This is a genomic window from Bradyrhizobium sp. Ec3.3, assembly GCF_000472925.1.
GTDB lineage: Bacteria > Pseudomonadota > Alphaproteobacteria > Rhizobiales > Xanthobacteraceae > Bradyrhizobium.
Map to the genome: position 1 here is coordinate 1 of NZ_AXAS01000052.1, position 57671 is coordinate 57671.

A 57671-nucleotide genomic window follows, 5' to 3' on the forward strand; every position below is an offset into this window, starting at 1 on the left:
AGGGACTGGATCAATCCCCGTTAGGCGTGAGCACCCTGGTCGGCCAAGTCGCCCACAGGCGCGTCTTCGAATGATCCGGGATCAGCTTGACGTCCGAGAGCCGCTGTAGGAGGACGCTGCGCGCATCGCTGCGATTCACGTCTCAAACTGGCGTGACGCGTATGCCGACCTTGCGCCGAAATTTCTGAGCGGCGGCATCGAAGCCGACCGGCTCGCGGTCTGGTCGAAACGGCTGCGCGATCGTTCCGCAACGCAGTTGATCAACGTTGCCTGTGACCTGGCCGGGCGCGTGCAGGCCTTTGTCGGTAGCTATTGTGATGTCGATCCTGTTTGGGGAAGTCTGATAGGCAATCTTCACGTTCGCCCGCAGGCTCGCGGTCAAGGAATAGGTGAGCAGCTCTTTCGTGCCGCCGCCGCTCAACTCTCGTCAATGGCGACTGGCGCCGGATTGCACTTGTGGGTCTTCGAGGCGAACATAGGCGGCGTTCGTTTCTATGAACGGCTTGGTGGCCGCGTCGTAGAGAAGCACAGTTCCAGAATTCCCGCTGCGGGTGGAAAGACTGTCCTGCGCGTCCATTGGCCCGAAGCCGCAGCGCGTTTGAGGGCAGGCTGAGGAAGCGCCGGTGGTGGTGGCTTAGGACGCGTACTCAGTCTGTTTCAGAGAAGTCCGGCCGCCCGCCTCGACACATTGCCGTTGCAGCAGGAAAGGTATACTGTTTGTCGTTGCTCAGCCGGTCCGATATGCCGGCCTTTCGTTCGATCCTGCACTGCGTCGCGAAAAGAGGAGCACGGCCATGCCGATTACGACCCTGAAGGTTTTGGCGAGCCTCATACAGCTGCATGGGCCAGGCGCAACAATTCAGAGCGATCATCAGGGCATCGGCGCATTGCTGAACGATCTGCGCGGGCAGGGTGCGGAGCAAGGCGTTGTCTCCGGCGAACCCGTAGTGACCCAGGCTGCTTTCAGACGAGGAGGTTTTGCCAAAGGGCCAAATGCTGGCGCCTTTCGCAGAGGGGGATACGCTCCCGGCGTGGGCGCGTTCCGCCGAGGGGGATTTGTTCGAGGGTACTAGGTAGTTCCTCCAAGCCCGTCGCGGTATCGGCATGTCGGCTGACAGTTCAGATTGTGCCGCCTTCGAGGATCAGCCGATCACGCAGTTGCTGGTCAAGGTCGCAACGAGATGCAATATCGACTGCTCCTATTGTTACTGGTTCCGCGACGCGTCCGTTTATAGCAAGCCCAAGCTGATGAGCCCTGACGTGCAGCATCGATTGCTGCAACGCATCAAGGAGCACGTCGTCAGATACTCCCTCGTCGATTTTCCCATCATTCTGCACGGCGGCGAGCCGTTGCTGTGGGGCGTCGAGAACTTCCACCGCTTTGCCGAGGCCTGCGAAGGCATTTCATCACGGACTGGCTGCGACATACCCATCGCGGTCACGACCAACGGCGTGTTGATCGATGACGAATGGCTGGCCTGCTTCGAGGCCCGCAACATTTCGGTTGCGATCAGCCTGGACGGGCCGGCACATATTCACGACCTCCATCGCAGGACGTTTCAGGGTACGGGCACCCATGCCGCCGTGGAACGTGCCGCGCGCATGCTGGTATCGCGCGACATCGGCGTCATTGCCCTGGCAGTCTGCAATCCCGCTTACGCGCCGCAGCAATACGCCGATTTTTTCGCCGCGTGTGGAATCTCCAACTACGATATCATGATCCCCGATGCGACGCTGGATGAGAGGCCACCGTCCATTGCGGCGTTCTACAAGGGCCTGTTCGAACTGTGGCTGGAGGCAAATCGCACGAGGCCGACGACCAATATCCGCATCGTTTCCGACATGATTACGGCCCTGCTCGGCAACAATTCGCCGACCGAGGGCGTGGGCCACAAACCCGTCGAGCTTTGCACCGTCATGACCGATGGCACCGTGGAGGCCCACGATGTGCTGCGGATTGCAGGCGACGGCTTCACCAACACCAAGTTCAACATCTTCGATCATGCGATCGACGAGGTCAGGAATGAGCCTCGCTGGAAAGCCGCGCGCGATGCGTCAATCAATCTTTGCGCGAAGTGTCGCCAATGCAAGTTCATGAACGCCTGCGGAGGAGGCTATCTTCCGCATCGTTTCTCCAGGAAGAACGGCTACGACAATCCGTCGGTCTATTGCGACGATCTCTATGCGATGTTTGAGAACATGCAGTCGGTACTGGAGAGCCATCTCTATGTCAGCAAGCCGGACGGCGGCCGCATCAATGTGCGCGACACGTTGGCAGGCACCTAACGGACCGCGCGAACCGTGAGAGCAGAGTTGGAAAGTGCGTGATTGCCTGGTCATCGCGCTTTGGGACACGGAAGCCCACACTACGCCGCAGCGGGCGGTCCGAACCATGTGGTGAGCGCGTCGGCGAGCCCTGACCGCGTCCGGTCGCCCACCCACGCCACATGGCCGTCAGGCCGAACCAGTGCGGCGTCGGGCGCCGCTACAGCGCCGATCACCGGAAGCTCCCAAGTCGCGGCGCACCTTGCATCGATCGTCTGAACTCGATCGCGCCACGGCGCGATGTCGAGGCCGATGGGCTCACCGAAATTGAGCAGAACCGGTCGTGCATCGTGCAGAAGACCGAAGACCCGTAGCGGACCCCTCGCTGTAACGAGATCGAGATCGGGCATACGGCGTCCGAGCAGCGGATGTCCCTCGCCGAGATCGTAGCGAACGTCGAGACCCGACATCATCGCGGCGACCCGCTTGCGCGGCTCGTCCATACCGAGCAGCCCGGACACGACCTCGCGCAACGCCTCGATGCGGTCGTCGTGGCGGAGCAGCGCGGTCTGCGCCATCGTGTTGTGCAGGACGCGCGCGGCGACCGGGTGGCGTTCGGAATGATAGGTGTCGAGGAGAGTTTCCGGCGAGGTGCCGTTCATCACCTGGGCAAGCTTCCATCCCAGATTCACCGCGTCCTGCACGCCGATCTGGAGGCCCTGTCCACCCATCGGCGGATGGACATGTGCGGCATCGCCGGCCAGCAGGACCCGTCCGCTCCGGTAGGATGACGCCTGCCGCGTCATGTCCGTGAATCTGGAGATCGAGGTGGGATTGTGGATTCCGTAGTCGGTGCCATAGACCGCGATGAGCGCCTCGCTGAGATCGCGCAGCGTGGGCTCAGCCGTTTGTCCGACGTGCCGTTCGGTTACCATAACGCGCACCGTGCCGTTCTCCAGGCGAGAGAGGCCATGGATGCCCCTGTCATCGCGGCGAAGGCCCCATTGCGGCTCTTTGGCTGTCTCGATCTCGGCGAGCAGGCAACTGATCGTCGGGTCCCAGCCGGGGAAATCGATGCCGGCACTCTTCCGGATCGCGCTGCGTCCGCCGTCGCACCCGACGAGATATTCCGCCCGCAGCGAACAACCATCGGCGAGCGCGACGTCGACGCCGGTCTCGTCTTGCGAGATGTCAGTCACCTCGCGTCCGCGATAGATCGGTACCTCCATTTCATCGACCCAGTCGGCGAGGATGCGCTCGATCTGGTTTTGCTGCAGCGCGAGCCCGTAGGGGTGTCGGCTCGGAAAGTCGCTGATGTCCAGTCGGATCCAGGCGAAGCCCGCAATTTGCGCCACCTGGCCCTGTGCAAGGAACCGGTCGGCCAGTCCGCGTTGATCGAGCACCTCAATGGTGCGTGCATGCAATCCGCCCGCGCGCGAGCCGATGAGGTCCTGGCTGACCCGCCGCTCGACGATGGCGACGTCGATACCCGCCAACGCCAACTCGCCGCCCAGCATCAATCCCGTCGGGCCTGCTCCGACGATCATCACCGCATGCCTGGTCGACAGCAATTCAGTCATTCCGTGCTCCCGTAGATTTGGTCTTGGGTCGGCGGTTCTACGGGATGGTCGGGGTCTTGAAGCAAGCCCCTTGCAAGCTACATATCAAGCTGGGAGGAGCGGTGTTGCCGTCCTCCGTCCGTCCGCGACAGAGCGGTTTTTCCCGGATCGTTATCGAGGCGTCTTTCTGCCCCTCGGCCGTCAGGCCTGGGTCCGGGCGCTAATCGGTGCGCTTCAGATTATCGCGCACCTTTAACTGGGCGCTGCAACTAACTGCGATCCCTATGTATATGCGACTGCTTCAAGCCGAGTGTCAGGATCGTCAGGGTGATCCATAGCCGCAGCATGGCGAAGCTGAAGATGAAGACGAAATAGATCAGGTTCTTGATGAACTGGCTCGCTGACGAGGTCTGCCAGAAATTCCAGATCGCGCTGCGAACCAGCTCCTGCCCATAGAAAAGTGCGATGTTGACCACGCCGAGCACGATCACGGCGGCTCCGAGCCACAGCCCACGCCGCGCGAACTCGGCAATCGCGGCAAACAGCGCGATCTCGCCGTCGTTGCGTTCGGCATGGACGATGATGAGGAGCACCAGTGTGGCGATCAATGCGCTCCAGAACCGTCCGACGTGGGTGAACTGGTCGAAAGCCATGCCGTCGAGCCCGGCCATCAGGTGCCGCGACCATGCGCCATAGCCGATTGCCTCGGTGCCGATGGACACGGCGATCATCAGGAGCGTGATCCGCCAGAAGATCGCGAAAGAGAGCTTGAACTGCTCACCCATCGTCAGCTCGCCGAGGGAGGATTTACCGCCGGCGGATTCGATCGAGCGCTGCGCTGTCGCAAAGAAGGCCAGCAGCACCGACAAGTCGGAAACGATCGTCGCCGGCAGCGCCGCAGGGCCGCCGCCGAACGCGATCACCCGCATGGCGGCCGCCAGGATCAGCCAGGGCAGGGCATGCAGAAGCTTGAAGGGGCCGAACGAGGTCTCGGGGCGGGCGGGCCGGAGCTCGAGTTGCTTGCGCAGTGCGATTGTCATCGCATGGTGCTGCCACAGGAGATTGAACCTGTGGTAGCGCCGATCGGTAAAATTGACGCAAATGCGTGCGGCAGACTGGCGCGCTCTATTCCTCGGGCTCGGTAGTGAACAGCAGCGGATAGCCCTTGGCGCGGCCGGCGTCGGTGGCGCGCGTCGCCTTGGTCTCGGCGACGTCCTTGGTGAAGACGGCGACCACGCAGGCGCCCAGCTTGTGCGCAGTGATCATGACCTTGTACGCCTGATCCGCGGTCATGCGGAATTCGGCCTTCAGCACCAGGGTGACGAAATCGCGCGGCGTGAAGTCGTCGTTGAGCAGGATCACCTTGTGTAGCCGCGGCCGCTCGACCTTGGTCTTCGTCTTAGGTTTAGGCTTGGTGACGGTGTCGTTCATTCCGCCTCCGAGGAACGTCTGGGGTTCCAGCCGCGGGCGCTTAGGGCGCGGCCTTCTCACCATATTGGAGGACCTGCACCTTCTCCAAGGTGATCAGCCCGCTCGACATCATGCCATCCAGGATGGGCAGGAATGCGTTGATGTTGTCCTCGCTGTCGACGATCTCGATCACCAGCGGCAGATCCTCCGAGAGGCGCAGGATTTTCGAGGTGTGCAGCCGGCTCGATTTGCCGTATCCCATCGGGCCGCGCAGCACGGTAGCGCCCGCAAGGTGCCGTTCGCGCGCGCTCATCACGATCGCTTCATAGAGCGGCTTGCCGTCGAAATGATCGTTCTCGCCGATGAAGATGCGGAGCAGGACTGCCTGATGGGGAATCTGCATGATCAGCTCCTTTTCAAGCGGTTGTAGCGGCCGGCCATCATATGGCCGAGCCAGACCGACACCAGCCAGCAGATGAGCGAGGTGGCGATGTAGGCCAGCGCGGTATACTTCATGCCGCCATGGAACAGGCGGAACGTCTCGAGGCTGAAGGTCGAGAAGGTGGTGTAGCCGCCGCAGAAGCCGGTCATCACGAACTGCCGGTGCTCAGGGCGCGCCAGCACGCGGCCGTCGGGGCCGGTGAGCGTCGCATAGAAGCCGATGATCAGGGATCCCGTGGCGTTGATGAACAGCGTCGCGAAGGGAAAGCCGGGGCCGGTGTCGAGCAGGAGACCGACGAAATAGCGCGCGAGCCCGCCGATGATGCTGCCGGCGGCGACCCAGGCGTAAAGCACCGCAGTGCGCCAGCGGTCCTTGGAGGTGAGGGTGGTCATCGCCTCTAGCCTCCGAGCCTGTCCGCAAGCAGGAAGCCGCATGTCACGGCGGTGAGGCACAGGCCGACCGAGAACACGATGTTGCCGAGCGCGTGAAGTTGCTCGCCGTTGCGCGCGAGTGTCAGCGTCTGCAGGCTGAAGGACGACACGGTGGTGTAGCAGCCGAGGAAGCCGGTCACCGCGAACAGCCATGGCGTCGGGGTGGCGAAGATCGAGCCTGGATGCGTCGCCAGCGCGCCGAAAATGCCGATCAGGAAGGCACCGGTGACGTTGATGGTCATCGTGCCCCAGGGAAAGGTCTCGCCGAAGCGCCGCGCGATCGCGCCGGAGAGAAAATATCGCGCGCAGCCGCCGAGCACGCAGCCGATTACGATTGCAAGAACGCCGCTCACCACGTCGAATGATCCCCCACTTGTCCCATCACTGCCCCGCCGGCTTCGTGAAGCTCTTGCCGATCGCAAGCAGTCCCGAAAGCGAGATCAGCGCAAAGCCCAGCCCGGCAAGGAAGGTGCCGGCCGGCCCATAGGCGTCCCACAGCGCGCCCGCGAGTATGCTGGCCGCGAGCGTCGCAAGCCCCGTTAACAGATTGAAATAGCCGAATGCGGTGCCGCGCAAGCTTGGCGGCGCGGTATCGGCAACGAGCGCCGCGAACAGCCCCTGCGTCAGTCCCATGTGCAGGCCCCATAGCACGACGCCGAGCGCGAGGCCCGCAAGGCTCGGCAGCAGCGCAAGCGCCAGGTCGGCACCGGCGAGGAAAGCGAGCCCGAGCGCCAGCAGGGCGGTGCGGTTGATGCGGTCGGACAAGGCGCCGGCCGGATAGGCCGAGAGCGCATAGACGATGTTCATCAGCACCAGCACCGCCGGTACCCACATCGCATTGAGCCCGATATTCTGCGCCCGCAGGATCAGAAAAGCCTCGCTGAAGCGCGCCAGCGTGAAGACGATGCCGACCGCCACGACGCGCCAATAGGCCGTGCCAAGCTGCCGCATCGCCGCGGTGTTGAGCGGGTTTCGCGACGGCTCGCGGGCCCCGTCGGGTGCGGGCTCGCTGACCGCGAACGTTATCAGGGCAAACGAGAGAAACGCCGGCAGCACCGCGACCCAGAACACGGCCGTAAAATCATCCGCCGTCCACCACATCAGGCCGATCGCCGCGAGCGGCCCGACGAAGGCGCCGATCGTATCGAGCGACTGGCGCAGGCCAAAGCTCGCACCGCGCAATTGCGCCGGCGCAATGTCGGCGATCAGCGCATCGCGCGGGGCGCCGCGGATACCCTTGCCGACGCGGTCGATAAAGCGCGCCGCAACCAGCCATCCGGCGCTGGGCGCCAGCGGAAACAGCGGCTTGGTGCACGCGGCGAGCCCATAGCCGAGCGCTGCAAGCAGCTTGCGCCGGCCGAGCCAGTCCGACAGCGCGCCCGAGAAGATCTTCGTGATCGAGGCGGTCGCCTCGGCGATGCCCTCGATGATGCCGACCGTGATGGTGGAGGTGCCGAGCACGGTAACCAGATAGACCGGCAGCAGCGCGTGGATCATCTCGGAGGAGACGTCCATCAGCAGCGAAACGAAGCCGAGCACCCAGACTCCCCTGGGGACCGCGGTCACGGATGGATTTGGCGTCGCCGTCGTCACCTCTTGCCCTTCGCATTCAGGCAACAAAAAACCCGCCACCGGCGGGTTATCCATGCTCCCGCCGAAGGTCGAGGCTTTCCGGAATGCCTCACCTCAAGCAGGAGTCATCAGCCCATACAATCTGACATCGTCGGGCGGTTATCGGGGGACTCCATCCCCATCTGTGTAACAAGCCTAGCATGGAAATCGCGCCGCACAATAGGGTGCGGTCTTTGCTTCCACATCCATGCCGTCATTCCCGGGCGGCTCGCAGAGCCGAACCCGGAATCTCGAGATTCCGGATTCTCGCTTCGCGAGCCCCGGAATGACGTTGGTGGAGATCGCCAGCGCGAAGCGACGCGACCATGGCGGAGCTGCGGCAGCTTTGCGTAGCAGTATGCATCCCTAACTCGAATGTGAAGCGAGGTCGATCTTCGCGCTTTGCTTAAATGCATTTGCATGTCACCATCGCGTCATACGACGGGAGGGCGCGATGCGCTTGCTGATCTCGATCGGGGCTGTGCTAGTGGCCGGCGTGCTTGCCGGAGGTGACGTTGCGAGCGTCGCTGCGCCAGGAACCAGGTATCAGCAGCAAGCTGCAGACAAGGACGCGCAAAGCGTCGATGTCGAACTGATCCTCGCGGTCGACGTCTCCTACTCGATGGATATGGACGAGCTCGCGATCCAGCGCGAGGGCTACGCCCAGGCGATACAATCCAAGGAATTCCTCCAGGCGCTGAAGGCGGGGCCCAACGGCCGGATCGCGGTGACCTATTTCGAATGGGCCGCTTCCAGCGACCAGAAGATCATCATTCCCTGGCGATTGATCGACGGGCCCGAGACGGCGGATGCGGTCGCCGCCGAAATTTTGAAGACGCCGATCCGGCGCGCCTCGCGCACCTCGATCTCCGGCGCGATCAATTTCGCGATCCCGCTGTTCGACGAGGATCCCTATCGGGGCCTACGCCGCGTCATCGACATCTCGGGCGATGGTCCCAACAACAATGGCGGGCCGGTCACCGTGTCGCGCGATGCGGCGCTGGAGAAGGGCATCGTCATCAACGGCCTGCCGATCATGGTCAAAGAGCCGTCTTACTCGACTATGGATATCGACAATCTCGACTATTACTACGAGGACTGCGTAATCGGCGGTCCCGGCTCGTTCGTGATCGCGATCAAGGATCGCGAGAAGTTCAAGGAGGCGATCCGCACAAAGCTACTGATGGAGGTCGCCGGCCGCACGCCCGAGCGTAAAGTCATGCACGTCGCCGACAAAGAGCCGCGGGTGAGCTGCCTGATCGGGGAAAAGATCTGGCAGGATCGCTGGGGCAGGTAGGCGAGAACCTGACGACCCTGCTCGTCAATGCGGTTCGAGTGTCGACAGCTCCCGCTCGATTGTGCGCAGGTTCGAAAGCGCCGTCCCGAACGCGTGGTTTCCGATGCGCCGCCAGATCGCCGAGGTCTGCTCCATCAGATCAGGAATTGTCAGCGGAAACTCTGCGGCCTGCTGCAACGCCGCCTTCTCGTTGATGAGATATTCCCCGTTGAGCGCAAACAGCACCTGCGCGACGCAGGTGAGCGCACGGTAGGCGCAGCCTGCGACATGGATCTGGTCCTCGTGCAGCACGGCAAGTTCGGCGTTCTCGATGCTGAACAGGATTTCCCACCGGAACCGCCGGATAAGCGCGTCACGTAGCGGCTTTGGATAGGGCAGTGCGATCGACTTCAGCTCCGCAATCACCGCGCGCTCGTCGCGCAGCGCCTGACAATAGGCGATCTCGCCCATCCAGATCGCCGAGCAGAACCCGTGCGGATGCCCGGGCTGATAGTCCATGCTGATCTGTCCCGCCCGGCAGGCCTGCATCGTGCGGCGGACCGCATCGATGTTACGGTAGAGCAGATCGACCTTCTGCCCTTCGACCGTCAGCCAGGCGCCGCCGACGATCCACGGCCCCCATTCGCCGACCGTGGTGACCGTCGTCGCCTCAGGATCGTCGGCGAGCTGCCGCGCCGCCTGTTGCAGGCGATCGATGTCGAGGCTGCCGCTATCCGAGAAGTACAGCCCGATGTCGTAGTCGGAGTTTTCATGCGACGTCCCTCGCGCCCGCGAGCCGCCGAGCACGATGGCCTCCACGCCTGCCACGTCGCCAAGCGTGGATACCACCCGCTCGATGAGCGGATCGCGCTGGATGTCGGTCTGCGCTGCCATCTGGTGAAACCCGCCGAAGCCCGCGCGGCTTGCGCCCGGTGGCGGATATGGTCCTGATTGTGGCAATGGTCAACTCCCTGCTGCCGCCGTCCGTCAGTCGCGCGGCGCAGGCAAAGACCGCAACTTGTTGGCCGTTCGGTGGACGTTCGCGATGCGGGTTCCTGCCGCGAGCCGTCAAAATGCCTTTCAATCTGTGGTTTAGATCACGCCCGGGCGCCGTGAAGGCGTATCTACTGTCCCTGTCATTCCGGTCGAGAGAACGTCACGCGACATGCACGATCTCGATGTTCACAGGAGGATCGCCGTCATGACCCATCGCAGAAAACCTCCGGGTGCAATTCGTCACTATGGTGTCCTGGTAGGAACCGTCGTCGATGGCCTGCAAAGCTCGGACGGCTCATCGCCGCACTACGAGATTCACGTGGGTGGCGCCGGGGACTACCGGATCGCGGTCAACGTCCAGTCCGTCGATGACAGTGAGGTGCTGGCCTATTTCGACGCCGACTTCGCGAGGTCGGGAACTCTGGATCTGAAGCCGTATCTGCAAGGCAACCGCGGCTTCCGGCGGCTCGAGACTGGTCCGTCAGGCTCGGGCGGGCTTGATTATCTCCGCGACAAGCTCTTCCCGGTCGATGCGATGCAGCCGATCCCGGCGACGGGCCGCGGCGTGTCGCTGAAGAACCTGCTCAACGCCAACATCAAGCGGGCGAAGGCGGACCGTCACGCCATGGTGGTCGCGTTCGGCGAATATTTTGAAGACCACGGTCAGACCGACAAGTATTTCCACTTCCGGCCCGAGCGCGGGATTCACGACATCCACATGATGCAGGGCAATCGCGGGCAGTTCGCGAGCGACAACCGCACCCATGGCGATGGCGCGCTGTTCATTTCGTTCGACAAGGGGCAGGAGATCGTCGCGCTGTTCGTGCGCTTCCAGACGCAATCGCTCCACACCGATGATCGCACCGGCGCGCCGCTCGACTAGCGCGGCGCGAGCTCGTCCTGAAGCCATCGACGCGTCGAGCTTTGCAAGGGTCGGTTCGATGATGCGCAGGTGAGGCCGTCAATCGGCGGAATGGCGAAAGCCAGACTCGCTGAAAGCGCCGATCTCGCCGGGCTGCTCGAACTCTTTCGTGTCTCGGAGGTCTGCGCCGCGGCCGCGCCGCAAGGGCTACGTCGCGCGCAGACCCGAGCCCGGCATGATCGACGTCAGATCCGCGCCTCCAGGATCAGGTTGAAGGGCGTCTCGGCGGCCCGACGGAAGCGGCTCAAGCCGCCCTCGCGCGCAACTTTGCGCAGTCTTGCCTCGCCGGCCTGAGCACCGAGGGCCATGCCGACCTCCTGATCGAGCGATGCCGGTGTGCAGATCATGGTCGATGCCGCGTAATAGACGCGCCCCACCGGGTTGAGGTTGTCTTCGAGGCGGTCATTGGCGAACGGCTCGACCAGCATGCAGGTGCCGTCTTTCGCCATGGATTCGCGCACGTGGCTGATCGCGCCGACGGGGTCGCCCATGTCGTGCAGGCAGTCGAAGAAGCAGACGAGATCATAGCCTTCGGCCGGATAGGTCTTGGCCGAGTGAACGGCGAAGCTGACGCGGTCGCCGAGCTTGGCTTCGGCGGCCGACCGGCGTGCGGTCTCGATCGAGCCTTCGTGATAGTCAAAACCGTAGAAGCGGGAGTTCGGGAAGGCTTCCGCCATCAGCCGTGTCGAGACGCCGTGCCCGCAGCCGACATCGGCGACCTTGGCGCCGCGCTTGAGCTTTTCCACCACGCCCTCGAGCGCGGGCAGCCACTCCTGCACCAGATGATGCTTGTAGCCGGTGCGGAAGAAGCGGGCGGTGCCGCAGAACAGGCACTCGCTGCGCCGGTTCCAGCCGACACCCTTGCCGGTCTTGAAGGCGTCCGTGACCTTCGGCTCGTCGAGGAACGCCGCGGCAATGACATTGCCCACCGCGCCGAGGAACACCGGGCTCTCCTCGTCGGCAAGCGCCATCGCCTGCTCTGGCAGCATCGAGAACTTGCCCGACGCGGAATCGTATTCGACGTAACCCGACGCAGCCTGGCTCGCCAGCCACTCGCGGATGTAGCGCTCCTTCGTTCCGGTGGCGCTCGCGAGCTCGGCGGAGTTCATCGGTCCCTTGGCGAGGGCGCGGTAGAGGCCGAGCTTGTCGCCGAGCAGGACCAGCGATGCATTCATCGCCGCGCCGACCTCCGTGATCATCTTGCCCATAAAGGCATTCAACTTGTCGGAATTGACTTCCATGACGGCCTCCATGCGATGTGGGGCGTTACCAGCAGTTGCGCTTTGCCGGACTGCGCGCAAGCCATCGGCCGCTAGGAGAGGGACGCTCTCGAAAAACCGCGGGTCCTCTATGTGGGTCAATCCGGCGCGCTGCAGGTTCAACGTGTCGGCGCAAACCTCGTCGTGAGCTCGGCGGGAACCGGCTCTCGGAGAAGGTCCAGTCGCGCCGAGGGCGTGGCTGAGTGGAGTCCGGGCGTCTTGAATGGGTTGCCTATTTTGAGCGCGGCCTGCCGTCCGGCACCCGCCCCGCAATTACCAACCAACGATGCACGATCTCCCATTTGTCGCGTCCGCGTGGATTGAAATCCAGGAGGGGCGACTTGGCACTTTGAAGTTCGAGGAAGAATTCGAGAGTTTTTTTGCGCGTGGTTCGATAGCGCGGCAATCGTTGCCTCGCGATCCAACGATCCCATTCTCGGACAATCAGGAATTGTCGTCTTGTCCATTGAGCCATCGCAGCCCGCTTGCGTCCGGACCAAGGTCGCGCTGGAGGTCAGATGACGGAAGCGGCAGGCGGTCGAGCCTTGGTTCAATGGGCTGTGTCTGCTGTCGAGTGCTCAACTGAGAGGGGCCAGCGACTGCATCGTCTCGTAAAGCCTTGAACACTTGGGCGGCCAGTTCGCTTAGCTTGGTCAGGCTTCTTTCGATGTCGCTGGGCATCCGAGCGAGTTCACGAGATCTCTGATATTTGCTGAACTGAATAATCTGAGCCGACATGGCAATGCTCCGGCGGTATGTTTTGCCAGAGTAGTCGCTGGTAGGCGGATTTTCCTATCTGCCAATTCAGGTGGCAGGCGCATTCTTTTGGGTGGCAATCACACGTGCCATCGACGAGCGCTGCCGTTCACCTTGGCGGGACGTTTCGCCTCGAATTTGGGGAAGCTGACGACAAAGCCGACCTCGCCGCCGGGCGATCAATCGGCCGGGGTCATATACGGGCCATAAAGTACGTCTCGCCGTCGCCTGTATGTCTTCGAGATAGCCCGCATCGCGACGATGCAAATTACAGAACAAGCGATTTCAATGATCACTTGAGTCGTTCCGTATTAAAAAGAACAGGTAATAATTGCGGACATTAGCAGATTCTGGACTGGCTGGGCCGGCAGATCGGCCAGTTTCAAAGCCAGGCACTTATCTTTTCCGAGCGTGCGACATTTTTGTCACCAATCGCGGGAGAAGCAGCGACCACGCAGGCCTCGGGCCTCAAGACAAGCCGGCTACCAGCGGGCGTTGCAGGTGTTTTGCCATCAGCTCCGCCGCCTCGGCGTAGCGCCGCGCTTCCAGGAGGTCGAGCAGGCGCAGATGCTCACGCACGTGCCGGCGCATGCCGTCACGGTCGGCGAAACTGCGATAGGCGAACAGGCGCCTGATCGAGTTCACCCGCTTGAGCGCTTCCACGAAGAACGGATTGCCCGCCCCGCGGATGATCTCTTCATGAAACTCGCAGCCGGAGTGATAGATCTCTCCGATCGTCATCTTCTCGAGTTCGCCTTCCAGGACGCGCAGCTGGCGCTCGCGCAAACGTGCGATCACCTCCTGCGACAGCATGAAATCGGGCTGCGCGATCGCCGCCGGCTCGATCACCGCGCGAAACGCCATCGCCTTGGCCTGCGCTTCGGGGCTGGAGACCGTTTCCCCAAAGCGCCAGCCATAGCCCGGCAGGCGCGCGATCCAGCCCTCGGCAGCGATCCGGTCGAGCAGCCGCTGCAGCTCGGCTCGGCTCAGATCATAGCGGCGCATCAGCTCCGCCTCGGTGACATCGGCCGGCAGCCGGCTCGCGAGCACGTCGCCCGCGATTGTCGCGTAGACCTGCTCGCTGCGCCCGACGGCCGCGAGCGCCGGTTGGGCCGCGCCGCTGCTCGGATTCTTCGCCAGCACGAAGCCGCGATGCGGCTCGCCGCGCGCAAGCCCTGCCGCCTCCAGAGCCTTCAGGCCGAGCCGGATCGGCGCGCGTGAAAGGTCCAGCGCATCCGCAAGTCTTTGTTCGATCAAGCGATCGCCGGCCTTCATGCCTTCGCGGCGGGCGAGCGCCATGATCAGGCCGGCGAGATGCTCGGCACGCTCGGAACCGCCGTTTTTGGCGGCGCGCAGTCGGGAACTGTCGGACGCGGTCATTGCAGTGCACGCAAAGTTTAGGGCTTGACAGACTGTCCCATGGATTGTTCTTTTATGCAACAATATACAATCAAGGGAGAGCCCGATGGCGCGCGCGCCGGATGTCCATATTTGCGAGGTCGCTCCCCGCGATGGTCTCCAAAATCTGGATGTGTTCGTTCCCACCGAAGCCAAATGCGCGCTGATCGATACGATCGCTGCCGCCGGCGTGCGCGAGATCGATGCCGGATCCTTCGTCCCGCCAAAGGTCGTGCCGCAATTCGCCGACGTCGATGCGGTGATGGCGCATGCACTCACGCACAAGACGGCAACCATCGGCGCGCTGGTGCCGAACCCGAAGGGCGCCGAGCGCGCCATCGCCGCCGGCGTCAACGCCGTCTATTTCGTCATCTCGGCAAGCGAGACGCACAACCGCGCCAATGTGCGGCGCTCGGTCGAAGAGCAGCTCGAGGGATTTCGCGCGGTCCGCGCCGCGATCGACGCCCGTCCGTTGGACCAGCGGCCGCAACTGATGGGCGCGATCTCCACCTCCTTCGGTTGCTCACTGGAAGGCGAGGTCAGCGAAGCGGCCGTGTGCCGGCTTGCGCGCGCCTTTGCCGAGGGTCGCGCCGACGAGATCGGGCTTGCCGACACTGTCGGCTATGCCACCCCGAAACTGATCGGGCAGATTGTCGAGGCTGTCAGGCGCGAGGTCGGATCGCAGATGACGCTGCGGCTGCATCTGCACGACACGCTCGGCGCGGGCCTCGCAAATGCCGTCGCTGGCCTTGAGGCAGGCATCCGCCGTTTCGATGCGGCGGTCTCCGGACTCGGCGGCTGCCCCTTTGCCCCGGGTGCGCGCGGCAACATCGTCACCGAGGATCTCGTGTTCATGCTGGAGCGGATGGGCCTGTCCACCGGCATTGATCTCGATCGCCTGATGCAAACCCGCGAGATTCTCGCCCGTCACATCCCGGCAAAACATCTGACGGGGCATCTGCACGAGGCGGGCATCCCCAAGGTGCTGCGGAGGGCGGCATGACGGCTTCCATGCGCGAGACCGCATCGGAGCTTCGTCCGCTGGCCGGCCTTCGCGTCATCGAGTTCAGCCAGATGGTGATGGGACCGAGCTGCGGGCTGATCCTCGCCGATCTCGGCGCGGACGTGATCAAGGTCGAGCCGCCCAAAGGCGACCGCACCCGCTATTTCAAGGGCCCTGCCGCCGGCTTCTTCGCCACCTACAGCCGCAACAAGCGCAGCATCGCGCTGGATACGTCGACCGCGGAAGGCCAGAACATCGCACGAAGGTTGATCGAGAGCAGCGACGTCCTCATCGAGAATTTCCGGCCGGGTCTGTTGAAGCGCGTCGGCCTCGACTACGAGACGGTGGTGGCCTTCGCGCCACGCCTGATCTATTGCTCGCTCAAAGGATATCTTCCCGGCCCTTACGAAAATCGCCTCGCGCTCGACGAGGTCGTGCAGATGATGGGCGGCCTCGCCTACATGACCGGACTGCCGGACCGGCCGATGCGCGCCGGCGCCTCGGTCAACGACATCATGGGCGGCATGTTCGGCGTGATCGCAATCCAGGCTGCGCTCGCCGAGCGGCAGCGCACCGGCCGCGGTCGTTATATCCAGAGCGCACTGTACGAGAACAACGTGTTCCTGATGGCGCAGGCCATGATGTGCGAGGTGGTCAGCGGCCAGCCGTCGATCCCCTATTCGATCAAGGACAGCCCCTGGCCGGTCTACGACCTCTTCGACACCAGAGACGGCTCAAAGCTGTTCGTCACCATCGTCGGTGAAGAGCAATGGGAGGCGTTCTGCCGCGCCTTCGATCGCGAAGCCTGGCTTACCGATCCGCGCTTTGCGACGAGCAACGACCGCGTCGACCATCGCGGCTGGCTGATCCCCGAAATCGCTGACATCTTCAAGCAATGGGACAAGGCCGATCTCGCCGCACGCCTTGAGCAGCTCGATCTGCCCTACGCGCCGGTGAACAAACCCGGCGATCTCTTCGATGACCCGCATCTCAACCAGTCGGGTGGGCTGACCGACATTCGCCTGCCTGACGGCGGCGAGGCGAGAACGCCGCTGTTGCCGATCTCCATGGACGGCCGCCGCCTGCCCAACCGCTACGATCCGCCGCAGATCGGCGAGCAGACGAGCGAGATCCTGAGCGAGATCGGCCTTTCCCAGAACGAGATCGAAGCGCTGCGACAAGCCGGAACAATCAGGGTCGCGCCGTCCTGATGCTTGCGCGATCAAGACAGAAGACAGGGAGGAGCACATGAGCATTACCAGGCGTCAGGCGCTGATCGCGGGCTCCGTATTGGCCGGCGCATCGCTGCTGCCGGGACGATTGCGCGCGGAGGGCAAGCAGGTCTCGCTCGCTTTCGGACCGGTGTCGCCGGTCTACGCCATCGGCATGATCGCGGAGCTGAAGGGGTACTTCAGGGACGAAGGGCTCGATTCAAAGCTCGTGACCGGCAATGCCGGCACGTTCGGCCGCCAGACGCTGGCGGCAGGGCAGGCGCTGTTCGCGCATGGCGATGCCAGCCATCCGCTCCAGCTCAGCGCGCGCGGCAAGCCCTGCAAGATCCTGCTTGCGACCGAGATGGTGTGTTCCTACGCCAACATCATGGTCCGGCAGGATCTCTATGAGAGCGGCATCAATTCGGTCGAGAAGCTTGCGGACTACAAGCGCGCGGACGGGGCCAAGCCGATCGTCGCAGCCACTGCGATCGGCTCGGGCACCTGGGTGTTCGGCACCTATGTGTTCGAGGCGCGCGGTCTCGCCGACAAGGTGAACTGGGTCGCAGGCGGAGGGCCCAACACGATGTTCCCCTCGCTCCAGACCAAGCAGTTCGACGCCATCATGGCGCCGCCGAGCTGGATCGTCGAAGTCGAGAAGAAGGGGTTTGGCAGGACGATCTACGACACGTCAAAGCCCGGTGTGTTCGAGAAGGATTTCGGCGGCACGCTGCCCGTGCTCGTGATCTACACACTCCAGGACACGGTCGAGCAGGACAAGGCGATGGTGCAGGGCTACGTCAACGCGATCTACCGCGCGATGGCCTTCGTGAAGACGACGCCGCTCGCGGACGTGCAGGCGCTGGTCACGCCGAAATATTTCTCCGGCATCGACCCCGATGCGATCAGCGCCGAGCTCGGCTTCGACAAGTCGACCTGGGCCTATGACGGGGTTATCGACAAGTCCTCGTTCGAACGCGGCGCCAAGCCCTGGTACCGCAAGGGCACCGACATTCCCGAAACCAAGTATGAGGATGTCGTCGACATGAGCTTCCTTGAGGCAGCCAGGGCGAAATACAAATGATGGCTGCACCCAGCCCGGGCCTCGCGCGCGCGAGAGACGACGACAGGGCCGCGGCGCGCACGCGCATCGCCGTGCAATGTCTCGCCAAACGCTTCAATGCATCTGGCCGGGAGTTCGTGGCGGTCGATGATGTGTCCTTCGAAGTCAAGCAGGGCGAGTTCGTCGCGCTGCTCGGCCCATCCGGCTGCGGCAAGAGCACCATTCTCAACATGGTGGCGGGGCTGTTGCCGCGCTCGGGCGGGCGCATCCTCATCGACGACGACACCGTCGAGACCGGCAAGGTCAACCCCAGGGTCGGCTATGTCTTCCAGCGCGACACACTCTTTCCCTGGCGGACCGTGGAGCAGAACATCGGCTATGGGTTGGAGATCGCAGGGCTGCCGAAGACGGAGCGCGCCCGGCGCGTCGCTTCGGCCGTGGAGAAGGCCGGGCTCACAGGTTTTGCGCAGAGCTTCCCGCGCATGCTCTCCGGCGGCATGCGCCAGCGCGTCGCCTTGATGCGGACGCTGATCCTGGAGCCCGAAATCCTGCTGATGGACGAACCGTTCGGCGCGCTCGATACCCACACCAAGCTCGAGATGCACAAGACTCTGCTGGAGATCTGGGAGCGCGAGCGGCAGACCGTGCTGTTCGTGACGCACGACCTCGGCGAGGCGCTGACACTCGCAAGCCGCATCATCCTGCTCTCGGCGCGGCCCGGGCGGCTCAAGGAGGATTTCGACGTCGCCATCGCGCGGCCGCGCGATCCCGTGGCCGTGCGCGAGACCGCCGAATTCGGCCGCCTCTATTCCCACATCTGGCATTCCCTCGGCGAAGAATTCCGCCGCACCAGGGCTGACTGACATGGCGAAAAGCCGAACCGTGATCCTGCTCTGGCAACTGGCCATTCTCGCAGCTGTGCTCGTCATCTGGCAGTGGGGCTTTGAATGGAGCAAGGCGCTGCTGCCGAAGGCTTACGTGCCAAAAATCCTCGATCCTTATTTCGTCGCCAAGCCGTCGCTGATCTGGCAGAGTTTTCTGCGGCTGGGCTGCTTCTCTGACGCCGCTGGCTTTGCCGCCTGCATCAAGGGCAACGACAATAATCTGTGGCTCGCCACGCTGGTCACGTTGAAAAACACCTGGTGGGGATTCTTGTTCGGATCTTTGAGCGGAATCGCGGCCGGCCTGATCCTCGGCCGTTCCGATTTCCTGGCCCGCGTGTTCGGCCCCTACATCGTGGCGCTCAACTCCATCCCGCGCATCGCGCTGGTGCCGCTCGTCATCCTGATCTTCGGCCTCGGCGATCTCTCCAAGATCGCGACCGCCTGGCTGGTCGTGTTCTTCGTGGTGTTCTTCAACACCTTTGAGGGAACGCGCGCGGTCGATCGCGACCAGATCGCAGTCGCCCGTCTGCTCGGCGCCAGCGAATTCACCGTGCTGCGTACCGTCGTGATCCCGTCCGCGCTCGCCTGGGTGTTCGCTTCGCTCCTGCCGGCGGTGTCTTTTGCGCTGATCGGCGTTATCGTCGGCGAATTCATCGGCGCCGAACGCGGGCTCGGCAAGCTCATCATCGAAGCGGAAGCGCGCGCCAACGCCAGCGAGATGATGGTCGCCATCTTCGTCATGATGTTCGTCGGCATTTTGCTCGCGGTCGCCGTACGCTCGCTGCAGTCCTACCTGCTGCGCTGGCAGCCGCAATTCGAGCCGTCGGCATAAGGCTGCAGGATTCGAGAAGCTTCCGTCATGCACTCCTGCAGTCCGGAGCTTGTAGTCGCCATCGATAAGGAGCCACGCGTCGCCGTGCGCGGTCACTAAGGCAGCGAGGCAGCAATGTCTGCGATCGACCTGAACAGGATCAACGGATCATCTTTGGATGGGACGAAGCCGCGCCGCGACCAGAAGGCAGCCGCGTCAAGGTCAACCGCATTCACGACGAGAGCGCGCCCACCGATCAGGCCGGCGGCGGTCACGCAACGCTCGAGCGCATGTTTGAGGAGTCCGGTCCCGACACCCTTGCCTATCCAGTTCTGATCCGTTGCGAGTTGTCCGAGGAGCAGGCAGGGGACGGGGGCCGGGGGCTGTCCGGTTCGGATTGATCGCGGCAAATGCGCAGGCACGATCGCCGTTGGCGCGAGGCCATAATAGCCGATCACCTGATTTGCTTCATGAACCACGATGACGGCGGTGAAGCCCTTCTGCTGGTTGGAGAGCGCTCGCGTCTTGAGCCAGCGGTCGAGCGACGGCTTGCCACAGGAAAAGGGTTCGAGATCGTGTTCTGCCGTGGGCGGTTCCGGGCCGGAAATGGCCAAGCCTCAGCTCCTAGCCTTCGAGCTGCCGGTCTCCCAAGGCGCAGCCCGCCGAAAAATCTCCTTCAGCTCCGGCACGGGCTTGGCAGGTTCGGATATCGTAGCGAGGAATGCTTTGAACCCTGCGGCACTCATTCGGATAGGGAGTGTCTCCATCAACACATCCTCTGCAGCGCGAACGGCCGCGTCACGTACGAAATCAGTGCGCGAGCGGCCGCGCAGCGTTGCCGCCCGATCGATGATCGCGATGTCGGATTCGGGCAATCGCATCGACAACGGATGTTCCTTGCGCCGGGCAGCCATGGGCAATCTCCACAAAATGAGGTCCTACTGTAGCGCATTTTGCAATACATGAAAAGTGCCGCTGTGTGGTCGATCTACCGGCTGAACCGCGCCACCAGCTCGACATGCGGCGTGTGGCGGAACTGGTCGACCGGCACGACGGCCTCGAGCTTGTAGCCGCCATCGATCAGCAGCCGCGCGTCGCGTGCGAACGTCGCGACGTTGCAGGACACCGCGATCACGACTGGCACCTTGCTTGCGGCGAGTTTTAGCGCCTGCGCCTGCGCGCCCTGGCGTGGCGGGTCGAACACGACGGCGTCGAAGTCGCGCAGCTCCTGCGGCACCAGGGGACGGCGGAACAGGTCGCGCGGCGTGGCCGTGATCGGCTTCAGGCCCGGGGTACGCGCAGCTTTCGCGAGCGCCGCGACAGCGCCGGCGTCGCTGTCATAGGCCGTGACGCGCGCCTTCTCCGCAAGTCTCAAGGCAAAGGGACCGACGCCGCAGAAGAGATCGACGATCTCCTTCGCCTTGCCGACGCGCTCGCTCACCAGCGCGGCCAGCGTCTCTTCGCCCGCCACAGTTGCCTGGAGGAAAGAGCCCGGGGGCAGCGTCACCTCTGCGCGCCCCATGCGCAGCGTCGGCGGCAGCCGTTGCAGCACGAGCTCGCCATGCCGCGTCAGCCGCGCCAGGCGATGCTGCTCGGCGACGCCCGAAACGGCCGCGACCATCGCGGCCGGCAGCGGACCCGATCCGCGCACGTCGACATCGAGGCCGTTCTCGGTTGCAGTGACCTGGATGTCGAGCGGCTTGGTCACCGCCATTTTCGACGTCAGCGGCTCGGCGATTGCCCAGGCCGCATCGAGCGCACCTTCGAGCGAGGGATCGAGGATCGGACAGCGATGGATCGGGATGACGTCATGCGAGCTCGTCGCAGCAAAGCCCACTTTCAGGATCTCATGCGTGCCGAACCGGCCATGCAGTGTGATGCGGCGGCGTCCCGCGCCATGGGCGTCGACCAGCGGCGCCACCTCGCACGCGACGCCGGCCTGTGCCAGCGTCTCGACCACGATGTTGCGCTTCCAGGCCTGGTACGGCGCGGCCGCCCAATGCTGGATCGCGCAGCCGCCGCAGACGCCGAAATGCGGACAAAACGGCGCGATGCGCTCGGGGCTTGCCACATCCACCGCGAGCAGCTTGCGGCGGTCCGGATGATGGCCGGGAACCTGCTCGACCTCGACGGTCTCGCCGCCGAGCGCATAGGGCACGTAGATCGCCTCGCGTTCGTCGAGGCAGACACCGTCGCCGCGATGGCCGACGTGATCGATCTTCAGGCGCTCAACCACGGCGCGCGCCCAGGAAGAATTCGACGTTGCCGTCGCCACCAGTGATCGGCGAGGGAAATACCTCGATGTCGGTACAGCCGAGCGAGGCGGCAAAGGCCGCGATATCGTCGCAGATCTCCTGATGCACGTCGGCGTCGCGGATGATCCCCTTCTTGTTATGCTTCCGCTCCGCCTCGAACTGCGGCTTGATCAGCGCGAGCAGGCTCATCGGTGCCGCCGCCAGCGACAGCGCCACCGGCAGCACCGTCTTCAGCGAGATGAAGCTGACGTCGATGACGACGATATCGGGCCGCGCCGGCAGGCGCTTGCCTTCGTAAGAGCGGATGTCGGTCTCCTCCATCGAGACGATCCTGGGATGACCGCGCAGCGAGGGGTGCAGCTGCTCGCGCCCGACATCGACGGCGAAAACGAGGCTCGCGCCGTTTGCCAGCAGCACCTCGGTGAAGCCGCCGGTGGAGGCGCCGACGTCGAGGCAGACATGGTCCTCGATCTCGATGGGGTAGCGTTCCAGCGCACCGGCGAGCTTGACGCCGCCGCGCGAGACATAAGGATGCGCCGGCTCGGCCTGGAGCACAGCATTCTCCGCGATGGTCTCGGAGGGTTTTGTGACGGGCTTGTCATTGGCGGTGACGAGCCCGGCCTCGATCGCCGCGCGCGCCCGCGCTCGGCTCTCGAACAGGCCGCGCTCGACCAGAAGAACATCCGCGCGCTTGCGGGGAGGGGACATCAGGTTCTCCGGACGACCAAAGCGCTTATGTAAGCAAGCGTCGCGCGGCCGCCATCCGGACGCAAGTCTCGAACGCGGCGAGATCGTGCCAGACGTCGACGGGCATCTTTGCCGGCGTCACCAGCGGGCAGCCGTGCAGCTCCAGCGCGTGGATCATCATGAGATTGTCGACCAGGCCAAAATCCTCGATCGTCAGTCCCTGCGCATCGACCAGGCGGCCGTCCTCGGTCGTGACATCCATGAAGCGGCCGACGCGGTCGGCATAGACGGCGGGATCGTTGGAGTAGGCGAGGCACAGCTTGCCGCGGCCGGCCATGTAACCGAGTTCGTAGACAGTGCCGGGGTCGGCGCCCGCGGCGCGGAAGGGTGTGAGATTGGCGATGATGGCCTCGGCGGCATCCATCATCGCCTCGTTGGCGGTGAAGATCTGCCGCGAAGCATCGGGCGCGGTGAGATCGATCGCGTTGTCGAGGGGATAAAGGCCGTCGAGCCCCTGGGCAGCGCAGATCGCGACCTTGCGCCGGCCGATCTCAACCGCATCCGGCAGGAACACGTCGGGGCCTGCCAGATAGATTTTCATGGGGAACCGTTCAGGAGAATCAGGCGAGCTGCGCACCGCGGCGAAAACTGCGCTCCCTCCCCCGCGTGCGGGGGGAGGGCTGGGGAGAGGGTGTCTCCGCAATCGAGAACCCCCAAGAGGGGAAAGCCCTCACCCGGATCGCTTTCGCGATCCGACCTCTCCCGCAAGCGGGAGAGGTAAACAGACTCAGGCGAGCTTGACCGTCTCGGTCTTCACATCCTTGCCGAGCGCCTCGAACACCTTGGCGACGATGCCCTTGGCGTCGAGACCGGCGCGGCCGTACATCGCGGCCGGCGTGTCGTGGTCGAGGAAAACGTCGGGCAGCACCATCGAGCGGAACCGCACCGCGCCGCTGTCGAGCACGCCCTGGTCGGTCAGGAACTGCGCGACATGCGAGCCGAAGCCGCCGACCGAGCCTTCCTCGATCGTGATCAGGATCTCGTGCTCGCGGGCGAGCTTGAGCACCAGGTCGGTATCGAGCGGCTTCATGAAGCGCGCGTCCGCGATCGTGGTGGAGAGGCCGTGCGCGGCGAGCTCGTCGGCCGCCTTCTCGCACTCGGCAAGACGGGTGCCGAAGGAGAGCAGGGCGATCTTGTTGCCCTGGCGGACGACGCGGCCCTTGCCGATCTCGAGGGGAATGCCGACCTCGGGCATTTCGACGCCGCGGCCCTCGCCGCGCGGATAGCGCAGCGCGCTCGGACGGTCGTTGATCGCGACCTGGGTCGCGACCATGTGCACCATTTCGGCTTCGTCGGAGGCCGCCATGATCACCATGTTCGGCAGACAGCCCAGATAGGCGTTGTCGAACGAGCCCGCATGCGTCGCGCCGTCAGCGCCGACGAGGCCGGCGCGATCGATGGCGAAGCGCACCGGCAGGCTCTGGATCGCGACGTCATGCACGACCTGGTCGTAGCCGCGCTGCAAGAAGGTCGAGTAGATCGCACAGAACGGCTTGTATCCTTCGGTGGCGAGGCCGGCGGCAAACGTCACCGCGTGCTGCTCGGCGATACCGACGTCGAAGGTCCTGTTGGGGAACGCCTTGTTGAAGATGTCGACGCCAGTGCCGGACGGCATTGCCGCGGTGATGGCGACGATCTTGTCGTCCTTCTGGGCTTCCTTGACCAGGCTCTGACCGAACACGTTCTGGTAGGCCGGCGCATTCGGTTTGGCCTTGGCCTGAGTGCCGGTCGCGACGTCGAACTTGACGACCGCGTGGTACTTGTCTGCGGAGGCTTCCGCCGGGCCGTAGCCCTTGCCCTTCTGGGTCACGACGTGGACCAGGATCGGGCCGGTCTCCATGTCGCGCACATTCTTCAGAACGGGCAGCAGGTGGTCGAGATTGTGGCCGTCGATCGGACCGACGTAATAGAAGCCGAGCTCCTCGAACAGCGTGCCGCCGTCCATCATGAAGCCGCGGGAGTATTCCTCGACGCGGTTGGCGCGGTTGGCGATGATCTTGGGCAGGCGCTTGTTGATCTGCTTGGCCGCTTCGCGCAGCGTGCGATAGGTCTTGCCGGAGTAGAGCCGCGACAGATACGCGCTCATCGCGCCGACCGGCGGGGCGATCGACATGTCGTTGTCGTTGAGGATGACGATCAGGCGGGAGTTCATCGCGCCCGCATTGTTCATCGCCTCATAGGCCATGCCTGCCGACATCGAGCCGTCGCCGATCACGGCGATGACGTTGTTCTTGCCGCCGGCGAGGTCGCGCGCCACCGCCATGCCGAGGCCGGCCGAGATCGAGGTCGAGGAGTGCGCCGCGCCGAACGGATCGTAGTCGCTCTCGCTGCGCTTGGTGAAGCCGGAGAGGCCGCCGCCGGTGCGCAAGGTGCGGATGCGGTCGCGCCGCCCGGTCAGGATCTTGTGCGGATAGGCCTGGTGGCCGACGTCCCAGATCAGCCGGTCGCGCGGCGTATCGAAGATGTAATGGATCGCGGTGGTCAGCTCGACCACGCCGAGGCCCGCGCCGAAGTGACCGCCGGTCACGGAAACGGCGTCGATCGTCTCCTGCCTCAGCTCGTCTGCGACCTGGTGGACCTGCTCGATCTTGAGCTTGCGCAGGTCATCCGGCGTTCGGATGGTGTCGAGAAGCGGCGTCTTGCTGTATGCGTTCACGGCGATTTCCAATTTTAAGGGCCGGACGACCGTCCGGCGCGAGATGGGTATGCACAATATTGGCGCAGCGCGAGCCCTGACTGTCGGAGCCACCTGCGCAGGGGCAAAGCCCCTTCTTCAAGCTTAAGTGAGCCTAAGTGCGCTCCGGTTCAGTCTCTGTGATCTTGTCACTCAGCTCGGCGTCACCCGTCCCAGCCAATTTCATTAGCTATTTGAAGCACTTGCCGTCAGCAATATTTGCTTACGAAAGGCTCTCAAATAGCCATAGTCCGCGCACCTTTACACCAAAGCTGCCGCCAAAGCCAACCCGTTAGGCCCCTGGACAGGGTATGAGCCTGCAAGCCTTGGGCCGGTTTGGTTAACCCCGGCTCCGGGCCGGTGGTTCCATCTTGCCGAGTTCCGCGGCAGGAATTTGACCGCGGGGACAGGAATTTTCCAATTCCAGCCGTCGCCAGGCAAACTCGCGGGCCGAGGCGTCCCCTAGCGCGACCGCAAGCGCCGCGTCCGGCATGGCCATCCGTTCCCGCAAGGGAACCGGGCCGCACACGATCATGAAGAAGTCGTAGGCGTGGGGGCGCTCATTGGCCATCACGAACTGGAAATGGACGCGGAAGAACTGCCAGCGGAACAACTTGTAGTGCTCCGGCGCGATGATCTCGCGAAAGCGCACCGGCACGATGGCGGCGGGATTGCAGCGTGCCGCGCCGACGTCGATGCCGTGGCCCGCGATCGGATCGAACTGGAAGAAGTTCATCACGTCCTTGCGGGCCTGGCAGTCGATCCATTCGATCGAGGGCTCGACCGCGAGCTCGCGCAAACGGTCGCGGAAGTCCTGTGCCGCCGCGTGATAGCCGACGACCGGACAATTGCCGCCGACCGTAAGCAGCATGACGCGGCCGCCGCGTTGCCCGAGCGCAGGATCAAGCTTGAGCGCGCGCGCCAGGATCTCGATGGCGAGGAACGAGCCCGAGGAGTGGCCGACCAGCACGATCTCCTCTGCGCGCGTGGTGCGCGCGACCTTGCACAGATGCTCCGCAAAGCGGTCGATGCGCCGGTCCCACTCCGGCTGGCGGCGATGGGCGAATTCCCAGGTCCAGATGTGGTCGCGCAGGAGATAGAGCACATAGGTCCTCTCCTCCGTGTATTTCAGCGTGGTGCCGAGCAGCGCTACGAACAGTGCGGCGGCTGCGAGCAGGCTGAAGGGATCGGGGACGCCGAATGCATCCAGCCCTTTGCGGAACAGCCATGCGACGCCGGCCGCGCACAGCGCCTCCGCGAGCAGCACCAGATAGGGGTAGCTGACGAAGGTCGCGAATCGCCAGTTCGCCTTGGCGAAGCGCGCGATGGTGCCGCCGAACACGAGCTGGCAGTAGACCCAGAGCGCAGCGAACACGGTCTTGCGGATCGGCTGGGCGAGGTCGCGCTTGATGAAATCCTCAAAGCGCAGGAAGTCATAGGCCGTGCGGGTCTGCCAGTCGTCCGCGCGGGTCTCGATGCTCCACGACGCGATCTCGCCTTCGCTCAGATCCTGCGGCCTGCTGATCGTGGTCTTGAGCTGGTAGAGCCGGTCGAACTTGCGCAGCTCGGTACGGAACATGCGATAATATCGCGCGAGGCCGCGCGGATCGTAGCCCTGCACATAGATGATATGGCGGTTCTGAACGCGCACTGACCTTGTGATCCCGCAAGCCGGCCTTGGGGCCCCGTCAGGCGCCCCAGCCTCTCTCCCCCGATTGACGCGCTTCTTCGACGTAGAACGTCGATGTTCGCCCGGACCGTTGGCCCGGTCCGCATTCCCTGCCTCGGGACTATAGCAGTCCGCGGGACAGGCCAAGAGCTATTTGCGGCCTGGCTGCGCGGCCTTCGGGCGCATTCCCTGAATGTTCTGAATGGCTTGGGGGTATCGGGGAAAGGCGGCTACTGCACGTCGAGGGGCGCGGTGCCGCTCGCCTGGCCGCTGGCGTCCGTGGTGATCTTGTCGACGCGGGCCTCGGCCTGGCGCAAGAGTTCCTCGCAGCGGCGCTTCAAGGCCTCGCCGCGCTCATAGATCGCCACCGATTCTTCCAGCGGCACCTTGCCCTCCTCGAGGCGCTTCACGATCGTTTCGAGTTCCTCGATCGCGCGCTCAAAGGTCAGCCTGGTGACGTCGATTTGGGTGTTTTCGGCCATATCAGTTTCCGATTGCCCGCCCTTCGCTAAGTTACGAAGCAAGATTTTGCGGGCGCAATGTGGCGGGTGTCGTCAGGCGCCCATCAGGGCGCCGACATGCGCCGTAACAGATTCTTTCAGTCCTTGCAGGTCATAGCCACCCTCGAGCACCGAAACAACGCGTCCGCCCGCGGTCTTGTCGGCGAGGTCCATGAGCTTCCGCGTGACCCAGGCATAGTCCTCCCCGCGCAGGTTCAGCGAGGCCAGCGGATCGCGGTAATGCGCGTCGAACCCTGCGGAGATGATGAGAAGCTCGGGGCTGAACTTCGTCAGCTGCGGCAGGATCAAATTCTCGAAGGCGTCGCGGAATTCAGGGCCGCCGTCCTCGGAGGCGAGCGGCGCGTTGACGATGGTGTCGTGATCGCCGCGCTCGGAGCGCGCGCCGGTGCCTGGAAACAGCGGCATCTGATGGGTCGAGCAGTACATCACGGTCGGATCCGACCAGAAGATGTCCTGTGTGCCGTTGCCGTGGTGCACGTCGAAATCGACGATGGCCGCACGCTTGATGCCGTATTTGCGCTGCGCGTGGCGCGCGGCGATCGCGACATTATCGAAGAAGCAGAAGCCCATCGGCTTGCCGATCTCGGCATGGTGTCCGGGCGGGCGCACCGCGACGAAGGCGTTGCGGTGCTCGCCCGCCATCACGGCCTCGGTCGCGGCAACTGCGCCGCCGACCCCGCGCATGACGGCTTCCCAGGTACCCGGCGACATCGAGGTGTCGCCGTCGATATAGACTTGGCCGCTGGTCGGCGCGATGTGGCGAAGCTCGGTGACGTAATGCTCGTTGTGGCAGAGCGTGACGAGGTCGAGATTGCCCTCCGGCGCCTGGTCGCGCACCAGGAACTGGAAGCGCTCGTGCGACAGCGCTTCCTCCACCGCGCGCAGGCGGTCCGGCCGCTCGGGATGGCCCTGCGGCGTGACATGGTCGAGGCAGGCCTTGTGGGAGAGAAGAAGCGTGCTCATCAGGTCGGGCTCACTGCGAACGGGCTTTTGACGTCGCTTGGCGCATCCGGCGCCAAAAGGCAATGCAAAACGCAATGTAGGGCTTTGGCCGGGAATGGCAAAGGTGGTCCCGTTCCGGGCCGTTTGATCCGGATCAATTGGTGCGCTGGATGCGGGTCGGTGGCAGCGGGCCGATCGGGCCGTGCACCCTGAAGAAGGCAAACAGCGCATCCGCATCGTAGCCGCCATATTGCGGCGAGGTGCCCTGCTTGGCGACCGTGAAACCGTCGCCGCCGACGGCGAGATAGTCGTTGAGGGTGACGCGGTAGCTCGATGCCGGATCGATCGGCTTGCCGTCGAGCGTCATCTTGTCGGCCGCGACGCGCTCGCCGAACGGCTTTGAGGCGTCCCAGACATAGCTGAAGCCATTCGACACCTGGAGTATCCGCGGCCGCTTTGGATCGAGCCATTGCTGCTCCAGCATCTCCTTGAGCTGGCTGCCCGTGAGCGTCAGGGTGACGAGGCGGTTGCGGAACGGCTGGCTCGCGAACACTTCGCCAAAGGACACCGCGCCGTTCTCCTTCGGCACGATGTCGGTGCGGATGCCGCCGGGATTGGTGACGGCAATGACGGCGCCGCCGTCCTTCGCGTCCTTCGTCGCCGCCAACTGCGCATCCGCGATGACGTCGCCGAGCGCGCTCTCGCCTGCGTCGTTGGGCACGCGCGACAATGTCTGTGTCACCGAGCCAGCCGGACGGTTGGCGATGGGGGCTGCGAGCTTGTCGTAGGCCTCGATCAGCGCGGTCTGATCGGGATCCTTGGCGAGCGAGGCGTTCGCGACGATGACGTTCTCGGCTTTCGCGCTGACGATGTCGCGCGTCGTGGAATCGAGCGTGACGTCGATCGCGGTCACCAGCGTGCCGTACTTGTCGCCGCTGGTGACGAGCCGGCCGTCGATGTTGCAGACGTAAGCCCGATGCGTGTGGCCGCTGACGACGACGTCGACCGCGCGATCGAATTTCTTGACGATGTCGACGATAGGCCCTGAAATGCCCGGGCATTCATTGTAGTCGCCGGTCGGCTCGCCGCCTTCGTGGATCAGGACCACGATCGCCTCGACGCCGCGCGCCTTCAGCTGCGGAACAAGCGCATTCACCGTCTCGGCCTCGTCGCGGAATTCGAGCCCGGCAATGCCGGCCGGCGAGACGATGCCGGCGGTGCCCTTGAGCGTCAGCCCGATGAAGGCGACGGGGATGCCGTCGAATTCCCTGATCTCATAGGGCGGCAGGATGCTCTTGCCGGTCGCGGTATCGATGGTGGAGGCCGCCAGATAATGGAATTTGGCACCCGTGAAGGGATGCGGTCCCTGGCATCCGTCCTCCGGATGGCAGCCGCCGTTCTGCATCCTGAGCAGCTCGGTCTTGCCCTCGTCGAACTCGTGATTGCCGACCGAGGTGATCGCAAGCCCCATCGTCGACAGCGACTCGACCGACGGCTCGTCATGAAACATCGCCGACAAGAACGGGCTCGCGCCGATGAGGTCGCCGGCTGCGACGAAGATCGTGTTCTTGCGGCCCTCGCGAAGCTGCTTGACCAGCGTCGCCATGTACTCGGCGCCGCCCGCTGCGACCGACACCTTCTTGGACTTGTCCTCGGGATCGCCGATGCGGATGCCGCCGGGCGGCGGGCGGAGATTGCCGTGGAAGTCGTTGATCGCGAGGATGCGCAGTTCGACCGGCGTCGCGCTCTGGGCAAGAGCGGGCAGGGCGCAGCCGAGCGCCAGCGTGGCGAATATCGGGCGGAGGGAGCATCGCATGGAACAAGATTAGACGCTCCACGCAAAGATTTCACGATGCTTGTTGCTTCAATTCGTCGATCGCGAACGCTCGTAAACGAGAATCCGATTCGTGGCGTTGACGCATCCCTCACCACATGCTGGGGCCAAACCAGCCAAAATGCGCCTGCCGTGCCATCATGAACTCGTATGGCGGCGCGCGCCTCCTTGTCGCCTTGTGCTGGTGCGACGGTCTCGTCTCACGCGCTCTCGCCTTCGGCGCGGCCGGACGCGCGGCATCGGATGGCTGAAATTGCGCAAATGCCTCGCGTGTCTTGTCCGCGGTGGTCGTTGTCGACTTCGGGGTGCTGCGCTCGTCGTTCGCGATCGGAGCAACAACGATGGTCGGCTGGCTGGTGTCGTAGACCACGCGCTCCGGCAATTTCATCTCGGACCGGATACGAATGGCAATGCGATTGGAATCCGCCTTTTCGGCAACGGGAGACGTCGTCACGCAGGCGTCCGCAATGAACAGCAGCACGAGCAGGGCGACGCCGATCAACGCAAAGTACCGGGCCAGGGGCATACGATGCTCCAAGACCCCCCTACCATTTGTGCATGCTCGGCCGCGTTTGTCCGGCACGAGTTGATTCAGATCAAGCTATGTGCATCTTCGCCGCGCCGTCGAGACCAGATGATGGTTGCGCTTCGGCGAGACGTTGGTTGTGCAATTTGTGCCATTCGCCGAGCGACAAAAAGAGCCCCGGCTATGCCGGGGCTCCAGTGGTGGGTAACCAGTGCTTGATTAGTAGCGCGCGGTGACCGGCGCGCCGTAACCGCCGAAGCGGTAGTTGAAGCGCACGGTGACCATGTCGACATCCTGGCTGATCCGGTCGTTGAGGACGCCGGCAAGGCGCGGATCGACCACGGAGAAGGAGTTGTTCGCGTGCCCCATCCACAGATGGTCGTATTCAAAACCAACCGACCAGTTCGGTGCGAAGCCATACTCAAAGCCGACACCCAAGGTGCCGCCCCAGCGCGTGTTACTTGCCGAGACCAGACCGAGCCCGGTGATGTTGTCGAATATAGTAAGGTTATTGCTGGTCACGGCCGCGCCGCCCTTCACGTAGAGCAGTGCCGCGTTCCACGCCCAACCGATTTGACCCGTGAAGAGGCCGATGCCGTCGGTTTTCACCGTGGTTGAGAGCGTCGGATCGAGCAGGCTAACGCGCGTGTTCCTGAGGTTGGCCCAATCGCCTTGTGCCTCCAACCCGAACACAAACTGATTGGTTTGCCAGCGATACCCGATTTGTCCGCCGACGACGCCTCCGGAACGATCGCTGCAACCGCTAGCGACTGTTCCTAGAACGGTGACGAAATCCAAGCAATTGTGGCTCTGGCCCCATCCGCCATTGGCGCCGATGTAGAAGCCACTCCAGTTGTAGATCGTCACCACGGGCGGAGGCGGCGGTGCCTTGACGGCCATGTCGGCAGCCGATGCGGGAGCGGCCATGCCCAAGGCCGCGAGGCCGACAGCGGCCATTAATAGTTTCTTCATCCTGATTGTCTCCATGTCCCCTAGTGCGGGTCTTCTTCAATCAATAAATTCGCGTGCACGATCGCGTGCACATCTCTGCCATTCCAGCCTCAAGTTTAGTCGCGCCGCGTTTAGGCCCCCGTAACAAAATGGCAACACTCAACCGCAATCGAAAAATTGCGCGACTCATGATCGGTGCGCGCTCAGCCATCATCATCGGAAGGAGCCGCGCGTTGTGTTGAATCCTCCTGGCTTTCCGCAAGCCAGAGATGGACGCCGTTGGACGGGATGAGACGCCTCGGGGAATGGGGATTTATCGTGCCTGCGAAAACGATCAGTCCGTCTTCCAGCTTTGCACGTGCGAAGATTTTGGCTTCGGCTTCCGTTGCAAATGTTCTGGTTTCGCGCGGGCTTCGCCTCTTGGGCAGGAGACCGGTCTTGCGGCTCTCGAAGGTGACGTACCAGGTTGGCTGCATTTCACACGACGCGTGGGCGAATATTGGTGTCGGGGGCTGCAGTTCATGCGAGGAGCCGGGTCCACCTTTGACCTAGGTCAATCGATTTTGTTCCTTCCTGGCCATGAAGATTGGCCTGACGTGCCTGGACCCGACCATGCCGAGGCTTTCCGAACCGGCCTATTTTCTTGCTGTGATCATGACGATCGCGACCACGGCTGCGAGCGAAGCAAAGGTGTTGCGCGACAAAGGCAACTCGCCGACAGTCTTGATTTTCAAGGACGCGGAAGCGCTCAGTCGCTTCAGCAAGCTGGCCGTCGCCGCTTCGCAGAACGAAAGTGCCGTGGGGCCTTTGCTCTCTTGCAGGGCTCCGCAGGGCAGCAAGGTCGATGTCCTCGGCAGCGGATATCGAACGGCGTTCGTTCGCGTGGTCGACGGCATCGCCGCCGGTTGCGAAGGAACGGTGTCGCTGGGAACCTTGAAGGACCAATAATCGGCGCCGTCGTGTCTCCGGTAGCCAAGGCGTCGACGAGGTGGTGCGAAGCGAAGCTTGATCTAACCCAAGCCTCGCATCGATCAGCGTTGAAAGCGTGCAAAGGGTCGCCGTCTCAACACGTGAGCCCGGAAGCTCGCCCTCATCCGGAATTCAAACCGCGCTTGAATTCCGACCTCTCCCCGCAAGCGCGGCGAGAGGAAGTGCCTAATGCCTGTTCCTCGCGAAGAACGCCTTGAATGCGGCGATGGCTTCCTTCGAGCGTATTCGTTCGCCGAAGAGATGGCTCTCCTGGTCGATGCGGCGCGTCAGTTCCTCCGGCGGCAGGCGCAGCAATTTGCGCGAGATCGCGACCGCGTCCGCCGGCAGCTTGCAGATGTCGCGCGCCACCTTCTTGGCCTCGGCCTCGGTATGTCCGGGTGAGACGACCATGTTGACGAAACCGGCATTTTGCGCCTCGGCGGCGGTGAAGGTGCGTCCCATCACCAGCATCGCGAAGGCGCGCTGGTAGCCCATGGTGCGCGGCATCAAGAGGGTTGATGCGCCCTCCGGGATCAGTCCGAGCGGGACGAACGGCGTCCTGAAAGTCGCAGCCGTCGATGCGAGCACGTAGTCGCAATGGAACAGCATGGTCGTGCCGATTCCGATCGCGACGCCGTCGACGGCGGCGATGATCGGCTTCACATTGTGGGCGAGCGAATAAAGCAGCTTGATGGCATTGGAGGCTCTCGGCGTCTCGGGGCTCGCCGTGGCATCGGCCAGGAACTCCTCGATGTCGTTGCCTGCGCTGAAGGCGCCGGAGCCGCCGGTGATGATGAGGCAGCGGATGTCCGGGTTGTTCTGCGCCGTGTCGATCGCGTGGCCGATGTCGCGGTACATGGCTTGCGTGACCGCGTTCCTCTTGTCCGGCCGGCGCAGCGTGATCACGCGCATCGCGCCCTCGTGTGTCACAACAATCTGGCCGGCCATGCTTCCCAGTCCCCAATAGCGGCCCGCAGCACCGTTGCCGCCAGCCTGTCGTTTTGCTGTCAGCCTACATCATCTTGCGGAACTGCAAAACCTGGGGTTGCCGTTTTCAACGGTGGGGGCGGTGCATCCCACCCCCTCGCGGTTGCGCGGGGATGACGGAGCGAACAGTGCGCAGTTCTTACCCCAGCAGCACCGCGTCCGCCGCTGCGACCGACTCCGCGCTCTCCGTCACGGTGCGCTCCAGCGAGGTGGCCTGCACGGTGATGTTCTCTGCGAAGAAGCGGGCGAGCGAGACGTAGCGGGGCGCATCGAGGTTGCCGTCGCTCTTGGCCGCGAGCGCCTCGCTTGCCAGCATGCAGCCGCCGAGCGTCGCACCGAACTGCTGGAGATAGGGTGTGGCGCCGGCGAGTGCGTCGTTCGGCGCCTCAGCCAGCCGCTCCAGGAGCCACTTGCTGGTGCGCTTGAGCGCGTCCAGCGCCTCGCGCAATTTGACGCCGGTGGTGCCGAAGGCGGGATCGTTGGAGGCCTCGACCTGCTTGATGATGCCGGAGAGCTCGCCGAGCAGCCCCCAGACTGCGGTGCCGCCGTTGGCCGCCAGCTTGCGCGTAACGAGGTCGATCGCCTGGATGCCGTTGGTGCCTTCATAGATCGCGGTGATGCGGGCGTCACGGTAGTGCTGGGCCGCGCCGGTCTCCTCGATGAAACCCATGCCGCCATGCACCTGGACGCCGAGATAGGCGACCTCGTTGCCGACATCGGTCGAATAGGCCTTTGCGATCGGCGTCAGCAGCGCCGCGCGCGCCGCGGCCTCGACCCGCACGCCGGGATCCCTGGCGCGCGTCGAGACGTCGATTGCGACTGCCGTCGCATAGCAGATGGTGCGCGCGGCCGCGGTCTGTGCGCGCATCCGCATCAGCATGCGCTTGACGTCGGGATGCACGATGATGGCATCGGAGCCGTCGCCCTTCTTGCCGAGGGCGCGACCCTGCTTGCGTTCCTGCGCGTAAGCCAGCGCCTGCTGATAGGCGCGGTCGGCGACGCCGACGCCTTCGAGGCCGACGCCGAGGCGGGCCTGGTTCATCATCGTGAACATGCAGCGCATGCCCTGGTTCTCTTCGCCGATCAGAAAGCCGATCGCGCCGCCATGATCGCCCATGGTCATGGTGCAGGTGGGGGAGGCGTGCATTCCGAGCTTGTGCTCGACGCCGCTGGCATAGATGTCGTTGCGCGCGCCGAGCGAGCCGTCGACGTTGACCATGAATTTGGGAACAAGGAACAGAGAAATTCCCTTGGTGCCGGCGGGTGCATCAGGCAGGCGCGCGAGCACGAAATGCACGATGTTGTCGGTCATGTCGTGCTCGCCATAGGTGATGAAGATCTTCGTCCCCTTGATGCGATAGGTGCCGTCGGCCTGCCGCTCGGCACGGGTGCGCAGCGCGCCGACGTCGGAGCCGGCCTGCGGCTCGGTGAGCTGCATCGTGCCGGTCCATTCGCCGGTGACGAGTTTTTCGAGATAGATCTGCTTCAGCTCGTCGCTGCCATGCGCCTCCAGCGCCTCGATCGCGGAGGCCGTCAGCAGCGGGCAGAGGCCGAAGGCGACGTTGGAGGCGCTCCAGATCTCGGTGCAGGCCGCGTTGATCGCGAGCGGCAGGCCCTGGCCGCCGAACCCCTCCGGCCCCGACACCGCGTTCCAGCCGCCGTCCGTCCAGCGCTTATAGGCATCCGGCCAGCCGGGCGCGGTCGTGACCTTGCCATCATCGAGCTTGATGCCGTTCTCGTCGCCGACTCGGTTGAGCGGCGCAAGAACGTCGGTCGCGAACTTGCCGGCTTCCTCCAGCACGGCAGCTGCGATATCGGCGTCGAAATCGCCGTAATGGCCGGCCTCCACGGCGGCCTTGAGGCCCGCGCCGTGATTGAGCGAAAGCAGCATGTCGTTGATCGGCGCGCGGTAGGTCATGGCGTACTCCCGGAAACCTCGTTGGCGCCGTATTCCCACGAAACCGCCGGGGTCTCAATGGCCGGGAGGGCCAAGTTTCGTGACTGGCAAGCCAGGCCGGGCGCGGGCAGGGCGCCCATAATAAAGAGTGGCGCAAACGCCCCCGCCGCCGGCCAATTTGCGCGCGGAGGCGGTTGAAATGGCCGGCTACTCTCTGTAGACCGGCGGGACCCGAAGGGAATCCGCGGTAGCCTGTTCTGGCGCCGTTCCCGAAGGCGGTTTTGGGGCGTAGCCAAGCGGTAAGGCAGCGGATTTTGATTCCGCCATTCGGAGGTTCGATCCCTCCCGCCCCAGCCAGCACTTAAGCCGCTGAGTTCGCTATGTAAGCAGCTCCATTCCCGCCAAGTTTTTCTGACGCGTTTGGAAATGCAGCTTCCAATGCTCAGGTCCAGAGTCGAACTAAACGGCGTCGTCCATTGCATCGACCATCTTGGCTTAGCTCCGTGGCTTTCAGCCCAACATATACCGCGGACGCTACTCGAGCAGGTCTGTTACTCCCTCATCGTAAAATTGCGTATTACGGCGAACAAATCGGACAGGCAGTCAAGATGATGCACTTTTGAGCAATTGGCGCGTGCTGCAGTTCGCCAAACGCTCGGTGGTTCGAGTCGGTCCCCGCTACCACGGACCACGATTTTCTGCGCCAATCTACGATTTTGGCGACTGAGTTCGCCGGATGATAGCAGGCATGCTAGCTTACGCGCTTGGTTGAGATGGTAACGCCGCTGGAGAGAGAATTAGCCTTGTGTTCAGAGCTGCAGTTTTGAAATCGGACCTTTGATCGATACCTCCTTGAGGCCGCGGCTGGCGAGAGCGCGGAAATCGGAAACCTCATTGAGCGATACGGCCGCGCCGAGACCGTGGAGCAGCTTGACGCGAATGAGGTCGGCGCCCTTCGCGTCGCCGAACCAAACGATGGGCGTGCGTCGATGGTCACGGCCCGCAGTTCGACATTGCTGAATTCAAGATTCTTCGCGTGAGGTATGTAGAAGTGCTGCGCCGGCAAGGAGCCAAACAGAGCGGGCTCAGGACAGTCGCTCGGTTGCTCGGAGGGTTGGAGCGCGGCCATCTCAGCCGTACCTGATCTTGATGTCTTCGACCGCATGTCCTGGAACGCCGCTAATGATCGATGGCATATCGTTCAGGAGCGCGTTGCAGGTGACATTGCTGATCAGAACGCGCTTGAGTGTGCCAATCGCAATGCCGGTGGGGCCGCGCGGACGTGATCCGAGACGCACGAATAGCGGCGCGTTGCGGATGTCGCGCATACTGACCCCTGTCACGGTGATGTCCTCCATGATTCCGCCATCGACTGTCTCGAGCGCAAGGCCGCGACAGCTTTCAAAGACGCAGTTTGAAATGGCGATGTTCCGGAATCCGCCGTTCGATTCGGTCCCGCACTTGATGCGACCGGTGCGCTGCCAACCGAGATCCTCGAAAGTCTCCGGAAAGCGCTTGAAGCTGCCGTCGATGAGAGAGCCGACCTGGTAGCCGCCTGTTTCGATCGCGCGGAATGAGGCCAACCGCAATCGCTACGACGCCGATCACGCGACCCTGAAAGGGCTCTACGCGAACAACGGAACCGCGATGCGACGAGTCCACGGCGAGCCTAGTCTGATTGTTGCCCAGCGGTCTTGGTAACGACATCCAATCTTACGTGCCTTGCGGCTTCGCATCGAAGCGCGACACCACGAGAAGTCGAGAACTGTGTTGCGCCGAGGATATCCGGGCCCGTCGGAGGCTTCGCAATCCGATCCTCGATCGCAGCGAGGAACTCGTCGAGAGGCTCAAGAACAGACGCCTGGGAGAGGCCGGCAATTTATCGAGGCATTCGGCCGGCTAGTGTCTGGGATTTAAAGCACTGTTCAGACCATCACCGATCAGGTTGAAGCCGATTACGAGAGCGATGATTGCGAGGCCGGGCCAGAATGCCATCCATGGCGCCTCGCTGAGAAACTGCCTCGCCACATCGAGCATGGCACCCCAGGAGGGAAGCGGAGGAAGTTGACCAAGACCAAGGAAAGCAAGACTCGCTTCGGCCAGAACTGCAATGGCCATCGTGAGTGTCGCCTGCACGATCGTCGGCGCGAGAACATTTGGTAGCACTTGCCCTGCCAAGATGGCGAAATGACCAAGCCCTTGGGAACGGGCCGCCGCGATGTAATCCTCCGTTCGGACAACCAGTGTCTCGGCACGCGCAACGCGCACAAATACCGGAACGGCGGAAATGCCGATTGCGATCATCGCATTCTCAAGGCTGGGACCGAGGAACGCGGCCAGTGCAATCGCAAGAACGAGAAAGGGGCAGGCGAGCAGAGCGTCTGCGAGGCGCGATATCACCATGTCGACGATGCCGCCAAAATAGCCGGCGATGAGACCCAGGGGAAGGCCGATCAAGACTGCGACAGTGACGGAGATCATGCCGGCGGCAAGCGAGGCTTGTGTGCCAAAGACGACGCGGGAGAGTACGTCTCGACCGAGATCATCCGTACCAAACCAATGGATTGCGTTGGGCGCGGCACGAATGGCCATCCAATCCGGTGCGTTTGGATCGTAGGGGGCGAGCCATGATGCGAACACAGCGAGCACGGCGAAGAACAGAATGATCGCGCCGCCGATCACCGCAGAAGGCTCGTGGAGCAGCCGGCGCAGCTCTGAACGGCTACGTCGACGGGCTGGAAGTGCAACCGGCTCCGCTTCAATCGTGCTCATGATCGAAGCCTCGGGTTGAGCAGGGCATAAGCCACGTCGGCAATCAGGCTCATCAGCAGGAAGACAGCTGCAGTGCAGAGCACAACTGCCTGAACCACTGCATAGTCGCGACTGAACACGCCATCAACGACCATCTTGCCAAAACCAGGTATCGAAAAGACTTGCTCCGTCAGTACCGCTCCGGCCAGGAGCTCTCCGAATTGCAACGTGCCCAGAGTCACTACCGGGATCAGCGCATTCGGCAGCGCATGGCGCAGCACAATGGTGCCTTCGCGGACACCCTTGGCGCGGGCCGTACGCACATAATCCTGCTTCATGGCCTGGATCATCGCGCTGCGGACATGGCGCATCATGACCGCGGCGGTGCCCGTACCCAGCACTAAAGCAGGCATTAGCATCGCAAGTAGGTTTCGCCCTACGCTTTCAGACGGCGAGACGAAACCTCCCGCGGGCAGCCAGCCGAGGTTAACCGAGAACAAGAGGATGAGCATGATCCCGAGCCAGAAGTGTGGAATCGACAGGCCGGCCAGTCCGAATAGGCTCGCGCCGTAGTCGAGAAATGTTCCTCGCCACAGCGCAGCGAAGATTCCGATGGGCAATCCGACAAGCAGAGCGACCAGCATCGAGAGGATCGCGAGCTCAATCGTCACCGGCAGTTTTTCCGCCAGCATCCTGCCGATCGGCAAGCGGGTGCGCACCGACGTGCCAAAATCACCCTGGATCACCGATTTCAGCCAGACGCCGTACTGCACCGGGATCGGATCATTGAAGCGATATTTCTGCCGAAGGTATTCCACGACTTCGGGATTGCGTTCTTCTCCGGCCAGCGCCAGCGCGGGATCGCCGGGCAGCAGCTTCTGCAGTCCGAACACCATCATCGACACCAGCAACAGGGTCGGTAACAAGACGGCGAGCCGGCGCAGAACCAGAGTCTTCATCGAGGCAGACTGTTCCTCACTTGGTCGCGGTGCTGCATGTTGGAGGGGTTTGCATCAATTCACGGGCCTTACACCGACCAGCCGCAGAAGACCGTCGGGGACCATGACGATGCCAGCGACCGATTTACGAGCTGCAAAGAACCAGTTTGGGTGATGGAGGGGGATCGACGATAGGTCGCTGAGATAGACATCCGTCGCCTTGACGTAGAGCGCCTTGCGTTTGGCGTCGTCGGCCTCCGCTCGGGCTTGATTCAGGATCGCATCGAGATCCTTGTTGCAGTACTTGTTGACGTTCTGGGAACCTGCGCAACTGAAAAAGGCGACCAGGGTTGGGTCCGGATCCGCGCGGCCGCTCCAGTTGCCGATATAAGCTTCAAAATTGCCGTTCATGTAGCGCTCGATTGCCGTCGCGGTCTCCATCGGTAACAGCTTGACGTCGAAACCCGCTTCGGCCGCCATCGACTGAATGATTTGCGCAACCCGGGAATCTCCGGCCGTGTTCTCGAACTGGATTTCGATCGGTACGCGGGTCATCCCCGCGGCGGCGATCAGCGCCTTCGCCTTCGCTATGTCGCGAGTAGGGGCCTTGTGCGCGCTGTCGTAGAAGGGAGAGGACGGCGGGATCATCTGGTTGTCCGCCAGGAATTCGCCGTTGAAGGCGACGCGATTGATGACGTTGCGGTCGATTGACAGCTCAAAGGCTTGGCGCAATGTCGAGTTCTTGCCGAGCGGCGTATCAGCCTTCGTACCTGCACCGACGTTGAACATCAGATGCGAAACAGCAAGTCCCTGGCCGGAATGCAGAACGAGATTCGCGTCGTCGCGCACGGTCTTGAGGTCGGTCGGCGCGATTCGCTCGGCGAGGTCGAGATCACCGGCCCGCAACCGTGACAATCGTACCGTTGAATCAGGCACGTAGGAGTAGACGACCTCATCATAGCCGATCTGTCCGGCATTCCAGTAACCAGGATATTTCTTGACGCGAATGAGATCGCGCGACTTCCGCTCGACGAATTGATACGGACCGGCACAGACCGGGGCGGCGGCAAACTCGCCGGCTTTTTCTGTGGCGGCCTTGGGCGACACCATCATGCCGGCGCGATCGCTGAGATTGGCAAGCAGGGGAACGAATGGCTCGGATAAGTTCAACTTCACCTTGTCCGCCGCGAGCGCTTCAACGTCTTGAATCGGCGCAAGCTCGGCCTTGCGCTTGGAATCCGGCATCGTCTTCATGCGCTCGATGTTGAATTTGACCGCCGCTGCGTCGAACGAGGTGCCATCGTGGAAGGTGACGTTCTTGCGCAGTGTGAAGGTGATTGACTTGCCGTCCGCAGACCAGTCCCAAGCCTCCGCCAGTTGCGGCACGATCTTGAGGTCAGGCGAGATATCGACGAGTTTGTCGCATAGGGCCGCGAATACGAAGCGTCCGGCGTAAGTGCCGCTGAGCGCGGGGTCGAGTGCATCGGGATCGTCCTGAATGCCGACCCGCAGCGTCGCGGCATCAGCCGAGGCCAGGCCAGATGCAATCGTGAGAAATGCCGCCAGCGCCAATCCGATCCGATTCATTACGGCGATCCTTTCGTCCCTAGGCTTGCTCCCGGCGGCAAGACAAGCATGAGCGGGTCAATTTGTAAATATCGCGAACAAATACGGTTGGTGACCCTCAACAAGCCTGTGAATTTCAGCGAAAATGTGCCAGAATAACTCATAGACGCCCTCTTGACGGGACCACGTATGGCACTTTAGTTCTACTAATTGACTAATTGGACGCGCGCTTCATGCAAGATGTTCCGTCTTCTCCCATTGCGCGGCAACAGTCCGTGCGTCTTGTAGTTCAGCGTTTGCTGCGTGATCGCTCGGTCTCGCGTGCTGAAATCGCGCGCGGCACGGGCCTGTCCAAGCAGACCATCTCGGAAGTGATGCGCGAGCTCGAACGCGAAGGTTGGGTGCACGAGGACGGGCAAATCCAGGGCAGCGTTGGGAGGAGCGCGGTGACTTACGCGCTTCGGGGAGATGCCGCCTTTGTGCTGGGCATCGACCTCGGTGGTACGAAATTGCATGTCGCACTTGCCGACCTGCACGGTGAGATCGTTGCCGAGAGCATAGAACCGACGTCCAACGACGGTGGCCATGCTGTTGTCGCTCAGATCGTGCGAATGAAGGATGCGCTGCTTCAGCAGGCGGGTGTACCGGCACAGCGTTTGCGCGGCGGCGTGATGGGAAGTCCGGGCATGGTTGATCCAGTGTCAGGCAGCATTGTCATAGCGCCCAACATTCCCGGCCTGGACAGCTTGGACGTGAGAGCCGCATTGCGCGAGCAACTCGGCATCGAGGTTGTCATCGAGAACGACGTCAATCTTGCCGCGATCGGGGAGCATTGGCGCGGCAGCAGTCGGAAGGTTCGCAGCTTTGCCTTTATCGCTGTCGGTACATGTATCGGCATGGGCATCTTTTCGGATGGCTATCTCGTGCGCGGCGCACGTGGCGCGGCCGGCGAAATCGCCTACCTACCACTCGGTGGTGATCCTTACGACGCACGTGGTCTGCGGTTGGGTACGCTGGAAACCGCCGTCGGCAGCGCCGGCATTGTCGAGCGTTATGTTGGACTCGGCGGCTCGCTCGGCAGCACGGTGCGCGATATCTTCGAGCGGCTCGACACCGAGGAAGCCGCCCGTATCACGGTCGACGAGATCGGCCGCATCCTGACGAGCGCCATCCTTGCCGTGCAGAGCGTGCTCGATTCAGAAATCATCATCGTGGGCGGCAGTATTGGCGCCCGGCCCGAGTTGAAGCGCCGCATCGACGAATACCTCGGACGCTGTATGCGCCAGCCGGTTCGTATCGAGCTGAGTGCGCTCGGTAGTCGCGCCACACTGATCGGCGCGATCGGCAGCGCGATCGACCTTGTGCACCGCTCTCTGTTCGGCATCGGCAGGGATGCTGGCCCGCTGACCTTGCCCTTCGCGGCAGAAGAAGTCGCCGCATGACAGAATACTCCATCAGCGTTGAGCGGCCCCAACAGTCGGAGAAGGGCATGAGCTGGCGACAACGCGATTTCATGGTACCTGGGCGGTCGCTGGCGGTGGGCGACCGGGGCATGGCCGCGACGTCTCATCCGGCCGTTACGCTGACTGCGGTGGAGATCCTGCGCAGCGGCGGCAACGCCGTCGATGCCGCTATCGCGGCGATCGCGCTCCAGGGGGTCATTGATCCGCACATGACCGGCATCGGCGGTGACTGTTTCGCGATCTATGCCCCTGCATCGGGCAAGCCGGTGGCCATCAACGGCTCGGGCAGAGCCCCGCTGAAGGCCGACCTCGATTGGTTTCGGCAACAGGGACTGACATCCATCCCTGACGATTCACCCCATGCAGTTACCGTTCCGGGTGCCGTTGACGCCTGGTGCCGGCTCTCCGCCGATTATGGTTCGAAAGGCATGGACGAAGTTCTGGCGCCCGCGATCCGCGCGGCAGAAAGCGGCTTCGTGGTTACCCCTCGCGCCGCGCTGGACTGGGCTCGCTATGCCGGTCGCCTCGAGCGACACCGGACCGGCGTACCAGTCTATCTGCCCCGTGGAACTGCGCCCGTCGTCGGCAGCAAACTCAACCATCCTGCACTCGGCGCCACGCTGCGCCGGATCGCTCGCGAAGGACGTGACGCGTTTTATGAGGGGGCTGTTGCAGAGGAAATCGTCGCAACGCTGAGGAGCCTTGGTGGGCTGATGGAGCTTGAAGATTTGACGAGCGCCAGATCGGACTATGTTGTGCCGATCAGTGCCGACTACCGCGACCATCAAATCTGGCAATGCCCGCCCAATGGTCAGGGCATTGCAGCGCTGCTGATTGCCCGCATTCTCGCCGGCTTCGACATGGCCGACCCCGCCCTCAGCGAGGCGGACCGCATTCATCTCCTTGCCGAGGCGACCAAAGCGGCCTACCGGCAGCGCGATGCGCTCGTTGCCGATCCGGCATTCCGTCCGCTCGACGCCGACGCGCTCCTATCGGAGCGATCAGTCGCGGCATTGCGCGCCTGCATCAGCAGAGAGCGCGCGAGCGCGCCGGCCGCGTTCGATATGCCGGTCCATCGCGACACGGCCTATGTGGCGGTCGTCGACCGCGATGGCAACATGGTATCTTTGATCAATTCGCTGTTCTTCGCCTTCGGCAGCGGCCTCTACGCTCCTCGTTCGGGTGTTCTGCTACAGAATCGCGGCGCGGGATTTTCCCTCGTCCCGGGACATCCCAATGCAATCGCGCCGCGAAAGCGCCCCTTTCACACCATCATTCCAGGCCTTCTGGCGAAAGGCGGTAAGCCAATCATGGTGTTTGGCGTCATGGGTGGACAATATCAGGCTGCCGGGCACATGCAGATCCTGAGCGGCGTGCTTGATCGCGGTCTCGACGTTCAGCAGTCGTCGGATACGCCGCGAAGCTTTGCCTTCGATGGCGCGCTGACGCTCGAGCCGACGATTCCAGCCTCCGTCGCTGACGAGTTGACCCGGCGCTGTCATCGCGTGATCTGGGCGGACGAGCCGCTCGGAGGTTGTCAAGCCGTCCACCTCGACGTTTCCCGGGGTGTCATGTTCGGCGCGTCCGATCATCGCAAGGACGGTATCGCGCTGGCGGTCTGAGCCGAATGAGGAGGAACGCAAATGCTGGATCGGAAGAACGAAACGGCAGAGGCGGTCCTGTCGATCGAGCACCTGACTCTGGCGCTGCCTTCAGGCGCGGATCGCGCCTTTGCCGTCGAGGACGTCTCTCTGACCTTGCATCCGCGACAGATCCTTTGCGTTGTCGGTGAATCCGGCTCCGGCAAATCGGTCTGCGCCTCGGCAGTAATGGGGCTGCTGTCCAAGGACATTCGTCTGACAGCGGGAACCATTCGATTCGAGGGGTGCGATCTGCTCAATCTGTCCCCTGCAAAGTGGCGGACATTGCGCGGCCAAAGTATCGCTATGATCTTTCAGGAGCCGATGACAGCGCTCAATCCTGTGATCAGAATCGGCGACCAGATCATGGAGGCATTCGAGGCGCACAAGCAGCTCACACCAGCCGAACGACATGTGCGTGTGCGCGCACTTCTCGAGGAGGTTGGCTTGCGCGATCCGGAGCGCATCATCCGGAGCTATCCGCATCAGTTGTCTGGCGGGCAGCGTCAGCGCGCAATGATCGCAATGGCTCTGGCGCTTGAACCCTCGATCCTGGTGGCAGACGAACCAACAACGGCGCTTGACGTCACCACACAGGCGCAGATTCTTCGGCTTATCCGCGAGATCCAGCAGCGGCGCGACATGGCGGTGCTATTCATTACCCACGATTTCGGGGTCGTCGCCGACATTGCGGACCGCGTTGCGGTGATGGAGAAGGGGCGCGTGGTGGAACAGGGCCCGGTCGAGGAGGTGCTCGAACGCCCACAGCACTCCTATACGCGGCGGCTGCTCGCCGCCGTGCCGCACGGGATACCGCCGGCACGAATCCAGACCGAGCATGAGCCAATCGCATGCGCAGCTTCGGGGCTTGTGAAGACGTACCGGACTAACGACTGGTTCAGTCCGCAGACTGAAGTCGCCGCTGTAAAGAGCGTGAGTTTCGAAATCCGTCGCGGCGAAACGCTCGGTCTGGTCGGAGAGTCGGGGTCCGGCAAGAGCACGATCGGCCGGTTGGTAATGCGTCTTACCGATGCTGACGCAGGGGTCGTGCGCATCGGCGAGCTGAACTTCTTCGAGGTTCGTGGACAGGCCTTGCGGTCCGCCCGCAGGCACATTCAAATGGTGTTCCAGGATCCATTCGCCTCGCTCAATCCGCGTCGTCGCGTCGGACGAATCATTGCCGATGGGCCGATTGCGCATGGCGTTCCTGCGCCGCAGGCTTTCGCCCGTGCCGAGGAGCTGCTAGCGCTGGTCGGCCTAGATCCCAGCGCGGCGCGACGCTACCCTCATGAATTCTCCGGTGGGCAGCGCCAGCGGATCGGCATTGCGCGCGCACTTGCGCTCGATCCGGAGGTGCTCGTTGCCGACGAGCCGGTGTCGGCGCTCGATGTTTCGGTCCAGGCGCAAGTGCTCGCGCTGCTGGAGACACTGAAGGCGGAGTTGCGGCTGGCCGTACTTTTCATAACGCACGATCTCAACGTTGCGGCCCAGGTCTGCGATCGGATCGCGGTGATGTGGCATGGCGAAATCGTTGAGGTCAGGCCGACAGAAGAACTGCTGAGCCGGCCGGAGCATCCTTATACCCAGACATTGTTGGCCGCGATTCCGGGGCGGCAGCTGAGAGCGTCTCATTGAATCAAGGCCGCAGTTGTCATCGAAGAGGTCTCTGAAATGCAGAAATTCAAGGAACTTCCGGTGTTGCGCATCGGTCTCATCGGAAGCGGCTTTATTGCCGCGTTCCATCTGCAGTCGATGCTCGGTGTGCGCAACGTCAGTATCGGCGGCGTTTACAGTCGTTCTGTCGAGCGGCGAACGCGCATCGCGGACAAGGCGCGCAGTCTTGAACTTGGACCGGCGCATGTGTTTGACAGCATCGAGGCGATGGCTATGTCCGGAGAGATCGATGCGCTTTGGCTTCTGACTCCGAACGATACCCGCCTCGATGTCATGCGCGACATTCACCGGGTGACCAAGGCGGGGGCTCCCCTGCGCGCGGTTGCCTGTGAAAAGCCGCTGGCGCGCACTCTTGCAGAGGCACGCGAGATGCGCAGGCTCGTCGAGGATGCCGGCTTGCTTCATGGTTATCTGGAAAACCAATTGTTTTCGACCGCAGTAACGCGTGGCAAGGACATCATTTGGCGGCGCGCCGTACCAGGAAGCGGGCGCCCGTATCTTGCCCGCGCAGCAGAAGAACATTCCGGACCGCACGAGCCGTGGTTCTGGCAAGGCAACAAGCAGGGCGGCGGAGTGCTGTCCGATATGATGTGCCATTCAGTCGAGGTCGCACGGTTCTTGCTGACGGCCCCTGGCGCGAGTCGCGACAGCTTGCGGTTGGTCAGTGCCAGTGCAACGACGGCCAATCTCAAGTGGACGCGACCACGTTATGCGGCCGATCTTAAGACGCGGATGGGAGTCGATTTCAACAAACGTCCAGTCGAAGACTTTGCGCGCGGCATTCTGACAATGGAAGACAAGGAGGGGCACCAGGTGATGATCGAGGCGACAACTTCGTGGACCTATGTTGGGGCCGGCTTGCGTATCCAGCTGGAATTGCTCGGGCCCGAATATTCGATGGAGTTCTCATCACTCTCGACGGGCCTCAGGATATTCCTGTCCCGCGCATTGTCGGGATCGGAGGGCGAGGATCTCGTCGAAAAGCAGAATGCGGAGCAAGGCTTGATGCCGGTGGTCGAGGACGAAGCCGGCATCTACGGCTATACGGACGAAAACCGCCACATGGTCGAAGCATTCAGGCGAGGCACCAGTCCGGCTGAAACATTCGATGATGGAGTTGGCGTTATGGAAATTCTCATGGGACTCTACCGGTCAGCTGAACTCGGTCGCACGGTGCATTTCCCGGATCCGGAGCTTGAGCAATACATTCCGCGAGTAGCCCGGTGACGGCATGGTCGCGACAAAGTGTGCTTTGACGCGTAGTCTGGAGCGGCAGCCTCCGGCGCAAAGCGGACCGTATTTGATTGGCCTCGATCTCGTCGGCCGTGGCTAGCTCAAACTTCCCCATGATGGACTGGACCGAGAGTTCAAATTTTCAGCGGGTTAGAAGGCAGCGTGTGCACGACATGTGCGCCGGGAGGTCAAGAAAAATCCATTGACGGCGAGTGCGGGCATTTGTTTCTCGGCCTGCGATGACGACGGTTAGACCGAGCGGGCGGGGTACTCGCGCGTGACTCAGGCGCTGACCATGCTCGTCGCGACCACAGTTCTGCTGTTCGACCTACCGAAAATGGCTCTAGTGGTTGCAGTGAGAACAGAGAATCGTGTCGGGAGTTCGAGTCGCTCCCCGGCTACTTGTTCCCCATCCTATGCCGCCGGGCCAACCGTTGCCGGCGGCGCCGGATGCTTTCAGAGACGAATTTCACAGCAAGCGGCAGTTATGAAGGCGGCGCGCGCTTCGATGGAACGAACGCGCTGGTTCGTCCGCGGTGTGTTACAACCGTAACCCGGTCCTCCATGTCTGAAATTGTTGTGTAGTGCTGGGCAATCACTCTAGGCCTGGTCGATCGCACAACTCGGTTCGATCCGCCCTCGCGGCGACAGATGGAAGGAAGACAAATGGCGTGGCTGTCCAGGATCAATTCCGTCATCGAGCGCCGCCCTCTGGCCGCGCTGGCTTTGGTTTGTGGGATAGGTTTGGTGATTGGAACGGGCATGGCCATGGTTATTCATACGCACCCGGCCGGCCAATTGTCTTTTTCCGGTCTACCGCCGCGCGGCTGATATGAGATGCGATCAGCTCTAAGTCCTTACTGCTCATCCGCGCCGGCGACACACAAAGCACGGATGCGCCCCTCAACTCCGAGTGACTGGAACGGAAAATACGTACCCAACACCACGCTGGGTCTGGATCACGCGCGGTGCGCTCGGATCGCGTTCGAGCTTGCGCCGAAGGCGAAGAATCTGCACGTCGATGCTGCGGTCAAAGACGTCCTCGTGGACGCGGGTCGCCTGCAGCAGGTGCTCGCGGCTGAGCGAACGCTGCGGCGCTTCGAGAAACGCGATCAACAATGCGTATTCACCTTTGGTCAATGTTACCAGCACTCCGGTCGGATCGGTGAGTTGCCGGGACCTGCGGTCGAGCTTCCACCCGGCAAATCGAAAATGGCCGCGTTCTGGTTCTCGCGCCGGCATTGTCCGTCCAACATCAAGCCGCCGCAAAACCGCTCGGACACGCGCAAGCAATTCACGAAGATTGAACGGCTTGGTCACGTAGTCATCGGCGCCGAGCTCTAGTCCGACCACACGATCGATGTCGTCACGGCGATGACCTGTAATAATGATGACCGGCACGTCGGAGCTCAACCGGACCTCTCGCAGCAGATCGAGGCCATCCTCGAGCCCGAGCCGAAGATCGAGGATCACCAAATTCACCTCGGTGCCGCCGAGTTTATCGATCATCTCGTGGCGGTTGGATGCCACCAGGGTACGGATGTTGTTTTCTCCGAAATAGTTTAGGATCATGCGCTGCAATGCAGGGTCGTCCTCCACGACGAGAACACACACCTGACGATCAGTGCTTCCGCGAAGGCTTGCGTCTGTCGACGATGAACCGCCCATCATGTTCAACCCTTCCAGTGATGCCTCCCGCAGCGGTTTGCAGGCGCAGAATCCTATTGGTTTTCGTTTACTTGGTTACCGCCTGGTCTGCAGCCGCTCAATGGCCAATCCCTCGGGCTCACGCCGGCCAGGAGCCGATCACGCCAATCCCGGTTGTCCCCGCCCAAGAGCTTCCGCGTGTCTTGCTCGGAGAGAAATTGTTCAGTGACAAGCGCTTATCTCACAATAACACACATAGTTGTTCATCGTGTCACGATATAGGGACCAACGGTGCCAGTGCCAATGTGAGCGACACTCCGGATGGCCAGCCGCTGGTCCTCAACACGCCAACGGTCTTCAACGCAAGCTTGAATTTTCGTCTCAACTGGGAAGGAAATATTCGCTCACTTGAACAAGGAGCCGAGCACAGCCTTCACAACCCCGCGATCATGGCGTCGAGCCCCAACGAAGTCGTCGATAAGATGCGTACCGATCCCGAAATGGTGAAACAGTTTCGCGACGCCTATGGCAAGGAGCCCGACGCCGCCTCCGTTTTGGATGCTATTGCTTCCTATGAACGCTCTCTCGTTACGCCGAACAGTCGCTTCGACCGCTGGCTCACGGGAGAAGCGGACGCGATCACTCCGGCGGAGTTGTCCGGCTATCATATGTTCAAGTCACTTGGCTGCGTCGCCTGTCATCAGGGGGTCAACGTCGGTGGCAACATGTTTCAGAGGCACGGTGTTTTCCATCCGCTCGGTTCGCCGGCTCCCGAACTGCTTCGCGTGCCAAGCTTGCGCAACGTCGCGACCACGCCACCCTATTTCCACGACGGCAGCGCGCCGACGCTGGCCGAGGCAGTGAAGGCGATGGGCATCGCCCAGCTCGACCGCGTGCTGACTGATCAGCAAATCGCCGTCATCGTCGCCTTCCTCAACACGCTGACTGGAAATTATCGCGACCGGGCGGTGCGGCCTTTCGCCGCCACACCCGGCACAAGTATCGTGCGGCCATGAGGAACTTGCCGGGCGCGCTCGGAGTCTCGCTGCTGCTCGCTCTGCTCACTTGGCTGTTGCTGCGGGGGATCGACTCCAACGCGCCGGCGTATACTGCTGCGCTGCAGGCCTTTGACGATTACGCGCTTGCCGAGGCGTCGCTCCACCGCGACGTTCTGCAGGCGCGGACCGGCTTGCTTCGTGACTATGACACCTTCGAGAGCAGCGCGCAGGCGATGGAGGAGGCGGTCGGTCGGCTGCGTGCCCATGCAAAGGCTGAGCGCCTCGATATGGCGTCGCTTGACCTGCTTGAAGCCGCGGTTGTTCGGCAGGAAGAGTTGATGGAGCGTTTCAAGACCAGCAACGCGCTTTTGCAGAATTCACTGTCCTATGTCGGTCTTCTCAGCACAAGCCCGGCCTTCCGCGTGCAAGACACGCAGCTCGCCCCCGCAGCCGGCGAGCTAGCAGCGGCGATCCTCTATCTCGCGCGCGACACGTCATCCGACGCTCTGAAGGCGCTGCAGGAGCGTATCGACCAGTTGGCCGTCCAAACGCCCGCGACCGGACCCGAAGCGGAAGTGGCACGGGCAATGTTGGCGCATGCTCGTTTGCTGTATGGTCTGCTGCCTGAAGTTGACGCGACGCTAAAGGCGTTCATCGCGGTGCCCAGCGGAGAGCACCTCCAGGCGATCCGCGCATTGTTTTCCAAGCATCGCTCGGCTGTCGAAGCGTCGGAGCAGCGCTTTCGGCTGCTGTTATATCTGGTGTCGCTGTCGCTGCTCATCACACTCGTGTTTCTCGGCCTTCGGCTGCGTGCTCGCGCCATTGCCTTGCGCCGGCGAGCGGACTTTGAACATGTCATCGCTGAGAATTCGACGCGCCTGATCAATTACTCGCCGGCTGAAACCGGGGGGCGACTGAAGCTGGTGCTGGGAGAGTTCAGCCGGCTCATCGACGCAGATCGCGCGTATGTGGTGCTCGATGAGAAACCGGTCCGGGTGCACGCATGGTCCAAGCACGGAGTGACGTTCCCGCCAAACTGGCCTCAACGGGCACTGGCGGTGGCCGAGCAACTCGGCTCCGATCAACCGGACGGTGTCACCATTGCCGATACGAGCGACTTACCGTCCGGCGCTGTCAAGGATGCACTGATGGGCGCCGGTGTGCGTGCATGGGCCTGTTTGCCGCTGATCCGGCCGGGCCGGGTCCAAGGCATCATGGGTTTTGACCGCTTCCGGCCGATTCGGAACAGAATTTCTCCTGTCCCGGTAGCGCGGCTTGCCGGTGACGTCGTGGCTAACGCGCTCGAACGCGAATTCCTAGAGCGCGAACGAGCAAAGCTTGCGGTGCGGCTCGAACGAGCGCGCCGCATGCAGATGGTGGGATCGCTGGCCAGCGGAATTGCGCATAACTTCAATAATATCATCGGCGCCATCCTTGGTTATTCGGAGATGGCGGAACCGCAGCTCACCCGCGGCACAAAACCGGCACAGCATATCGACGAGATACGCCGTGCCGCCGAGCGCGGTCGCGATCTCGTCGACAATATCCTTACCTTCGGCCGGCGGACCGACGGGCGTGCCCAACCGGTGCAGATGCGTGTCCTGCTCGAGGAGTCGGCCTCACTGTTACGGGCTTCTCTGCCGGCGAATGTGAAGCTTGTGATCGAAGACGTCCCCGCCGGCGTCGCCGTGTTCGGCGAACCTTCGCAACTCCAGCAGATCATTCTCAATCTCTGCACCAATGCCGCGCAGGCGATGAGCGACAACGGCTGTATCCGCGTGGCCGCGAACCAGGAACAGGTAACCGTCGCGGTTGCAATGAACGACGGCGAACTCTCGCCTGGCCGCTATGTATGCCTCTCCGTAAGCGACAACGGACGGGGAATCGATGAACGTGTCGCGCGACGAATGTTCGAACCGTTCTTTACGACGCGAGTGGCAGGAACTGGTCTCGGTCTCGCAACGGTTCGCGAAATCGTTCGCGATCATGATGGAGCCATCAATGTTCAGAGTGAAACGGGATGCGGAAGCCGCTTCGAGATTTGGCTACCCTCCGTCGCAGCGGGCACGATCGCGGCAGACGTGCCGTCGGCACCACCGCTCGGACGCGGCGAAACCGTGTTGATCGTCGAGAGCGAGCGCGATCGCCTGCTGCGCGATGAAGAGAAACTGGCGGCGTTGGGATACGAGCCAGTCGGGTTTGAGCTTGCGGCTGACGCCCTTGCAGCATTTCGATCCGCGCCCGGTCGATTCGATGTCATCCTGGTCAGTCACGACGCGGTGCCGCAGACCGGAGTAGACTTGGCGCGAGCCGTGCATGAGATATCCCCGCTGCAGCCCGTGCTGCTTGCCTCCACCCTCGATGTCAGCGTCGACGTTCTGGCGCACGCCGGAATCTCCGAGGTGCTGCGCTGGCCTCTCGACCATACCGAGCTTGCCTCAGCGTTGACGCGCTGCCTGCGACCGCCCGCCAGGTTACAGCCGTAACACGATTACCCTCGCCTGAAATGCTTCCGTAGCGCGAGGCCGCCACAACTGGTGGCCCTGCAACCGCGGATGCGCGCGTCAAATGACGGAGGTGACAATGGCTATCGGATCGAATCTTTCGCCAGGCGCGGGCCGGGCGACCAAGGCGGGAGTTCCTTCCCGCGCGTCAGCAACCCGGCCTGACGTCGATACGCTCGGTATGATTGCCATGCTTTGCGGAGCGGGCCTACGCCTTGCAGTGTTTTTGGCAACGTGCGGCCTCGATCTGAGCGCCGAATTCTTCTGAACTTCCCATGAAGCGGTGCTTGCGTGCGCCGAACATCGAAACAATCAGAACGAATTCAACCAAATCCATCATTTCCCTAAATCCTGAAAGGACGACCCATGGCTATCAAAGCTAGTTTCTCCCCGACTGCCGGTCTGCTCTCGGTGTTCGACGATAACCTCAGCAACAACATCGTCGTCAGCCGCGACGCGGCCGGAACGATCCTCATCAACGGCGGCGCGGTCGCCATCACGGGGGGAGCATCGACGGTCGCAAACACCTCCCTGATCCAGGTGTTCGGCACCGGCGGCAACGACACGATCTCGCTCGACGAGACCAATGGCGCACTCCCCGCCGCTCAGCTGTTCGGCGGCGCCGGCAATGACATCATCGCCGGCGGCTCCGGCAACGATGAGCTGTTCGGTGGCGCAGGCGACGACACCCTGATCGGCAAGGGCGGCAACGACCTGCTGTTCGGCGGCGCCGGCAACGATACGTTGATTGGCGGCGCCGGCAATGACCAGATGTTCGGCGGGGCAGGTAACGACCGCATGATCTGGAATCCGGGCGACGGTACCGACCTGATGGAGGGCGGCGACGGCATCGACACCGCCATAGTCAACGGCGGCAACGGCTCCGAGATCTTCACCCTTACTGCCAACGGTTCCCGCGTGCGCTTCGATCGCCTCAGCCCGGCGCCGTTCTCGCTCGACATCGGCACCGCCGAGAACTTAGTGCTCAACATGAACGGCGGCGATGACGTCTTCACTGCCGGAAACGGTCTTGCCTGCCTCATCAACCTCACCATCGACGGAGGCGCAGGCAATGACGCCATCACCGGCGGTGATGGCAACGACACGTTGCTGGGAGGGGACGGCAACGACGCCATCATCGGCGGCCGCGGCAACGATCTGCTGGTCGGCGGCGCGGGCGACGACACCTTCGTCTGGAATCCGGGCGACGGCAGCGACACCGTCGAGGGCCAGGACGGCACCGATACGCTGATCTTCAACGGCGCCAACATCAACGAAAAGATTAACATCGCGGCCAATCACGGGCGGGTCAGCTTCACCCGCGACGTCGGCAACGTCGACATGGACCTCAACGGCATCGAGCACATCGACTTCAACGCCCTCCGGGGCGCCGATAACATCACGGTCGGGGACCTCACCGGCACCGGTGTCACGCAAGTCGCACTTGACCTAGCGGCAACTCCGGGCAGCAGCGCGGGCGACGGCGCGGCCGATAGCGTCACCGTCAACGGCACTGCAGGCAGCGACAACATTCAGGTGGCAGGCGCGGGAAGCTCGGTCACCGTCGCTGGTCTGCCCGCAACCGTTACCATTGCCGGCGCCGAGCGTGCCAACGACCAGCTCACAATCGAGGGCGGTGCGGGTAACGACGTCATTACTGCTGTCGGCCTTGCGGCCGGTGTCATTGGCCTCACGATCGATGGCGGGGCCGGCAACGATACCATCACCGGCAGCGCGGGCGCCGACACCCTGATCGGCGGCGACGGCAACGACAGCGTGATCGGGGGCCGCGGCAACGACGTCGCTTTCCTCGGCAACGGCAACGACACATTCGTCTGGAATCCCGGCGACGGCAGCGACATTGTCGAGGGCGAGGCCGGCACCGATACGCTGGTGTTCAACGGCGCCAATGTGGCCGAGAACATCGATATCTCCGCCAACGGCTCGCGGGTGAGACTGTTCCGCGACGTCGGCACCGTTACCATGGACCTCAACGGCATCGAGCACATTCAGCTCGCCACGCTGGGCGGCGCCGACACCGTCAACGTCGGTGATCTCTCCGGTACTGACGCCAAGCAGGTCGCAATCGACCTGTCCGGGACGCTAGGCAACGGTCAGGGCGACGGCGCGGCCGATATGGTGAGCGTCAACGGGACCGCCGGCGACGACAAGATCAGTGTCGTCAGCAATGGCTCGTCCGTTGTCGTCAATGGATTGGCTGCGCAGGTGACTATCACTGGTATTGACGCCGGCCTCGACTCGGTTGTCGTCAACGGAGGCGCCGGAAACGACATCATCAACGCTTCCGCCCTTCGTCCGGGCCAGGTCAACCTGACGATCAACGGCGGCGATGGAAACGACACCATCACCGGTAGCGCGGGCAACGACACCGTCATCGGCGGACGCGGCAATGACGTGGCCTCGATGGGAGCAGGCGATGACACCTTCATCTGGAATCCGGGCGACGGCAGCGACACGGTCGACGGCGGCGCGGGCAACGACACGCTGTTGTTCAACGGCGCGAGTGCCAACGAGAACATCGAGATCTCGGCCAATGGCAAGGGATCGACGCTTACCCGCGACATCGGCAATGTCACGATGAATCTCGCCAACATGGAGGCCATTGATGTCAACGCTCTCGGCGGCACTGACACCATCACGGTCGACGACCTGTCCAAGACGAGCGTCAAGGACATCGCCATCGACCTGTCAGCTACGCCCGGCAGCGGCGTCGGCGACGGCCAAGCCGATACGGTCGTCATCAACGCGACCAGCGGCGATGACGTGATCAACGTCACTGACAACAATGGTGTTGTCACCGTGTCGGGTCTTTCGACTGACGTGACGATCACCGGCTTCGATGCCACGACCGATCGCCTTGTCATCAACGGCCTCGGCGGCGATGACGTCATCAATGCAACGGGACTTGGAGGCGCCATGTTGTTTACCGCCAATGGCGGCGACGGCAACGACGTCCTGATCGGCGGCAACGGCCGCGAGGTGCTCAGCGGCGGTGCAGGCGATGACATTCTGATCGGCGGCAGCCCGCAGAATGTCCTCGACGGCGGTCCGGGAAACAACACCGTTATCCCGGGCGGCTCGGCGAGAACGAGCGTGCTCGGCCAGTTCATGGCGTCGAGCTTCGTCTCGGCGGGTGCAGGTCAAGGTGCGACGCCGATCGCCGAGCCGCCGTTGAGCCAGCCGCCGTTGCTGACTCAGCCGCACGCCGCCTGACGCCAACGACCTCGCCCCGGAGAGCACCCATGAGCCTCGTAACCAATGGCGCAAGACCGACCGACCCAGGTCTCGAAGCCCTCGTGACGCTGCTGCACCTCCAGGGCGTTGCGGCCGATGCCGGACAAATCCGGCATCGGCTCGGAACCGACAAGATTGGCGCAGCGGAGATGCTCCGGTGCGCCAGGGATCTCGGCCTCAAGGCGCGTGCGTACCGGACTGACTGGTCACGGCTTGGCAGCACGCCCCTGCCCGCCATCGCGTCCTTGCGCGATGGTGGCTTCCTATTGCTCGCCAAGTCCGACGGGGAAAGAGTGTTGGCGCACTCGCCGCTGGCGCCCCGGCCTGTCTTGATGACGCGGGACGAACTCGTTGCCGTCTGGGACGGGCAGCTAATCCTGATGACCCGCCGCGCTGGATTGTCCAATGGCACCCGCCGGTTCGACATCACCTGGTTTCTGGCGGCGATCCAAAAATACCGACATCTTCTGAGCGAAGTTCTGGTCGCGTCGTTTTTCCTGCAGCTGCTCGGCTTGGTCTCGCCGCTGTTCTTCCAGGTAGTGATTGACAAGGTGCTGGTGCATCACTCGCTGAGCACGCTCGATGTCCTCGTGCTTGGGCTGGTGACGATCTCGGTTTTCGAGACCGTGCTCGGAATCCTGCGGACCTTTCTGTTTGCGCACACCACCAACCGCATCGATGCCGAACTCGGCGCGCGCCTGTTTCATCACTTGCTGGCCTTGCCGATGGCCTATTTCCAGGCGCGTCGCGTCGGCGACTCGGTCGCGCGGGTCCGCGAATTGGAGAACATCCGCAATTTCCTCACCAGTTCGGCCTTGACGCTGCTGATCGACCTGTTCTTCACCTTCGTCTTCCTGGGCGTGATGTTCTTCTATTCGCCGCTCTTGAGCTGGATCGTGCTGGGCTCGTTTCCGTTCTATATCGGGATCTCGGCCGGGGCGACGCCGCTGTTCCGGCGACGGCTGGATGAAAAATTCCGCCGTGGTGCCGAGAACCAGGCCTTCCTGGTCGAGAGCGTCACCGGCATCGAGACGGTCAAGGCCATGGCGGTCGAGCCGCAGATGCAGCGCCGCTGGGAAGAGCAGCTCGCCGGCTACATTGCCGCGAGTTTCCGGGTTCTGAGTCTCGGCAACAGTGCGAGCCAGACGGTACAGCTCGTCAGCAAGATCGCGACCGCAGCTATCCTCTATTGTGGTGCCAAGCTCGTCATCGATGGCAGCCTCTCGGTCGGCGAACTGGTCGCCTTCAATATCCTCGCCGGCAGGGTGAGCGCGCCGGTCCTGCGCCTTGCCCAGATCTGGCAGGACTTTCACCAAGCGCGGCTCTCGATTGCCCGACTTGGTGACATCCTCAACACCACCGCCGAGCCGACCTACTCAGCTGGGCGCGCACGGCTGCCGGCGATCAGGGGAGATATCAAATTCGACCACGTCTCGTTCCGCTATCGAATCGACGGACAGGAAGTCCTGCGCGACGTCTCGTTCGATGTACCGGCAGGCCAGACCGTCGGCATCGTCGGGCCCTCCGGTTCTGGGAAGAGCACGTTCGCGAAGCTGGTCCAGCGGCTCTACGTCCCGGAGCGCGGACACGTGCTGATCGACGGAATGGATCTCGCGATGGCCGATGCCGCCTGGCTCCGCCGCCAGATCGGCGTCGTCCTGCAGGAGAATACGCTGTTCAATCGCTCGGTGCGTGACAACATCGCGCTCGCTGATCCGGCGATGCCGATGGAGCGCGTGATCGCGGCGGCCCGGCTTGCGGGAGCACATGAGTTCATCCTCGAACTCGCAGAGGGCTACGACACCGTGGTCGGCGAGCGCGGCTCGACGCTATCTGGCGGCCAACGCCAGCGCATCGCCATTGCGCGCGCGCTCGTCTCCGACCCGCGAATCCTGATCTTCGACGAGGCGACCAGCGCCCTGGACTATGAGAGCGAGCGAATCATTCAAGAGAACATGAAGCAAATCGCCAATGGACGGACGGTACTGGTGATCGCGCACCGGCTCTCGACCGTGCGGGCGGCGGATCGCATCGTGACGTTTGATCGCGGCCGCTTGGTCGAGGACGGTAGTCACGACGCACTCATAAAGACCGGCGGCCGCTATGCGTCGCTACATCGGTTGCAGGGAGGGTTCCATGAGGTCGGCTAAACTCGCGACGCCGGAACAGCGTGCGCAACGCGTCATCCCGTTTCGAGGTCCACGATCGAGGCGCCGCGAAGAGCTGGCGTTTCTGCCGGCTGCTCTTGAAATCGTGGAGACACCACCATCGCCGATCGGCCGCGCGATCGGAAGCGCCATCATTCTCATGTTCTGCATGGCCCTGATTTGGGCTTGGTGGGGCACGATCGATATCGTCGCGTCGGCGACCGGAAAAATCCTCCCCAGCGGTCGCGTCAAGGTCATTCAGCCGTTCGAGACCGGCGTGGTGCGCTCCATTCGGGTGCAGGATGGTCAGGCGGTCAAGGCCGGCGATGTCCTGATCGAGCTCGATCCGACCACGAACGAGGCGGAGCGCGATCATCTGCGCAACGACCTCCTTGCCGAGCGGCTCAATATCGCGCGGTTGGGGGCGGCGCTTTCGGGCGATCCGGTGGCTGATTTCGTGCCGCCTGCCGGCGCAGACCTGGAGCTGATCAGCACCCAGCGTCAGCTATTGCTCAACCAGGTGACCGAGCATCGCGCCAAGGTTGGCGCACTCGCGCGTCAACAGGCGCAGAAGGAAGCCGAACAA

Annotated in this window: 52 protein-coding genes, 1 tRNA gene and 1 riboswitch (1 of these 54 running past the window's edge); of the genes, 21 read left to right on the plus strand and 32 right to left on the minus strand. The window is 62.9% G+C overall.

Features of this window, described 5'->3' with window-relative positions:
- Positions 1-256: 256 nt before the first annotated feature.
- Entirely contained in the window at positions 257-613 is a 357-nt protein-coding gene (locus YUU_RS57045) for an N-acetyltransferase (protein ID WP_245288180.1), read from the plus strand.
- Between the two features lie 34 nt (positions 614-647).
- Here YUU_RS57045 and YUU_RS59180 read toward each other — a convergent pair whose 3' ends face one another.
- Complete coding sequence (locus YUU_RS59180; protein WP_156944672.1) at positions 648-923, minus strand: hypothetical protein; 276 nt, start codon at positions 921-923, stop codon at positions 648-650.
- A gap of 181 nt (positions 924-1104) precedes the next feature.
- Between YUU_RS59180 and YUU_RS0134915 the strand changes: the two genes are divergently transcribed.
- Positions 1105-2286 (plus strand): radical SAM protein, encoded by a 1182-nt coding sequence (locus YUU_RS0134915; RefSeq protein WP_027526520.1) that lies wholly within the window; start codon positions 1105-1107, stop codon positions 2284-2286.
- Positions 2287-2366: 80 nt separating this feature from the next.
- Here the strand turns inward: YUU_RS0134915 and YUU_RS0134920 are convergent, their stop codons facing one another.
- The 7 genes from YUU_RS0134920 to YUU_RS0134950 all read right to left on the minus strand — a co-directional run bounded on the left by YUU_RS0134920 (position 2367) and on the right by YUU_RS0134950 (position 7754).
- Complete coding sequence (locus YUU_RS0134920; protein ID WP_035664213.1) at positions 2367-3845, minus strand: FAD-dependent monooxygenase; 1479 nt, start codon at positions 3843-3845, stop codon at positions 2367-2369.
- A gap of 248 nt (positions 3846-4093) precedes the next feature.
- Positions 4094-4864: a hypothetical protein gene (locus YUU_RS0134925; protein WP_027526522.1), complete on the minus strand. Its 771-nt coding sequence runs from the start codon at positions 4862-4864 to the stop codon at positions 4094-4096.
- Positions 4865-4949: 85 nt separating this feature from the next.
- Positions 4950-5255: an ATP-dependent Clp protease adapter ClpS gene (gene clpS, locus YUU_RS0134930; RefSeq protein WP_027526523.1), complete on the minus strand. Its 306-nt coding sequence runs from the start codon at positions 5253-5255 to the stop codon at positions 4950-4952.
- A 40-nt stretch (positions 5256-5295) separates the two neighbouring features.
- A complete protein-coding gene (locus tag YUU_RS0134935) occupies positions 5296-5637 on the minus strand; it encodes a DUF190 domain-containing protein (protein WP_027526524.1) in 342 nt (113 codons plus the stop codon).
- Between the two features lie 2 nt (positions 5638-5639).
- Positions 5640-6068, minus strand: a complete 429-nt coding sequence (gene crcB / locus YUU_RS0134940; RefSeq protein ID WP_027526525.1) for a fluoride efflux transporter CrcB — start codon at positions 6066-6068, stop codon at positions 5640-5642.
- Between the two features lie 5 nt (positions 6069-6073).
- On the minus strand, positions 6074-6463 hold the full coding sequence (gene crcB, locus YUU_RS0134945) for a fluoride efflux transporter CrcB (protein ID WP_027526526.1): 390 nt from the start codon (positions 6461-6463) through the stop codon (positions 6074-6076).
- A 25-nt stretch (positions 6464-6488) separates the two neighbouring features.
- Positions 6489-7754, minus strand: coding sequence for an MFS transporter (locus YUU_RS0134950; RefSeq protein WP_051390041.1), 1266 nt, complete (start codon positions 7752-7754; stop codon positions 6489-6491).
- 37 nt (positions 7755-7791) lie between these two features.
- A riboswitch (Fluoride riboswitch) is annotated at positions 7792-7868 on the minus strand.
- A gap of 304 nt (positions 7869-8172) precedes the next feature.
- On the opposite strand from YUU_RS0134950, the gene YUU_RS0134955 reads away from it, so the two are divergent.
- Positions 8173-9015 carry a DUF1194 domain-containing protein gene (locus YUU_RS0134955; protein ID WP_027526528.1) on the plus strand — a complete coding sequence of 281 codons (843 nt, stop codon included), beginning with the start codon at positions 8173-8175 and terminating at the stop codon, positions 9013-9015.
- Positions 9016-9039: 24 nt separating this feature from the next.
- Here the strand turns inward: YUU_RS0134955 and YUU_RS0134960 are convergent, their stop codons facing one another.
- On the minus strand, positions 9040-9888 hold the full coding sequence (locus YUU_RS0134960; RefSeq protein WP_051390042.1) for a nucleotidyltransferase domain-containing protein: 849 nt from the start codon (positions 9886-9888) through the stop codon (positions 9040-9042).
- Positions 9889-10195: 307 nt separating this feature from the next.
- On the opposite strand from YUU_RS0134960, the gene YUU_RS52650 reads away from it, so the two are divergent.
- A complete protein-coding gene (locus tag YUU_RS52650; protein ID WP_035664220.1) occupies positions 10196-10873 on the plus strand; it encodes a DUF2278 family protein in 678 nt (225 codons plus the stop codon).
- Positions 10874-11097: 224 nt separating this feature from the next.
- On the opposite strand, the gene YUU_RS0134975 is transcribed toward YUU_RS52650, so the two are convergent.
- From YUU_RS0134975 to YUU_RS0134990, 3 genes are all read right to left on the minus strand, one after another.
- Entirely contained in the window at positions 11098-12153 is a 1056-nt protein-coding gene (locus YUU_RS0134975; RefSeq protein ID WP_027526530.1) for a class I SAM-dependent methyltransferase, read from the minus strand.
- A 462-nt stretch (positions 12154-12615) separates the two neighbouring features.
- On the minus strand, positions 12616-12909 hold the full coding sequence (locus tag YUU_RS0134985; RefSeq protein ID WP_027526531.1) for a hypothetical protein: 294 nt from the start codon (positions 12907-12909) through the stop codon (positions 12616-12618).
- 486 nt (positions 12910-13395) lie between these two features.
- On the minus strand, positions 13396-14307 hold the full coding sequence (locus YUU_RS0134990) for a GntR family transcriptional regulator (protein WP_027526532.1): 912 nt from the start codon (positions 14305-14307) through the stop codon (positions 13396-13398).
- 85 nt (positions 14308-14392) lie between these two features.
- Here YUU_RS0134990 and YUU_RS0134995 point away from each other — a divergent pair, with 85 nt between their 5' ends.
- From YUU_RS0134995 to YUU_RS0135015, 5 genes are read left to right on the plus strand one after another with little or no spacing between them, the layout of a single operon-like run.
- The gene (locus YUU_RS0134995) at positions 14393-15328 is read left to right on the plus strand and encodes a hydroxymethylglutaryl-CoA lyase (RefSeq protein WP_027526533.1); all 936 of its coding nucleotides are present in this window, start codon (positions 14393-14395) and stop codon (positions 15326-15328) included.
- Positions 15325-16539, plus strand: a complete 1215-nt coding sequence (locus YUU_RS0135000) for a CaiB/BaiF CoA-transferase family protein (protein ID WP_027526534.1) — start codon at positions 15325-15327, stop codon at positions 16537-16539. Before YUU_RS0134995 ends, YUU_RS0135000 begins: the two co-directional genes overlap by 4 nt.
- Positions 16540-16576: 37 nt before the next feature.
- Complete coding sequence (locus YUU_RS0135005; protein WP_027526535.1) at positions 16577-17623, plus strand: ABC transporter substrate-binding protein; 1047 nt, start codon at positions 16577-16579, stop codon at positions 17621-17623.
- The gene (locus YUU_RS0135010; RefSeq protein WP_027526536.1) at positions 17620-18465 is read left to right on the plus strand and encodes an ABC transporter ATP-binding protein; all 846 of its coding nucleotides are present in this window, start codon (positions 17620-17622) and stop codon (positions 18463-18465) included. Before YUU_RS0135005 ends, YUU_RS0135010 begins: the two co-directional genes overlap by 4 nt.
- A gap of 1 nt (position 18466) precedes the next feature.
- On the plus strand, positions 18467-19318 hold the full coding sequence (locus YUU_RS0135015) for an ABC transporter permease (protein WP_027526537.1): 852 nt from the start codon (positions 18467-18469) through the stop codon (positions 19316-19318).
- A 95-nt stretch (positions 19319-19413) separates the two neighbouring features.
- On the opposite strand, the gene YUU_RS0135020 is transcribed toward YUU_RS0135015, so the two are convergent.
- From YUU_RS0135020 to YUU_RS0135075, 12 genes are all read right to left on the minus strand, one after another.
- Positions 19414-19911, minus strand: coding sequence for a GNAT family N-acetyltransferase (locus YUU_RS0135020; RefSeq protein ID WP_027526538.1), 498 nt, complete (start codon positions 19909-19911; stop codon positions 19414-19416).
- Between the two features lie 3 nt (positions 19912-19914).
- Positions 19915-20217, minus strand: coding sequence for a DUF1778 domain-containing protein (locus YUU_RS0135025; protein WP_027526539.1), 303 nt, complete (start codon positions 20215-20217; stop codon positions 19915-19917).
- Positions 20218-20285: 68 nt separating this feature from the next.
- On the minus strand, positions 20286-21533 hold the full coding sequence (locus YUU_RS0135030) for a class I SAM-dependent RNA methyltransferase (RefSeq protein ID WP_027526540.1): 1248 nt from the start codon (positions 21531-21533) through the stop codon (positions 20286-20288).
- Positions 21526-22260, minus strand: coding sequence for a TlyA family RNA methyltransferase (locus tag YUU_RS0135035; protein WP_027526541.1), 735 nt, complete (start codon positions 22258-22260; stop codon positions 21526-21528). Before YUU_RS0135035 ends, YUU_RS0135030 begins: the two co-directional genes overlap by 8 nt.
- A 25-nt stretch (positions 22261-22285) precedes the next feature.
- Positions 22286-22840: a nucleoside 2-deoxyribosyltransferase gene (locus tag YUU_RS0135040; RefSeq protein ID WP_027526542.1), complete on the minus strand. Its 555-nt coding sequence runs from the start codon at positions 22838-22840 to the stop codon at positions 22286-22288.
- A gap of 186 nt (positions 22841-23026) precedes the next feature.
- On the minus strand, positions 23027-24955 hold the full coding sequence (gene dxs / locus YUU_RS0135045; protein ID WP_027526543.1) for a 1-deoxy-D-xylulose-5-phosphate synthase: 1929 nt from the start codon (positions 24953-24955) through the stop codon (positions 23027-23029).
- Positions 24956-25313: 358 nt separating this feature from the next.
- Complete coding sequence (locus YUU_RS0135050; protein ID WP_027526544.1) at positions 25314-26624, minus strand: hypothetical protein; 1311 nt, start codon at positions 26622-26624, stop codon at positions 25314-25316.
- Positions 26625-26872: 248 nt separating this feature from the next.
- Positions 26873-27124, minus strand: coding sequence for an exodeoxyribonuclease VII small subunit (locus tag YUU_RS0135055; protein ID WP_027526545.1), 252 nt, complete (start codon positions 27122-27124; stop codon positions 26873-26875).
- A gap of 72 nt (positions 27125-27196) precedes the next feature.
- A complete protein-coding gene (locus YUU_RS0135060; protein WP_027526546.1) occupies positions 27197-28126 on the minus strand; it encodes a histone deacetylase family protein in 930 nt (309 codons plus the stop codon).
- Positions 28127-28259: 133 nt separating this feature from the next.
- On the minus strand, positions 28260-29921 hold the full coding sequence (locus YUU_RS0135065) for a bifunctional UDP-sugar hydrolase/5'-nucleotidase (protein ID WP_027526547.1): 1662 nt from the start codon (positions 29919-29921) through the stop codon (positions 28260-28262).
- A 109-nt stretch (positions 29922-30030) separates the two neighbouring features.
- Positions 30031-30465, minus strand: coding sequence for a hypothetical protein (locus YUU_RS55345; protein WP_156944676.1), 435 nt, complete (start codon positions 30463-30465; stop codon positions 30031-30033).
- 219 nt (positions 30466-30684) lie between these two features.
- Positions 30685-31437, minus strand: a complete 753-nt coding sequence (locus YUU_RS0135075) for an outer membrane protein (RefSeq protein ID WP_027526548.1) — start codon at positions 31435-31437, stop codon at positions 30685-30687.
- A gap of 633 nt (positions 31438-32070) precedes the next feature.
- Between YUU_RS0135075 and YUU_RS0135085 the strand changes: the two genes are divergently transcribed.
- Positions 32071-32364: a hypothetical protein gene (locus tag YUU_RS0135085; protein ID WP_156944678.1), complete on the plus strand. Its 294-nt coding sequence runs from the start codon at positions 32071-32073 to the stop codon at positions 32362-32364.
- Between the two features lie 207 nt (positions 32365-32571).
- Here YUU_RS0135085 and YUU_RS0135090 read toward each other — a convergent pair whose 3' ends face one another.
- Entirely contained in the window at positions 32572-33333 is a 762-nt protein-coding gene (locus tag YUU_RS0135090; RefSeq protein ID WP_027526551.1) for an enoyl-CoA hydratase-related protein, read from the minus strand.
- A 178-nt stretch (positions 33334-33511) separates the two neighbouring features.
- Positions 33512-35290, minus strand: a complete 1779-nt coding sequence (locus YUU_RS0135095) for an acyl-CoA dehydrogenase (protein ID WP_027526552.1) — start codon at positions 35288-35290, stop codon at positions 33512-33514.
- A 261-nt stretch (positions 35291-35551) separates the two neighbouring features.
- Here YUU_RS0135095 and YUU_RS0135100 point away from each other — a divergent pair.
- Positions 35552-35626: transfer RNA gene (locus YUU_RS0135100), tRNA-Gln, on the plus strand.
- A gap of 773 nt (positions 35627-36399) precedes the next feature.
- Here YUU_RS0135100 and YUU_RS55350 read toward each other — a convergent pair.
- The 4 genes from YUU_RS55350 to YUU_RS0135120 form a co-directional block, all read right to left on the minus strand.
- Positions 36400-36852 (minus strand): hypothetical protein, encoded by a 453-nt coding sequence (locus YUU_RS55350; protein ID WP_027526553.1) that lies wholly within the window; start codon positions 36850-36852, stop codon positions 36400-36402.
- Positions 36853-37168: 316 nt separating this feature from the next.
- Complete coding sequence (locus YUU_RS0135110; protein ID WP_027526554.1) at positions 37169-38041, minus strand: ABC transporter permease; 873 nt, start codon at positions 38039-38041, stop codon at positions 37169-37171.
- Positions 38038-38979 (minus strand): ABC transporter permease, encoded by a 942-nt coding sequence (locus YUU_RS0135115; protein ID WP_027526555.1) that lies wholly within the window; start codon positions 38977-38979, stop codon positions 38038-38040. Before YUU_RS0135115 ends, YUU_RS0135110 begins: the two co-directional genes overlap by 4 nt.
- A 54-nt stretch (positions 38980-39033) precedes the next feature.
- Positions 39034-40545 (minus strand): ABC transporter substrate-binding protein, encoded by a 1512-nt coding sequence (locus YUU_RS0135120; protein ID WP_027526556.1) that lies wholly within the window; start codon positions 40543-40545, stop codon positions 39034-39036.
- Positions 40546-40742: 197 nt separating this feature from the next.
- Between YUU_RS0135120 and YUU_RS52665 the strand changes: the two genes are divergently transcribed.
- From YUU_RS52665 to YUU_RS59185, 5 genes are all read left to right on the plus strand, one after another.
- On the plus strand, positions 40743-41966 hold the full coding sequence (locus YUU_RS52665; RefSeq protein WP_245288181.1) for an ROK family transcriptional regulator: 1224 nt from the start codon (positions 40743-40745) through the stop codon (positions 41964-41966).
- A 47-nt stretch (positions 41967-42013) separates the two neighbouring features.
- The gene (ggt, locus tag YUU_RS0135130) at positions 42014-43609 is read left to right on the plus strand and encodes a gamma-glutamyltransferase (protein WP_027526557.1); all 1596 of its coding nucleotides are present in this window, start codon (positions 42014-42016) and stop codon (positions 43607-43609) included.
- A gap of 21 nt (positions 43610-43630) precedes the next feature.
- A complete protein-coding gene (locus YUU_RS0135135; protein ID WP_027526558.1) occupies positions 43631-45262 on the plus strand; it encodes an ABC transporter ATP-binding protein in 1632 nt (543 codons plus the stop codon).
- Between the two features lie 36 nt (positions 45263-45298).
- Positions 45299-46528: a Gfo/Idh/MocA family protein gene (locus YUU_RS0135140; RefSeq protein WP_027526559.1), complete on the plus strand. Its 1230-nt coding sequence runs from the start codon at positions 45299-45301 to the stop codon at positions 46526-46528.
- A 672-nt stretch (positions 46529-47200) separates the two neighbouring features.
- Positions 47201-47365 (plus strand): hypothetical protein, encoded by a 165-nt coding sequence (locus YUU_RS59185; protein ID WP_156944679.1) that lies wholly within the window; start codon positions 47201-47203, stop codon positions 47363-47365.
- Between the two features lie 72 nt (positions 47366-47437).
- On the opposite strand, the gene YUU_RS0135145 is transcribed toward YUU_RS59185, so the two are convergent.
- Complete coding sequence (locus YUU_RS0135145) at positions 47438-48202, minus strand: response regulator (RefSeq protein WP_051390047.1); 765 nt, start codon at positions 48200-48202, stop codon at positions 47438-47440.
- Positions 48203-48384: 182 nt separating this feature from the next.
- On the opposite strand from YUU_RS0135145, the gene YUU_RS52670 reads away from it, so the two are divergent.
- Both YUU_RS52670 and YUU_RS0135155 read left to right on the plus strand, forming a co-directional pair.
- Positions 48385-49197 (plus strand): cytochrome-c peroxidase, encoded by an 813-nt coding sequence (locus YUU_RS52670; RefSeq protein ID WP_256375319.1) that lies wholly within the window; start codon positions 48385-48387, stop codon positions 49195-49197.
- Positions 49198-49202: 5 nt separating this feature from the next.
- Positions 49203-51665 (plus strand): two-component system VirA-like sensor kinase, encoded by a 2463-nt coding sequence (locus YUU_RS0135155; protein WP_210164179.1) that lies wholly within the window; start codon positions 49203-49205, stop codon positions 51663-51665.
- Between the two features lie 226 nt (positions 51666-51891).
- On the opposite strand, the gene YUU_RS62450 is transcribed toward YUU_RS0135155, so the two are convergent.
- The gene (locus YUU_RS62450) at positions 51892-52023 is read right to left on the minus strand and encodes a hypothetical protein (RefSeq protein ID WP_256375320.1); all 132 of its coding nucleotides are present in this window, start codon (positions 52021-52023) and stop codon (positions 51892-51894) included.
- Positions 52024-52049: 26 nt separating this feature from the next.
- On the opposite strand from YUU_RS62450, the gene YUU_RS0135165 reads away from it, so the two are divergent.
- The 3 genes in view from YUU_RS0135165 to YUU_RS0135175 are tightly spaced (at most 29 nt apart) and all read left to right on the plus strand, a layout consistent with a single transcriptional unit that may run on beyond the window.
- Complete coding sequence (locus YUU_RS0135165; RefSeq protein ID WP_027526562.1) at positions 52050-54917, plus strand: calcium-binding protein; 2868 nt, start codon at positions 52050-52052, stop codon at positions 54915-54917.
- Between the two features lie 29 nt (positions 54918-54946).
- Entirely contained in the window at positions 54947-57088 is a 2142-nt protein-coding gene (locus tag YUU_RS0135170) for a type I secretion system permease/ATPase (protein ID WP_027526563.1), read from the plus strand.
- Positions 57075-57671 carry the 5' portion of an HlyD family type I secretion periplasmic adaptor subunit gene (locus YUU_RS0135175; protein ID WP_027526564.1) on the plus strand. Its footprint extends 852 nt past the window's final position, so the window shows 597 of its 1449 coding nt (coding positions 1-597); the start codon lies at positions 57075-57077; its stop codon lies beyond the right edge, outside the window. Before YUU_RS0135170 ends, YUU_RS0135175 begins: the two co-directional genes overlap by 14 nt.

Bases quoted from the DNA above. Each gene is read 5' to 3' on its own strand.
- YUU_RS0134990 (WP_027526532.1), bottom strand. From the start codon at position 14,307: ATGACCGCGTCCGACAGTTCCCGACTGCGCGCCGCCAAAAACGGCGGT.
- YUU_RS0135095 (WP_027526552.1), bottom strand. From the start codon at position 35,290: ATGACCTACCGCGCGCCGATCAACGACATGCTGCTTTCGCTCAATCAC.
- YUU_RS0135170 (WP_027526563.1), top strand. From the start codon at position 54,947: ATGAGCCTCGTAACCAATGGCGCAAGACCGACCGACCCAGGTCTCGAA.
- YUU_RS0134960 (WP_051390042.1), bottom strand. From the start codon at position 9,888: ATGGCAGCGCAGACCGACATCCAGCGCGATCCGCTCATCGAGCGGGTG.
- YUU_RS0134915 (WP_027526520.1), top strand. From the start codon at position 1,105: ATGTCGGCTGACAGTTCAGATTGTGCCGCCTTCGAGGATCAGCCGATC.
- crcB (WP_027526525.1), bottom strand. From the start codon at position 6,068: ATGACCACCCTCACCTCCAAGGACCGCTGGCGCACTGCGGTGCTTTAC.
- YUU_RS55345 (WP_156944676.1), bottom strand. From the start codon at position 30,465: ATGCCCCTGGCCCGGTACTTTGCGTTGATCGGCGTCGCCCTGCTCGTG.
- YUU_RS0135110 (WP_027526554.1), bottom strand. From the start codon at position 38,041: ATGAGCACGATTGAAGCGGAGCCGGTTGCACTTCCAGCCCGTCGACGT.
- YUU_RS0135140 (WP_027526559.1), top strand. From the start codon at position 45,299: ATGCAGAAATTCAAGGAACTTCCGGTGTTGCGCATCGGTCTCATCGGA.
- YUU_RS0135010 (WP_027526536.1), top strand. From the start codon at position 17,620: ATGATGGCTGCACCCAGCCCGGGCCTCGCGCGCGCGAGAGACGACGAC.
- ggt (WP_027526557.1), top strand. From the start codon at position 42,014: ATGAGCTGGCGACAACGCGATTTCATGGTACCTGGGCGGTCGCTGGCG.
- YUU_RS0135115 (WP_027526555.1), bottom strand. From the start codon at position 38,979: ATGAAGACTCTGGTTCTGCGCCGGCTCGCCGTCTTGTTACCGACCCTG.
- YUU_RS0135015 (WP_027526537.1), top strand. From the start codon at position 18,467: ATGGCGAAAAGCCGAACCGTGATCCTGCTCTGGCAACTGGCCATTCTC.
- YUU_RS0135055 (WP_027526545.1), bottom strand. From the start codon at position 27,124: ATGGCCGAAAACACCCAAATCGACGTCACCAGGCTGACCTTTGAGCGC.
- YUU_RS0135040 (WP_027526542.1), bottom strand. From the start codon at position 22,840: ATGAAAATCTATCTGGCAGGCCCCGACGTGTTCCTGCCGGATGCGGTT.
- YUU_RS0135165 (WP_027526562.1), top strand. From the start codon at position 52,050: ATGGCTATCAAAGCTAGTTTCTCCCCGACTGCCGGTCTGCTCTCGGTG.
- YUU_RS0135005 (WP_027526535.1), top strand. From the start codon at position 16,577: ATGAGCATTACCAGGCGTCAGGCGCTGATCGCGGGCTCCGTATTGGCC.
- YUU_RS0135060 (WP_027526546.1), bottom strand. From the start codon at position 28,126: ATGAGCACGCTTCTTCTCTCCCACAAGGCCTGCCTCGACCATGTCACG.
- YUU_RS0134925 (WP_027526522.1), bottom strand. From the start codon at position 4,864: ATGACAATCGCACTGCGCAAGCAACTCGAGCTCCGGCCCGCCCGCCCC.
- YUU_RS0135120 (WP_027526556.1), bottom strand. From the start codon at position 40,545: ATGAATCGGATCGGATTGGCGCTGGCGGCATTTCTCACGATTGCATCT.
- YUU_RS0135135 (WP_027526558.1), top strand. From the start codon at position 43,631: ATGCTGGATCGGAAGAACGAAACGGCAGAGGCGGTCCTGTCGATCGAG.
- YUU_RS59185 (WP_156944679.1), top strand. From the start codon at position 47,201: ATGGCGTGGCTGTCCAGGATCAATTCCGTCATCGAGCGCCGCCCTCTG.
- YUU_RS52650 (WP_035664220.1), top strand. From the start codon at position 10,196: ATGACCCATCGCAGAAAACCTCCGGGTGCAATTCGTCACTATGGTGTC.
- YUU_RS0134985 (WP_027526531.1), bottom strand. From the start codon at position 12,909: ATGTCGGCTCAGATTATTCAGTTCAGCAAATATCAGAGATCTCGTGAA.
- YUU_RS0134950 (WP_051390041.1), bottom strand. From the start codon at position 7,754: ATGGATAACCCGCCGGTGGCGGGTTTTTTGTTGCCTGAATGCGAAGGG.
- YUU_RS0134975 (WP_027526530.1), bottom strand. From the start codon at position 12,153: ATGGAAGTCAATTCCGACAAGTTGAATGCCTTTATGGGCAAGATGATC.
- YUU_RS62450 (WP_256375320.1), bottom strand. From the start codon at position 52,023: ATGATGGATTTGGTTGAATTCGTTCTGATTGTTTCGATGTTCGGCGCA.
- YUU_RS0135085 (WP_156944678.1), top strand. From the start codon at position 32,071: ATGACGATCGCGACCACGGCTGCGAGCGAAGCAAAGGTGTTGCGCGAC.
- YUU_RS0134955 (WP_027526528.1), top strand. From the start codon at position 8,173: ATGCGCTTGCTGATCTCGATCGGGGCTGTGCTAGTGGCCGGCGTGCTT.
- YUU_RS0135035 (WP_027526541.1), bottom strand. From the start codon at position 22,260: ATGTCCCCTCCCCGCAAGCGCGCGGATGTTCTTCTGGTCGAGCGCGGC.
- YUU_RS0135090 (WP_027526551.1), bottom strand. From the start codon at position 33,333: ATGGCCGGCCAGATTGTTGTGACACACGAGGGCGCGATGCGCGTGATC.
- YUU_RS0135065 (WP_027526547.1), bottom strand. From the start codon at position 29,921: ATGCGATGCTCCCTCCGCCCGATATTCGCCACGCTGGCGCTCGGCTGC.
- YUU_RS0134920 (WP_035664213.1), bottom strand. From the start codon at position 3,845: ATGACTGAATTGCTGTCGACCAGGCATGCGGTGATGATCGTCGGAGCA.
- YUU_RS0135075 (WP_027526548.1), bottom strand. From the start codon at position 31,437: ATGAAGAAACTATTAATGGCCGCTGTCGGCCTCGCGGCCTTGGGCATG.
- YUU_RS0135000 (WP_027526534.1), top strand. From the start codon at position 15,325: ATGACGGCTTCCATGCGCGAGACCGCATCGGAGCTTCGTCCGCTGGCC.
- YUU_RS0135145 (WP_051390047.1), bottom strand. From the start codon at position 48,202: ATGGGCGGTTCATCGTCGACAGACGCAAGCCTTCGCGGAAGCACTGAT.
- YUU_RS0134935 (WP_027526524.1), bottom strand. From the start codon at position 5,637: ATGCAGATTCCCCATCAGGCAGTCCTGCTCCGCATCTTCATCGGCGAG.
- YUU_RS0134995 (WP_027526533.1), top strand. From the start codon at position 14,393: ATGGCGCGCGCGCCGGATGTCCATATTTGCGAGGTCGCTCCCCGCGAT.
- clpS (WP_027526523.1), bottom strand. From the start codon at position 5,255: ATGAACGACACCGTCACCAAGCCTAAACCTAAGACGAAGACCAAGGTC.